General features: G+C 71.7%; 49 protein-coding genes (2 of these 49 running past the window's edge). 10 read left to right on the top strand and 39 right to left on the bottom strand.

Annotation, left to right across the window (positions count from 1 at the left end):
* Positions 1-1,393, top strand: the 3' portion of a protein-coding gene (locus ACLIN4_RS25115) for a cytosine permease (RefSeq protein ID WP_411576251.1). The gene continues 53 nt to the left of window position 1, outside the view; only the last 1,393 of its 1,446 coding nucleotides appear in the window; the start codon falls outside the window, past its left edge; it ends in the stop codon at positions 1,391-1,393.
* A gap of 61 nt (positions 1,394-1,454) precedes the next feature.
* Here ACLIN4_RS25115 and ACLIN4_RS25110 read toward each other — a convergent pair whose 3' ends face one another.
* The 5 genes from ACLIN4_RS25110 to ACLIN4_RS25090 form a co-directional block, all read right to left on the bottom strand.
* Positions 1,455-2,543: a branched-chain amino acid aminotransferase gene (locus ACLIN4_RS25110; RefSeq protein ID WP_100049817.1), complete on the bottom strand. Its 1,089-nt coding sequence runs from the start codon at positions 2,541-2,543 to the stop codon at positions 1,455-1,457.
* Positions 2,544-2,803: 260 nt separating this feature from the next.
* Positions 2,804-3,847: a 3-isopropylmalate dehydrogenase gene (locus ACLIN4_RS25105; RefSeq protein ID WP_107478624.1), complete on the bottom strand. Its 1,044-nt coding sequence runs from the start codon at positions 3,845-3,847 to the stop codon at positions 2,804-2,806.
* Between the two features lie 76 nt (positions 3,848-3,923).
* Positions 3,924-4,055: a hypothetical protein gene (locus tag ACLIN4_RS25100; protein WP_007444772.1), complete on the bottom strand. Its 132-nt coding sequence runs from the start codon at positions 4,053-4,055 to the stop codon at positions 3,924-3,926.
* Between the two features lie 307 nt (positions 4,056-4,362).
* Positions 4,363-5,994: an L-glutamate gamma-semialdehyde dehydrogenase gene (gene pruA / locus ACLIN4_RS25095; RefSeq protein WP_100049712.1), complete on the bottom strand. Its 1,632-nt coding sequence runs from the start codon at positions 5,992-5,994 to the stop codon at positions 4,363-4,365.
* Between the two features lie 49 nt (positions 5,995-6,043).
* On the bottom strand, positions 6,044-6,970 hold the full coding sequence (locus ACLIN4_RS25090) for a proline dehydrogenase family protein (protein ID WP_381914171.1): 927 nt from the start codon (positions 6,968-6,970) through the stop codon (positions 6,044-6,046).
* Positions 6,971-7,153: 183 nt separating this feature from the next.
* Between ACLIN4_RS25090 and ACLIN4_RS25085 the strand changes: the two genes are divergently transcribed.
* Positions 7,154-8,413, top strand: a complete 1,260-nt coding sequence (locus ACLIN4_RS25085; protein WP_382086720.1) for a PucR family transcriptional regulator — start codon at positions 7,154-7,156, stop codon at positions 8,411-8,413.
* A gap of 7 nt (positions 8,414-8,420) precedes the next feature.
* On the opposite strand, the gene ACLIN4_RS25080 is transcribed toward ACLIN4_RS25085, so the two are convergent.
* Positions 8,421-9,005 (bottom strand): TetR/AcrR family transcriptional regulator, encoded by a 585-nt coding sequence (locus ACLIN4_RS25080; protein ID WP_411576250.1) that lies wholly within the window; start codon positions 9,003-9,005, stop codon positions 8,421-8,423.
* A gap of 96 nt (positions 9,006-9,101) precedes the next feature.
* On the opposite strand from ACLIN4_RS25080, the gene ACLIN4_RS25075 reads away from it, so the two are divergent.
* The gene (locus ACLIN4_RS25075) at positions 9,102-10,667 is read left to right on the top strand and encodes an MFS transporter (RefSeq protein WP_411576249.1); all 1,566 of its coding nucleotides are present in this window, start codon (positions 9,102-9,104) and stop codon (positions 10,665-10,667) included.
* A 58-nt stretch (positions 10,668-10,725) separates the two neighbouring features.
* On the opposite strand, the gene serA is transcribed toward ACLIN4_RS25075, so the two are convergent.
* The 6 genes from serA to ACLIN4_RS25045 form a co-directional block, all read right to left on the bottom strand.
* Entirely contained in the window at positions 10,726-12,315 is a 1,590-nt protein-coding gene (serA, locus tag ACLIN4_RS25070; protein WP_100047738.1) for a phosphoglycerate dehydrogenase, read from the bottom strand.
* Positions 12,316-12,576: 261 nt separating this feature from the next.
* Positions 12,577-13,575 (bottom strand): ketol-acid reductoisomerase, encoded by a 999-nt coding sequence (ilvC, locus tag ACLIN4_RS25065; RefSeq protein WP_043379589.1) that lies wholly within the window; start codon positions 13,573-13,575, stop codon positions 12,577-12,579.
* Between the two features lie 117 nt (positions 13,576-13,692).
* Positions 13,693-14,217: an acetolactate synthase small subunit gene (ilvN, locus tag ACLIN4_RS25060; RefSeq protein ID WP_100047739.1), complete on the bottom strand. Its 525-nt coding sequence runs from the start codon at positions 14,215-14,217 to the stop codon at positions 13,693-13,695.
* Positions 14,218-14,238: 21 nt separating this feature from the next.
* Complete coding sequence (locus ACLIN4_RS25055) at positions 14,239-16,083, bottom strand: acetolactate synthase large subunit (RefSeq protein WP_289911647.1); 1,845 nt, start codon at positions 16,081-16,083, stop codon at positions 14,239-14,241.
* A 241-nt stretch (positions 16,084-16,324) separates the two neighbouring features.
* A complete protein-coding gene (locus ACLIN4_RS25050; protein ID WP_179342662.1) occupies positions 16,325-19,333 on the bottom strand; it encodes a putative bifunctional diguanylate cyclase/phosphodiesterase in 3,009 nt (1,002 codons plus the stop codon).
* Between the two features lie 417 nt (positions 19,334-19,750).
* Entirely contained in the window at positions 19,751-20,692 is a 942-nt protein-coding gene (locus ACLIN4_RS25045; protein WP_289911644.1) for a 2-hydroxyacid dehydrogenase, read from the bottom strand.
* Positions 20,693-20,768: 76 nt separating this feature from the next.
* Between ACLIN4_RS25045 and ACLIN4_RS25040 the strand changes: the two genes are divergently transcribed.
* A complete protein-coding gene (locus tag ACLIN4_RS25040) occupies positions 20,769-21,767 on the top strand; it encodes an aldo/keto reductase (protein ID WP_100047743.1) in 999 nt (332 codons plus the stop codon).
* Positions 21,768-21,869: 102 nt separating this feature from the next.
* Positions 21,870-23,039 (top strand): PQQ-dependent sugar dehydrogenase, encoded by a 1,170-nt coding sequence (locus ACLIN4_RS25035; protein WP_290014067.1) that lies wholly within the window; start codon positions 21,870-21,872, stop codon positions 23,037-23,039.
* 16 nt (positions 23,040-23,055) lie between these two features.
* Here ACLIN4_RS25035 and ACLIN4_RS25030 read toward each other — a convergent pair whose 3' ends face one another.
* From ACLIN4_RS25030 to ACLIN4_RS24955, 16 genes are all read right to left on the bottom strand, one after another.
* Positions 23,056-23,238: a DUF6191 domain-containing protein gene (locus tag ACLIN4_RS25030; protein ID WP_289911639.1), complete on the bottom strand. Its 183-nt coding sequence runs from the start codon at positions 23,236-23,238 to the stop codon at positions 23,056-23,058.
* A gap of 38 nt (positions 23,239-23,276) precedes the next feature.
* Positions 23,277-26,375 carry a helix-turn-helix transcriptional regulator gene (locus ACLIN4_RS25025; RefSeq protein ID WP_411576782.1) on the bottom strand — a complete coding sequence of 1,033 codons (3,099 nt, stop codon included), beginning with the start codon at positions 26,373-26,375 and terminating at the stop codon, positions 23,277-23,279.
* A 104-nt stretch (positions 26,376-26,479) separates the two neighbouring features.
* Positions 26,480-26,665, bottom strand: coding sequence for a hypothetical protein (locus tag ACLIN4_RS25020; protein WP_107477080.1), 186 nt, complete (start codon positions 26,663-26,665; stop codon positions 26,480-26,482).
* A 193-nt stretch (positions 26,666-26,858) separates the two neighbouring features.
* Positions 26,859-27,440 (bottom strand): hypothetical protein, encoded by a 582-nt coding sequence (locus ACLIN4_RS25015; protein WP_107477079.1) that lies wholly within the window; start codon positions 27,438-27,440, stop codon positions 26,859-26,861.
* Between the two features lie 35 nt (positions 27,441-27,475).
* Entirely contained in the window at positions 27,476-28,060 is a 585-nt protein-coding gene (locus ACLIN4_RS25010; RefSeq protein ID WP_100047749.1) for a GNAT family N-acetyltransferase, read from the bottom strand.
* A complete protein-coding gene (locus ACLIN4_RS25005) occupies positions 28,038-30,284 on the bottom strand; it encodes an MMPL family transporter (RefSeq protein WP_381914157.1) in 2,247 nt (748 codons plus the stop codon). The genes ACLIN4_RS25010 and ACLIN4_RS25005 overlap by 23 nt, the downstream gene beginning before the upstream one ends.
* A 207-nt stretch (positions 30,285-30,491) precedes the next feature.
* Positions 30,492-32,006 carry an Asp-tRNA(Asn)/Glu-tRNA(Gln) amidotransferase subunit GatB gene (gene gatB, locus ACLIN4_RS25000; RefSeq protein WP_289911632.1) on the bottom strand — a complete coding sequence of 505 codons (1,515 nt, stop codon included), beginning with the start codon at positions 32,004-32,006 and terminating at the stop codon, positions 30,492-30,494.
* 15 nt (positions 32,007-32,021) lie between these two features.
* Entirely contained in the window at positions 32,022-32,261 is a 240-nt protein-coding gene (locus ACLIN4_RS24995) for a hypothetical protein (RefSeq protein ID WP_019329755.1), read from the bottom strand.
* The gene (gene gatA, locus ACLIN4_RS24990) at positions 32,258-33,751 is read right to left on the bottom strand and encodes an Asp-tRNA(Asn)/Glu-tRNA(Gln) amidotransferase subunit GatA (protein WP_019329754.1); all 1,494 of its coding nucleotides are present in this window, start codon (positions 33,749-33,751) and stop codon (positions 32,258-32,260) included. Before gatA ends, ACLIN4_RS24995 begins: the two co-directional genes overlap by 4 nt.
* Before the next feature lie 5 nt (positions 33,752-33,756).
* Positions 33,757-34,053 (bottom strand): Asp-tRNA(Asn)/Glu-tRNA(Gln) amidotransferase subunit GatC, encoded by a 297-nt coding sequence (gene gatC, locus ACLIN4_RS24985; protein WP_003973500.1) that lies wholly within the window; start codon positions 34,051-34,053, stop codon positions 33,757-33,759.
* Between the two features lie 117 nt (positions 34,054-34,170).
* Positions 34,171-34,665: a cupin domain-containing protein gene (locus ACLIN4_RS24980; protein ID WP_257101497.1), complete on the bottom strand. Its 495-nt coding sequence runs from the start codon at positions 34,663-34,665 to the stop codon at positions 34,171-34,173.
* A 208-nt stretch (positions 34,666-34,873) separates the two neighbouring features.
* Positions 34,874-37,225 carry a putative bifunctional diguanylate cyclase/phosphodiesterase gene (locus ACLIN4_RS24975; protein WP_411576248.1) on the bottom strand — a complete coding sequence of 784 codons (2,352 nt, stop codon included), beginning with the start codon at positions 37,223-37,225 and terminating at the stop codon, positions 34,874-34,876.
* 259 nt (positions 37,226-37,484) lie between these two features.
* Entirely contained in the window at positions 37,485-39,686 is a 2,202-nt protein-coding gene (gene ligA, locus ACLIN4_RS24970; protein ID WP_307652067.1) for an NAD-dependent DNA ligase LigA, read from the bottom strand.
* Between the two features lie 15 nt (positions 39,687-39,701).
* Positions 39,702-40,703, bottom strand: coding sequence for a methionine synthase (locus ACLIN4_RS24965; RefSeq protein ID WP_307652068.1), 1,002 nt, complete (start codon positions 40,701-40,703; stop codon positions 39,702-39,704).
* Positions 40,704-40,893: 190 nt separating this feature from the next.
* Entirely contained in the window at positions 40,894-41,583 is a 690-nt protein-coding gene (locus ACLIN4_RS24960) for an SDR family oxidoreductase (RefSeq protein ID WP_179342354.1), read from the bottom strand.
* Between the two features lie 27 nt (positions 41,584-41,610).
* Positions 41,611-42,150, bottom strand: a complete 540-nt coding sequence (locus ACLIN4_RS24955; protein ID WP_019329748.1) for a TIGR00730 family Rossman fold protein — start codon at positions 42,148-42,150, stop codon at positions 41,611-41,613.
* Between the two features lie 90 nt (positions 42,151-42,240).
* Here ACLIN4_RS24955 and ACLIN4_RS24950 point away from each other — a divergent pair, with 90 nt between their 5' ends.
* A complete protein-coding gene (locus tag ACLIN4_RS24950) occupies positions 42,241-42,573 on the top strand; it encodes a DUF427 domain-containing protein (RefSeq protein ID WP_107477074.1) in 333 nt (110 codons plus the stop codon).
* Positions 42,574-42,621: 48 nt separating this feature from the next.
* Positions 42,622-43,401 (top strand): alpha/beta fold hydrolase, encoded by a 780-nt coding sequence (locus ACLIN4_RS24945; protein ID WP_411576247.1) that lies wholly within the window; start codon positions 42,622-42,624, stop codon positions 43,399-43,401.
* 45 nt (positions 43,402-43,446) lie between these two features.
* Here ACLIN4_RS24945 and mnmA read toward each other — a convergent pair whose 3' ends face one another.
* The gene (mnmA, locus tag ACLIN4_RS24940) at positions 43,447-44,577 is read right to left on the bottom strand and encodes a tRNA 2-thiouridine(34) synthase MnmA (RefSeq protein ID WP_019329745.1); all 1,131 of its coding nucleotides are present in this window, start codon (positions 44,575-44,577) and stop codon (positions 43,447-43,449) included.
* A gap of 60 nt (positions 44,578-44,637) precedes the next feature.
* Between mnmA and ACLIN4_RS24935 the strand changes: the two genes are divergently transcribed.
* A complete protein-coding gene (locus ACLIN4_RS24935) occupies positions 44,638-45,405 on the top strand; it encodes an N-acetylmuramoyl-L-alanine amidase (protein WP_107477072.1) in 768 nt (255 codons plus the stop codon).
* 31 nt (positions 45,406-45,436) lie between these two features.
* Here the strand turns inward: ACLIN4_RS24935 and ACLIN4_RS24930 are convergent, their stop codons facing one another.
* The 3 genes from ACLIN4_RS24930 to ACLIN4_RS24920 form a co-directional block, all read right to left on the bottom strand.
* Positions 45,437-46,606: a cysteine desulfurase family protein gene (locus tag ACLIN4_RS24930; RefSeq protein ID WP_107477071.1), complete on the bottom strand. Its 1,170-nt coding sequence runs from the start codon at positions 46,604-46,606 to the stop codon at positions 45,437-45,439.
* Between the two features lie 200 nt (positions 46,607-46,806).
* Positions 46,807-47,073, bottom strand: a complete 267-nt coding sequence (locus ACLIN4_RS24925) for a DUF4190 domain-containing protein (protein WP_100045443.1) — start codon at positions 47,071-47,073, stop codon at positions 46,807-46,809.
* Positions 47,074-47,108: 35 nt separating this feature from the next.
* Positions 47,109-47,276: a hypothetical protein gene (locus ACLIN4_RS24920; protein ID WP_307652073.1), complete on the bottom strand. Its 168-nt coding sequence runs from the start codon at positions 47,274-47,276 to the stop codon at positions 47,109-47,111.
* Between the two features lie 115 nt (positions 47,277-47,391).
* Between ACLIN4_RS24920 and ACLIN4_RS24915 the strand changes: the two genes are divergently transcribed.
* Positions 47,392-48,018: a TetR family transcriptional regulator gene (locus ACLIN4_RS24915; RefSeq protein WP_411576246.1), complete on the top strand. Its 627-nt coding sequence runs from the start codon at positions 47,392-47,394 to the stop codon at positions 48,016-48,018.
* 32 nt (positions 48,019-48,050) lie between these two features.
* Here ACLIN4_RS24915 and ACLIN4_RS24910 read toward each other — a convergent pair whose 3' ends face one another.
* Positions 48,051-48,911: a thioesterase family protein gene (locus ACLIN4_RS24910; RefSeq protein ID WP_411576245.1), complete on the bottom strand. Its 861-nt coding sequence runs from the start codon at positions 48,909-48,911 to the stop codon at positions 48,051-48,053.
* A 144-nt stretch (positions 48,912-49,055) separates the two neighbouring features.
* Positions 49,056-49,778 (bottom strand): TioE family transcriptional regulator, encoded by a 723-nt coding sequence (locus tag ACLIN4_RS24905; protein WP_289911598.1) that lies wholly within the window; start codon positions 49,776-49,778, stop codon positions 49,056-49,058.
* A gap of 58 nt (positions 49,779-49,836) precedes the next feature.
* Between ACLIN4_RS24905 and ACLIN4_RS24900 the strand changes: the two genes are divergently transcribed.
* Positions 49,837-51,045, top strand: a complete 1,209-nt coding sequence (locus ACLIN4_RS24900) for an erythromycin esterase family protein (protein ID WP_107477068.1) — start codon at positions 49,837-49,839, stop codon at positions 51,043-51,045.
* Between the two features lie 4 nt (positions 51,046-51,049).
* Here the strand turns inward: ACLIN4_RS24900 and ACLIN4_RS24895 are convergent, their stop codons facing one another.
* From ACLIN4_RS24895 to ACLIN4_RS24875, 5 genes are all read right to left on the bottom strand, one after another.
* On the bottom strand, positions 51,050-51,709 hold the full coding sequence (locus tag ACLIN4_RS24895; protein WP_100049105.1) for a trimeric intracellular cation channel family protein: 660 nt from the start codon (positions 51,707-51,709) through the stop codon (positions 51,050-51,052).
* A 70-nt stretch (positions 51,710-51,779) separates the two neighbouring features.
* Entirely contained in the window at positions 51,780-53,213 is a 1,434-nt protein-coding gene (locus ACLIN4_RS24890) for an ABC transporter ATP-binding protein (protein WP_289911592.1), read from the bottom strand.
* 35 nt (positions 53,214-53,248) lie between these two features.
* Positions 53,249-54,346 (bottom strand): ABC transporter ATP-binding protein, encoded by a 1,098-nt coding sequence (locus tag ACLIN4_RS24885; protein ID WP_100049107.1) that lies wholly within the window; start codon positions 54,344-54,346, stop codon positions 53,249-53,251.
* A complete protein-coding gene (locus tag ACLIN4_RS24880) occupies positions 54,343-55,341 on the bottom strand; it encodes an ABC transporter permease (RefSeq protein WP_046248335.1) in 999 nt (332 codons plus the stop codon). Before ACLIN4_RS24880 ends, ACLIN4_RS24885 begins: the two co-directional genes overlap by 4 nt.
* Positions 55,342-55,447: 106 nt before the next feature.
* Positions 55,448-56,673, bottom strand: the 3' portion of a protein-coding gene (locus tag ACLIN4_RS24875; protein WP_100049108.1) for an ABC transporter substrate-binding protein. It continues 574 nt past the right edge of the window; the window shows 1,226 of its 1,800 coding nt (coding positions 575-1,800); the start codon falls outside the window, past its right edge — the gene reads right to left on this strand; the stop codon is at positions 55,448-55,450.

Genomic DNA, 56,673 nt, shown 5'->3' with positions numbered 1-56,673 from the left:
CGGGCCGCGGGACCTCGTCTCGATCCTGCTGGGCTCCAACCTCTGCCTCGGCGTGATCGTCTTCGGCTGGCTGCCGCCGTCCTTCGGCCTGGACTGGTGGGCGTCGGTCAGCTCCGTGGTGGCGGGCACGGTCGTCGGCACGGTCTTCACGGCGCCGCTGGCCCTGGTCTCCCTGCGCACCGGCACCAACCTCTCCACGTCGTCCGGCGCCCAGTTCGGGGTGCGCGGGCGACTGGTCGGCTCGGTGGTGGGGCTGCTGCTCGCCCTCGGCTACACCGCGCTGACCGTGTGGATCGGCGGGGACGTGATGATGGGCGTGCTGGGCCGGCTCTTCGGTCTGCCGCAGGGCGGGGCCGCGTACGCCGTCGTCTACGGGCTGCTCGCCGCGGCGACCGTCGCGGGCGCGGTCTACGGCTACCGGGTGCTGCTCGCCATGTCCCGGGTGCTGGCCTTCGGCATGACCGCCCTGCTGGTCCTCGGACTGATCGCCTACGCCCCCGACTTCACGACCGCCGCGCTGCCCGAGGCGGGCGGCTACCTGCTGGGCGGGTTCTGGCCGACGTGGCTGCTCGCCGCCGTGGCCGCCGGTCTGTCCGGACCGATCGCGTTCATCACGCTGCTCGGCGACTACACGCGCTACATCTCACCGGCCCGCTTCTCCTCCCGCCGGGTCCTGCACGCGACCTGGCTGGGGCTGATGCTGGGCCTGCTGGTGCCGCAGCTCTTCGGCACCTTCACGTCGTACGCCGCCCGCGCCGCCCTCGACTACGCGGGTCCGCTGGTCGACGCCGCCCCCACCTGGTACCTGGTGCCGCTGCTGCTGGCCGCCTCCGCGGGCTCGGTCGGCAACGCGGGGCTGATGCTGTACTCCATGGGCCTGGACCTGGACGCCATCCTGCCGCGCGCCTCCCGGGCCCGGGCCACCTGCGCGGTCGCCGTCGTCGCCACCGCCTGCGTCTTCGCCGGCCACTACACCTGGGACGCGCAGGCGGCGATGACGTCCTTCGTGCTGCTGCTGACGGCGATCGGCACCCCGTGGGCCGTCATCACGATGATCGGCTTCGTGCGCTGCGGCGGGGAGTACGACGCCGACGCGCTCCAGGTCTTCAACCGCCGGGCGCGGGGCGGCGCCTACTGGTACCGCGCCGGCTGGAACCTCCCGGCCACGGCGGCCTGGGCGGCGGGCGCGGTGGTCGGCGTGCTGGCGGTGTCCCTGCCGTCGTACGAGGGACCGCTGCTGGCGCTCACCGGCGGGGTGGACTGCAGTTTCCTGCTGTCGGGGCTGGTGGGCGGGGTGGTGTACCTGCTCCTGTCTCAGCCCCGGGCTCGCTCTCGGCAGAGCCCGGGGGCGGCCGACTCGGCCCGTCCGGCGCTCGAGGACGAGGCCGTCTAGGCCGGAGCGGGGGGCCGGGGGCGAAGCCCCCGGCAAGGCCCGCCCCGGCGCCGGGCGCGCCTCAGACCAGCCGGTGCATCCACCCGTGCTTGTCCTCGGCGGTACCCCGCTGGATGTCCAGCAGCGCGTCGCGGAGCCGCTGCGTGACCGCCCCGGTCTCGCCCCCGCTCTGCTGCCACTGCGCACCGGCGCGCTTGACCGTGCCGACCGGCGTGATCACGGCCGCCGTACCGCAGGCGAAGACCTCGGTCAGGGTGCCGTTCTCCGAGTCGCGCTGCCACTGGTCTACCGAGATCCGGCCCTCCTCGGCCTCGTAGCCGAGGTCACGGGCGACGGTGAGGAGCGAGTCGCGGGTGACGCCCTCGAGGATGGAGCCGGTGAGCGTGGGCGTGACGATCTTGTCGCCGTACACGAAGTACAGGTTCATGCCGCCGAGCTCCTCGACCCACTTGCGCTCGATCGCGTCGAGGTAGCAGACCTGGTCGCAGCCCTTGGTGGCGGCCTCGGCCTGGGCGAGCAGGGAGGCCGCGTAGTTGCCGCCGGTCTTGGCGTCGCCCATGCCGCCGGGGACGGCGCGGACGCGGTCCTCGGAGACCCAGATGGAGACGGGCTTGACCCCGCCGGGGAAGTAGGCGCCGGCCGGGGAGGCGATGACCAGGAACTGGTACTCGTTGGCCGGCTTCACGCCCAGGCCGACCTCGGTCGCGATCATGAAGGGGCGCAGGTAGAGCGACTCCTCGCCGCCGTGCGCCGGGACCCACTTCTCGTCCTGCCGCACCAGCGCGTCGCACGCCTCGATGAAGGTCTCCACCGGCAGCTCCGGCATGCCCAGGCGGCGCGAGGAGGCCTGGAAGCGCTGGGCGTTCTTCTCCGGGCGGAAGGTGGCGACGCTGCCGTCGGGACGGCGGTAGGCCTTCAGGCCCTCGAAGATCTCCTGCGCGTAGTGCAGGACCATGGTGGCCGGGTCGAGGGAGAGCGGGCCGTACGGGACGAGCTGTCCGTCGTGCCAGCCGCGGCCCTCGGTCCACTTGATCGTCACCATGTGGTCGGTGAAGTGGCGGCCGAACCCGGGGTTGGCCAGAATCGCTTCCCGCTCGGCGTCGGAGAGCGGGGTGGCGGAGGGCTTGAGCTCGATCGTGGGCGTCGTCATGGGTTGTTGTCCTTCACCGGTTTTGATTGTGACGGGCCGCTGTCACGCCCGTACGGCCGGTGGCCGGTGCTAGGACGTCCGAGCATTCCCTCATGTCGCGGCTTCGCGTCCGATTATCGCGCGCGGCTCGTGACGGATGAAACGGGGTGAATGCGGCCCAGGGTTCGATGGTCGCACCTGGCGGACGCAGGAGAAAGCCGCCGGGTGCCTTGTTTTTCGGACCCGGCGGCTTCGAAAGGTTGGATTTCGAGCGTGCCGGATCAGCCGGCTACTCGTACGGCGAGCGCGTCGCCGATCTCCGAGGTGGAGCGGGCCGGCCGGCCGGCGCGCTCACCGAGGTCGGCCGAGACCGCGTCCTCGATGCGGGCGGCCTCGGCCTCGTAGCCGAGGTGGCGCAGCAGCAGGGCGACGGAGAGGACCGTGGCGGTGGGGTCGGCCTTGCCCTGGCCGGCGATGTCGGGCGCGGAACCGTGGACCGGCTCGAACATCGAGGGGAACTCACCGGACGGGTTGATGTTCCCGCTCGCGGCGACGCCGATGCCGCCGGAGACGGCCGCGGCGAGGTCGGTGATGATGTCGCCGAAGAGGTTGTCGGTGACGATCACGTCGAAGCGCTCGGGCTGGGTGACCAGGTAGATGGTCGCCGCGTCGACGTGCATGTACTCGGTGGTGACCTCGGGGTACTCCTCGGCCACCTTGTTGAAGACGTTCGTCCACAGGTGACCGGCGAAGGTCAGCACGTTGTTCTTGTGGATCAGCGCCAGCTTCTTGCGCGGGCGGGCCTGCGCGCGGGCGAAGGCGTCGCGCACGACGCGCTCGACACCGTAGGCCGTGTTGACGGAGACCTCGGTGGCGACCTCGTGCTCGGTGCCCTTGCGGATGGTGCCGCCGTTGCCGGTGTACGGGCCCTCGGTGCCCTCGCGGACGACGACGAAGTCGATCTCCGGCTGCCCGGCGAGCGGGGTGGCGACACCCGGCAGCAGCTTGGACGGCCGCAGGTTGACGTGGTGGTCGAAGGCGAAGCGGAGCTTGAGCAGGAAGCCGCGCTCCAGGACGCCGGACGGCACCGAGGGGTCGCCGATCGCGCCGAGCAGGATGGCGTCGTGCGCCTTGAGGGCGTCGAGGTCGGCGTCGGTGAGGGTCTCACCGGTGGCGTGGTAGCGCCGGGCGCCGAAGTCGAACTCCTTGGTCTCCAGCTTCACATCCTGCGGAAGGACGGCGGAGAGGACCTTCAGACCTTCGGCCACGACCTCCTGGCCGATGCCGTCACCGGGAATCACTGCGAGTTTGATGCTGGGAGACATGACGGCACCCTACTGCTCGTCCCACGGGATGACATGCGGCGTCCGGCATTCGGACGCCACTGTCGTCCCGCACGGCTCAGTGGCCGGTGGCGCCGCCGTTGTCCCGGCGGTCGAGGGCGCGCTGGAGGGCGGCGGCCGCGTTCTTGCGGTCGGAGTCGCTCGTACGGGAGAGGTGGCGGACTCGGCGGCGGACGGTGGTCTCGGCCATGGGAATCGACTCCTTCGGCACAGCACACGGGGTGCGGAGAAAGGGGATTGCGTGAGGCCGGAAGGGGCGGGGAGCGCGGAGCCGCAGGGGTTGCCTGCACGGGGCCCGGCTCACGACCGCCCTTCGCTCGATCGAGCGGGACGTTCGGCTCCTACAAAGCTAAGGGAGTGCGGAGCGTCTGTCTCCACAATTACTCGGACTTCCTACTATCTGAGACAGTGGCCTCGACCACACCATGCTGACCTGCGAAAACGCCGACGGGCCAGGTCGGGTGACCTGGCCCGCCGGCGGGCGTACCGAGGGGGCGTCAGCCCATGTGCGGGTACGTGTAGTCGGTCGGCGCGACCAGCGTCTCCTTGATGGCGCGGGTCAGCGTCCAGCGCATCAGGTTCTGCGGGGCGCCGGCCTTGTCGTTGGTGCCGGAGGCACGGCCGCCGCCGAAGGGCTGCTGGCCGACGACGGCGCCGGTCGACTTGTCGTTGATGTAGAAGTTGCCGGCCGCGTAGCGCAGCTTCTCCATCGTGTACGCCGCCGCCGCGCGGTCGTTGGAGATGACCGAGCCGGTGAGGGCGTAGTCGGAGACCGACTCCATCTGGGTCAGCATCTCGTCGTACTTGTCGTCCTCGTAGACGTACACGGCGAGGATCGGGCCGAAGTACTCGGTGCGGAAGACCTCGTTCTCCGGGTCGGTGCACTCGATGACCGTCGGACGGACGAAGTAGCCGACCGAGTCGTCGTAGGAGCCGCCGGCGACGATCGTGCAGGCGTCGTCCTGCTTGGCACGGTCGATGGCGGCCTTGTTCTTGGCGAAGGACCGCTCGTCGATGACGGCGCCGATGAAGTTCGACAGGTCGGTGACGTCACCCATGGTGAGGTAGTCGACCTCGGCGGCGAACTCCTCCTTGAAGCCGTCGTTCCAGATGGACGCCGGGATGTACGCGCGGGAGGTGGCGCTGCACTTCTGGCCCTGGTACTCGAAGGCACCGCGGGTCAGCGCGGTCTTCAGCACGGCGCGGTCGGCGCTCGGGTGGGCGACGAGGAAGTCCTTGCCGCCCGTCTCGCCGACCAGGCGCGGGTAGGTGCGGTACTTCTCGATGTTGTTGCCGACCGTCTTCCACAGGTGCTGGAAGGTCTTGGTCGAGCCGGTGAAGTGGATGCCCGCGAGGTCCCGGTGCTCCAGGGCGACCTCGGAGACCGCGATGCCGTCGCCGGTGACGAGGTTGATGACGCCCTTGGGCAGCCCGGCCTCCTCCAGCAGCTGCATCAGCAGCACGGCGGCGTGGGTCTGCGTCGGGGACGGCTTCCAGACCACCACGTTGCCCATCAGGGCCGGGGCGGTAGGCAGGTTGGCGGCGATCGCGCTGAAGTTGAAGGGCGTGATCGCGTAGACGAAGCCCTCCAGCGGACGGTGGTCCATGCGGTTCCACACGCCCGGGGAGTTGGCCGGGGGCTGCTCGGCCAGGATCTGGCGGGCGTAGTGGACGTTGAAGCGCCAGAAGTCGATCAGCTCGCAGGGGCTGTCGATCTCGGCCTGCTGGGCCGTCTTGGACTGGCCGAGCATGGTGGAGGCGGCGATGGTCTCGCGCCACGGGCCGGACAGCAGCTCGGCGGCGCGCAGGATGATCGCCGCGCGGTCGTCGAAGGACATCGCGCGCCACGCGGGGGCGGCGGCCAGGGCGGCGTCGATCGCGTCCTGGGCGTCCTGCTGGGTGGCGTTGGCGTACGTGCCCAGGCGCGCCTTGTGGTTGTGCGGCTGCACGACGTCGAAGCGCTCACCGCCGCCCATCCGCTTCTCGCCACCGATGGTGCAGGGCAGGTCGATCGGGTTGTCGGCCAGCTCCTTGAGCTTGGCCTCCAGACGGGCACGCTCGGGCGAGCCGGGGGCGTAGCCGTGCACCGGCTCGTTGACGGGGGTGGGGACCTGGGTCACAGCGTCCATGGGTTCCGTTACTCCTTGACTTGAGCGGGTTGTGCGAGCGGGTGCGGGCTCAGCCCTTGCTCACCATCGAGCGGGCGAAGAACCGGAGGTTGGCCGGCTTCTCCGCCAGACGGCGCATGAAGTAGCCGTACCAGTCGGTGCCGTAGGCGGTGTACACGCGCATGCGGTGGCCCTCGGCGGCGAGCCGCAGGTGCTCGTCGCCGCGGATGCCGTACAGCATCTGGAACTCGTACTCGTCGAGCTTGCGCCCGGCGGTGCGGGCCAGCTCCTGCGCGATGGAGATCAGGCGCGGGTCGTGGGACCCGATCATCGGGTAACCCTCGCCCTCCATCAGCGTCCGCAGGATGCGCACGTACGCCTTGTCGATCTCGTGGCGCTGCTGGTAGGCGACCTCGGCGGGCTCCTTGTAGGCGCCCTTCACCAACCGTACGCGAGAGCCGTTCTCGGCGAGCCGGCGCGCGTCGGCCTCGGTGCGGAAGAGGTAGGCCTGGATGACGCAGCCGGTCTGCGGGAAGTCCTTCCGCAGCTCCTCGTGGATGGCGAACATCGAGTCGAGGGTGGTGTGGTCCTCGGCGTCGAGGGTGACGGTGGTGCCGATCGCGGCGGCGGCCTCGACGACCGGGCGCACGTTCTTCAGGGCCAGCTCGTGGCCGCCGTCCAGCGCCTGGCCGAACATCGACAGCTTCACGGACATCTCGGCGCGGGTGCCGAGGTCCAGCGGCTCGAGCCGGTCGATCAGCTCCAGGTAGGCGTCGCGGGCGGCCTCCGCCTGCTCCGGGGTCGTGATGTCCTCGCCGACGACGTCCATCGTCAGCTCCAGGCCCTGCCCGGTCAGCTCCCGGATGATCGGGACGATCTCGTCGACCGTCTCGCCGGGGATGAACCGGTCGACGACCGGCTTGGTCACGGGCGCGGCGGAGACCAGCCGACGCATCCGGTCGCTGCGGGACGCGGCGAGAATCACGGGACCCAGCACGGGGCACCTCCACTTACCAACCAACACAGGGCCGTCGCCCGACGTTTCGGGAACGGCACGGAGAACCACCGTGAAATCTAAGGATGACCCCGATCGTGGGCCATCGACAGCTGTCACGCATCCGTGCCACGGATCTCAGACAGATGTATGAAGGCCGTGCGCAAATGCGGCAGAATGCCCAGGGTGACGTCGGATTCCAGAGGTGCCGCAGGCGCAGGCTCCGGGGGCGCCCGGGGCGACTACCAGGAGCTGGTCGACGAGATCTCCGAACTGCTGGGCGCCCCCGCGACCCTGGAGAACCGCGACTTCGAGCTGATCGCCTTCGGCGCCTACGACAGCGAGGGCGACCTGGACCCGTCCGTACTGGACCCGGTGCGCACCCGCTCGATCCTGACCCGGCGCTCCACCGCGGCCGTCCGGGCGTGGTTCGAGGGCTTCGGCATCACCCGCGCGAAGGGTCCCGTCCGCATTCCGCCGACCCCGGAGGCGGGGGTCTATCGCGGACGCACCTGCCTCCCGGTACGCCATCGGGGTGTCGTCCTCGGCTACGTGTGGCTCCTGGACACCGACCCCGGCCCGACCGAGCGGCAGCTGGCGGCGGCCATGGAGGTCACCGGCCGGATCGGCGCGCTGCTCGCGGACGAGGCGCAGCACGGCGCCGACCTGAGCCGGGAGCTGCGGGCGGTGCTGACCGCGGAGCGCGACTGGCAGCGGGACATGGCGGTGGCCGAGCTGCGCACCGCGCTCGGCGCCCGCGCGGACACCCCGCACGCCGTGGTGTGCGTGGCCCCCTGGCCGTCGGCCGACCCCGACGACGCCCCCTCGGTCCGTACGGTGCCGGGGGCGACGGCGCTGTGCACGGTGCCGTGGGGAGCGACGGCCCAGTCGCTGGCGCTGCTGGTCCGGTTGCGCTCGGCGGACGTGCTGACGCCGGCGACCTCGGCGGCGGGGCGGCTGCTGGAGCGGGCGCGGGGCGCGGCCGGGGCCGTCGGTTCGGCGGCCGGGGCGGTGGCGGCGGCCCGGGCGGGCGCGGTGACGGCGGCAGGGGTCTCCGCCCCGCGCACCGGCCTGGCGGAGCTGGGGGCCGCCTGGCAGGAGGCGTCGGCGGCGGCCCGGGCGGCGCGCGCCGAGAGCCGGTTCGGGCCGGTCGCCGAGTGGACGTCCATCGGGGCGTTCCGCCTGCTGACCGGGTTGCCGGCGCGGTCCGCCCATGACCCGGCCGTACGGGTGCTGCTCTCCCCCGCCCACCGCGAGCTGGCCCGCACCGCCGAGGTCTACCTGGACTGCGCGGGCCAGGCGGGCCGCACGGCCGCAGAGCTCGGCATCCACCGGCAGACCTTGTACTACCGGCTGTCCCGCGTCGAACAGCTCACGGGCCTGGACCTGGACGACGGGGAGGACCGGCTGCTGCTGCACATGGCGTTGAAGGCCGCCCGCCTGTGAGCGTCGCTCAGCCCTTGCGGACACCCTCGACGACCTGGCGCAGTCCCTCGGCGAGCCGGTCGGCCTCGGGGGCGTACTGCGGGCCGAACGACCACTGGACCATCAGGCCCATCAGCATCGTGACGTAGAAGCCGCCGAGGGTGTCGACGGTCTCCTCCGGGACGTCCTCCTCCCGGCCGCCCATGAAGAGCGTGACGAGACCGCGCGCGCCGTCCCGCTGGGCCCCCGCCAGGTGGTCCCGCACCTCGGGCAGCTGGTCGCCCATGGCCACGATCTCCATGCTGAGCCGCCACAGCGAGCCCGGGTCCCGCATGGTGCCGATGATGTTCGCCCACACCGCCGTGAACCGCTCCAGCGAGCCGGGATCGCCGGGCAGGTCCGCCTCGGGGCCGCCCTCGAAGGCGTCGGACATCGCCTCCACCAGCTCGACGTAGGCCTGTGCGAGCAGCGCGTCCTTCGAGCCGTAGTGGTAGCCGATCGACGCCAGGTTGGTGCCCGACTCCTTGACGATGTCCCGCGCGGTCGTCCGCGCGAACCCCTTCTGCAACAGGCAGCGCTTGGCGCCTTCGAGCAGGTCTTCGCGGTGTCCCATGGCGTCACCCTACTCCCGGCCCATACAACCGTCCCAGACGCACGTCTTATACAGCCGTCATAGACAGGTGTATAAGACGTGCGTACAGTCCTCGGTATGACAACCGATTCGACGAGCAACTCCCCCGTCGTACGCGCCGGCCGCCGCGAATGGACGGCGCTGTGCGTGCTGATGCTCCCGCTGCTGCTGGTCTCCATGGACGTGTCGGTCCTGTACTTCGCGATCCCGGCGATCAACGCCGACCTCGCGCCCAGCGGCACCCAGCAACTGTGGATCTTCGACGTCTACGCCTTCGCCGTGGCCGGCCTGCTGATCACCATGGGGTCGGTCGGCGACCGCATCGGCCGCCGCAGGCTGCTGATGATCGGCGCCGCGGCCTTCGGCGCCGCCTCGCTGACCGCGGCGTACGCGCACAGCGCCGAGATGCTCATCGCGGCCCGCGCGCTGCTCGGCATCGGCGGCGCGACCCTGATGCCCTCGACGCTGGCCCTGGTCCGCTCCCTGTTCACCGACCCCGCCCAGCGGGCGCAGGCCATCGCGATCTGGTCCGGCGTGATGACGGCCGGCGTGGCGCTGGGCTCGGTGCTGAGCGGGGTGCTGGTCGAGTTCTTCTGGTGGGGCTCGGTGTTCCTGGTGAACCTGCCGGCGATAGCCCTGCTCCTGGTCCTGGGCCCGCTCCTGCTGCCGGAGTCGAAAGACCCGGCGCCGGGCCGCTTCGACTGGGTGAGCGTTCCCCTGTCGATGGCCGCGGTGCTCCCGGTGGTCTACGGCCTCAAGGAGATCTCGACCGAGGGCTGGAACGTCCGGTACGTCATGGCGGTGACCGTGGGCCTGCTCTTCGCGGCGCTGTTCGTGCACCGGCAGCGGACCACCGCCTCGCCGATGGTCTCCCCCGCCCTCTTCCGCGCGCGCGGTTTCGCCCCGGCCGTCGTCCTCAACCTGGTCACGATGTTCGCGATGATGGGCTCGGCGTTCTTCACCACGCAGTACATCCAGTCGGTCGTGGGCAAGAGCGCGCTGGAGGCGGCCCTGTGGGCGCTGCTGCCCTCGGTGCCGATCGGCTTCGCGGCGCCGCTCGCGGCCCACCTGGTGCAGAAGGGCGTCAACCGTGCCCACGTGGTGTCGGCGGGCTTCGCCCTCGCCGCTTGCGGCTACGGCCTGCTGACGCTCGTGGACACGGACGCGCTGGCGCTGGGGCTGGTGGCCTGCGGGGTCCTCGCCTCGGGCGTCACCATGGTGATGTCCCAGATCATGGATCTCGCGCTGAGCGCCGCGCCGGTGGAGCGGGCCGGCTCCGCGTCCTCCCTCATGGAGACCGGCGCCGAGTTCGGCGGGGCGCTGGGAATGGCGGTGCTCGGCTCCATCGGTACGGCGGTCTACCGGCAGGAGATGCCGGACTCGGCACCGGAGGCGGCACACGAGACGCTGGGCAGCGCACTGGCCGTCGCCGGGCAGTTGCCGGGGCGCGCGGGAGACGCCCTGGCCACCGCGGCACGGGAGGCGTTCACCAGTGGGATGCACGCGGCGGCGATCGCGGGCGCGGTGGTGCTCGCCGGCGCGGCGGTCCTGGCGTCGGTCACGCTGCGGAAGGTCCGAGTGCGCGAGGAGACGTGCAAGGAGGACGCCGGACAGGCTGGACGTCCCAGCCCGTCCGGCGTTTGAGGACGAGCCCGTTCGGGGCGAACGGGGGTCCGGGGGCGGTAGCCCCCGGAGAGGTCACTCAGACCAGGTTCACCGACCGGGCCGACGTCGCACCGATCTCCGCGGCGACCTCGGCCAGCACCCCGGAGGGCACCGTGTCGTCGACGGTCAGCACGGCCAGCGCCTCGCCGCCGACCGTCGCACGGGCGACCTGCATGCCGGCGATGTTGATGCCGGCCTCGCCGATGACGCGGCCGACGGTGCCGACGACGCCGGGACGGTCCTCGTAGCGCAGGACGACCATGTGGTCGGCGAGGGCGAGGTCCACGTCGTACTCGCCGACGGCGACGATCTTCTGGAGGTGCTTGGGGCCGGCCAGCGTGCCGGAGACCGACACCTCCTCGCCGTCCTGGAGGGTGCCGCGCACGGTGACGACGTTGCGGTGCTCCGGGGACTCCGAGCTGGTGGTCAGGCGGACCTCGACGCCGCGCTCCTGGGCGAACAGCGGGGCGTTGACGTAGGAGACGGTCTCGTCGACGACGTCCTCGAAGACACCCTTGAGGGCGGACAGCTCCAGCACCTTCACGTCGTGCTGCGTGATCTCGCCGTAGACCTCGACGTCGAGGCGGACGGCGACCTCGCCGGCCAGCGCGGTGAAGATGCGGCCGAGGCGCTCGGCGAGCGGCAGACCGGGCTTGACGTCCTCGGCGATGACACCGCCCTGGACGTTGACCGCGTCGGGGACCAGCTCACCGGCGAGGGCGAGGCGGACCGACTTGGCGACGGCGATGCCGGCCTTCTCCTGGGCCTCGTCCGTGGAGGCGCCGAGGTGCGGGGTGCAGACGACCTGGTCGAACTCGAACAGCGGCGAGTCGGTGCAGGGCTCCTTGGCGTACACGTCGAGGCCGGCGCCGGCGACGCGGCCCTCCTTGAGCGCCGAGTACAGCGCCTCCTCGTCGACGATGCCACCACGCGCGGCGTTGACGATGCGCACGCTCGGCTTGACCTTGCGCAGCGCCTCGTCGCCGATCAGGCCGAGGGTCTCGGGGGTCTTGGGGAGGTGGACGGTGATGAAGTCGGAGACCTCGAGCAGCTCGTCCAGCGACAGCACCTTGACGCCCATCTGCGCGGCCCGCGCTGGCTGCACGTAGGGGTCGTAGGCGACGACCTTCATACCGAAGGCCGACATGCGCTGCGCGACCAGGGCGCCGATGCGGCCGAGGCCCACGACACCGAGGGTCTTCTCGGCCAGCTCGACGCCGGTGTACTTGCTGCGCTTCCACTCGCCGTTCTTCAGCGCGGCGTTGGCCTGCGGGATGTTGCGGGCGGTGGCGACGATCAGGCCGCAGGCCAGCTCGGCGGCGGTCACGATGTTGGAGGTCGGGGCGTTGACCACCATGACGCCGGCCTTGGTGGCGGCGGAGACGTCCACGTTGTCGAGGCCGACACCGGCGCGGGCGACGACCTTCAGCTTCTTGGCGGCGGCGATGGCCTCGGCGTCGACCTTGGTGGCCGAGCGGACCAGGATCGCGTCCACGTCGGCGATGGCGGGGAGCAGTTCGGCCCGGTCCGCGCCGTTGCACTGGCGGATCTCGAAATCGGGGCCGAGTGCGTCCACGGTCGCGGGCGACAGCTCTTCGGCGATGAGTACGACGGGTTTCGAGCTCACGTGAGTCCTCACAAGTCCAATGCGGACGGCCGTCCCGACGGCCGCATTCGGTGTCGCTGAGCCGCGTGGAAGACGCACGACGCTGTGGGCCTGACGCGTATGTTGTGCAGCAGTCTAGTGGCGTGGCGGAGGTCGTCCTGCGCCTCTGCGGAAGGATCACCCGTCCGTGGCTGGACGGGTTGGACAACGCCGCACTCCGACGTTACCCCGGGTTCGCCGAAGGGGCCGGGGCGGCATCGCCCCGCCCCCCGGCGCTGAGGCTTACGCCTCCTCGTCGACCCAGCTCATGAGCTTGCGCAGCTCCTTGCCGGTGGTCTCCAGCAGGTGCTCGGAGTCCTGCTGCTTGTACTCGTTGTACTTCTTCAGACCGCCGTGGTACTCGTCCATCCAGTTCTTGGCGAAGGTGCCGTCCTGGATCTCGGCGAGGACCTTCTTCATCTCGGCCTTGGTGGCGTCGGTGATGATCCGCGGGCCGGTGACGTAGTCGCCCCACTCGGCGGTCTCGGAGATCGACCAGCGCATCTTCTCCAGGCCGCCCTCGTACATGAGGTCCACGATCAGCTTCAGCTCGTGCAGGCACTCGAAGTAGGCGATCTCCGGCTGGTAGCCGGCCTCGGTCAGGGTCTCGAAGCCCGCCTTGACCAGCGCGGCGGTGCCACCGCAGAGGACGGCCTGCTCGCCGAAGAGGTCGGTCTCGGTCTCCTCGGTGAAGGTCGTCTTGATGACGCCGGCGCGGGTGCCGCCGATGCCCTTGGCGTACGACAGGGCCAGCGCGAAGGCGTTGCCGGAGGCGTCCTGCTCGACGGCGGCGATGCAGGGAACGCCGCGGCCCTCCTCGTACTGACGGCGCACCAGGTGGCCCGGGCCCTTGGGGGCGACCATGCAGACGTCCACGCCGGCCGGGGGCTTGATGAAGCCGTAGCGGATGTTCAGGCCGTGGCCGAAGAACAGGGCGTCGCCGTCCTTCAGGTTGTCCTTGATGTGCTCCTCGTAGACCTGGGCCTGGATGGGGTCCGGGACGAGGATCATGATGACGTCGGCCTCGGCGGCGGCCTCGGACGGGCTCACCACGCGCAGGCCCTGCTCCTCGGCCTTGGCCTTGGACTTGGAGCCCTCGTGCAGACCGACGCGCACGTCGACGCCGGAGTCGCGCAGCGACAGGGCGTGGGCGTGGCCCTGGCTGCCGTACCCGATGACCGCGACCTTGCGGCCCTGGATGATGGACAGGTCGGCGTCGGCGTCGTAGAACAGCTCGGCCACTGGGTTCTCTCCTTGAGTGCAGGTGTTGCGTCCCACCGTATGCCGGTGAGGGGAAGGGAAGGTTCGGGGTCTCGGAATGCGGGCGGCCGGGATGTCCACGGCCGCCCGTTTCCGTCGTTATGCGGACCGGTCGAGTGCGCGCAGCGAGCGGTCCGTGATCGAACGGGCGCCGCGGCCGATGGCGATCGTGCCGGACTGGACGAGTTCCTTGATGCCGTACGGTTCCAGCATCCGGAGCATGGCGGACAGCTTGTCGCTGCTGCCGGTGGCCTCGATGGTCACGGCCTCCGGGGAGACGTCGACGGTCTTGGCGCGGAAGAGCTGGACGATCTCGACGATCTGGGAACGCGTCTCGTTGTCGGAGCGCACCTTCACCAGGACGAGTTCGCGCTGGACGGCCTGACTCGGCTCCAGCTCGACGATCTTGAGCACGTTCACCAGCTTGTTGAGCTGCTTGGTGACCTGCTCCAGCGGGAAGTCCTCGACGCTCACCACGATGGTGATGCGGGAGATGTCGGGGTGCTCGGTGACACCGACGGCGAGGGAGTCGATGTTGAAGCCGCGGCGGGAGAAGAGGGCGGTGATCCGCGCCAGGACGCCGGGGGTGTTCTCCACCAGGACGGAGAGCGTGTGCTTGGACATGGTCTCTTCGGTCTCTCTCGCTCAGTCGTCTTCGTTGTCGCCGAAGTCGGGGCGGACGTCCCGGGCGGCCATGATCTCGTCGTTGGAGGTGCCGGCGGCGACCATCGGCCAGACCATGGCGTCCTCGTGGACGATGAAGTCCACGACGACCGGGCGGTCGTTGATGGAGTTGGCCTCCTCGATGACCTTGTCGAGGTCGGCCGGGTCCTCGCAACGGATGGCGTGGCAGCCCATGGCCTCCGACAGCTTGACGAAGTCGGGGACGCGGGTGCCGCGGGCCTCCGGGTTGACGTCGTCGGGGCCGGAGTGCAGCACGGTGTTGGAGTACCGCTGGTTGTAGAAGAGGGTCTGCCACTGGCGGACCATCCCGAGGGCGCCGTTGTTGATGACGGCGACCTTGATCGGGATGTTGTTCAGGGCGCAGGTGGTCAGTTCCTGGTTGGTCATCTGGAAGCAGCCGTCGCCGTCGATCGCCCAGACGGTCCGGTCGGGGACGCCGGCCTTGGCACCCATGGCGGCCGGGACGGCGTAGCCCATGGTTCCGGCGCCGCCGGAGTTCAGCCAGGTGGCGGGCTGCTCGTACTGGACGAAGTGCGCGGCCCACATCTGGTGCTGGCCCACGCCGGCCGCGAAGACCGTGCCCTCGGGCGCCAGCTGACCGATGCGCTCGATGACCGCCTGCGGGGAGAGCGAACCGTCCTCCGGCTGGTCGTAGCCGAGGGGGTAGGTGTCGCGCCAGCGGTTGAGGTCCTTCCACCAGGCGCTGTAGTCGCCCGTGTTGCCCTCGCTGTGCTCCTTCTGGACGGCCTGCACGAGGTCGGCGATGACCTCGCGGGCGTCGCCCACGATCGGCACGTCGGCGGCGCGGTTCTTGCCGATCTCGGCCGGGTCGATGTCGGCGTGGACGATCTTGGCGTACGGGGCGAAGCTGTCGAGCTTGCCGGTGACGCGGTCGTCGAAGCGGGCTCCGAGGGCGACGATCAGGTCGGCCTTCTGCAGCGCGGTGACGGCGCTGACCGAACCGTGCATGCCCGGCATGCCCACGTGCAGCGGGTGGCTGTCGGGGAACGCGCCGAGCGCCATCAAGGTGGTGGTGACGGGCGCTCCGGTGAGTTCGGCGAGGACCTTCAGCTCGGCGGTGGCCTGCGCCTTGAGGACGCCGCCGCCGACGTAGAGGACCGGCCGCTTGGCGGCGGTGATCAGCTTGGCGGCCTCGCGGATCTGCTTGGCGTGCGGCTTGGTGACCGGGCGGTAGCCGGGCAGGTCCATGACCGGGGGCCAGGAGAAGGTGGTCTTCTTCTGGAGGATGTCCTTGGGGATGTCGACCAGGACCGGGCCGGGGCGCCCGGTGGAGGCGATGTGGAACGCCTGCGCGATGACCCGGGGGATGTCCTCGGCCTGGGTGACCAGGAAGCTGTGCTTGGTGACCGGCATGGTGATGCCGACGATGTCCGCCTCCTGGAAGGCGTCCGTCCCGATCGCGGACGACACCACCTGGCCGGTGATCGCGACCAGCGGCACGGAGTCCATGTGCGCGTCGGCGATCGGGGTGACCAGGTTGGTGGCGCCGGGTCCCGAGGTCGCCATGCAGACGCCCACCTTGCCGGTGGCCTGCGCGTAGCCGGTGGCCGCGTGGCCGGCGCCCTGCTCGTGGCGGACCAGGACGTGGCGCACGCGGGTGGAGTCCATCAACGGGTCGTACGCCGGGAGGATGGTGCCGCCGGGAATGCCGAATACCGTGTCGACCCCGACCTCCTCGAGGGAGCGGATGAGGGACTGCGCACCCGTGACGTGCTCGGGGGCGGACTGTCCTCCGGATCGGGGCCGGGGCTGCGGGTGATGGGCCCCGGTGGCCTGCTCGGTCATCGGCATTCTCTTCTCGATGCTGAGGGTTTTTGCGAGTTTTGGGCGATGCGTGACTGTTGCTCAGCGGTGCTGGTGCAACAAAAAACCCCTCGTGCCAAAAGGCAAGCGAGGGGAGCGCGCCGGGTGTGGGTCGCAGGGAGTCCGGAAGGGTCCGGACGTCACCTGCTCAGCCGACGCGCTTTCCAAGTACGAGAATTCGGGTGCGCATGGCACTGACCCTCCACCCGGCACACACTCACTGTCAAGTGGGTGGGACGGGCGTCTCATTATGTGAGCGGAGGGACGTGCCACCATGCAGGACGGTGGGCAGACCGGCCGTGACACCGCCCGCGAAGGCGGGTTCGGCCGGACCGTGCGGCACCGGGTAGCGACCGGTGCCGAGCGCCCTGCGCAGCCGGTACTCGTCCAGCGGCCCGGAGAACGCCATGCCCTGCCCGTGCGTACACCCCATCGCGCGCAGGGCGACGATCTGCTCGGGCAGGTCCACCCCGTCGGCCACGGACTTCAGCCCCAGGTCGGTGGCGATGCGCAGCAGACCACTGGTGATCTTGTGCAGCCGCGCCGACTCCACGACGCCCTCGACGAGCCCCCGGTCGAGCTTGAGCACGTCCACGGGGAGGCGCCGCAGCGCGGTGATCGCCGCGTAGCCGCTGCCGAAGCCGTCCAGGGCGATGCGGACGCCGACTCTCCGCAGGGCGTTCAGCCGACGGTCCAGCTCGTCCAGGCCGACCCGTGGATCGATGTCCGACAGCTCGATCACAAGAGAGCCCGGGGCCAGCCCGTGCCGGGTGAGCAAGGCCTCCACGGTCCCCAGCGGCATGGAGCGGTCCAGCAGACGGCGGGCGCCGATCCGTATGGCGACGGCCACCGGCAGACCGGCCGCCGCGCGCTCGGCGGCCTGCTCCACGGCCTCCTGGAGCACCCAGCGGTCCAGCTCGGCGGTCCTGTCGCCGTCCTCGCTCACGCGCAGGAACTCCGCCGGGGTGAACAGGACCCCCTGGGAGGAGCGCCAGCGCGGGCGGGCGCAGACCGACGAGATCCGGCCGTCCGTCAGGGAGACCACCGGCTGGTGCAGGAGCGCGAACTCCCCGTCCTGCAACGCGGCCCGCAGGCGCGTCGCCAGCTCGGCCTTGCGCACGACGTCCTGCTGCATCTGCGGTCTGTACAGCTCGACGCGCCCCTTGCCGCCGGCCTTGGCGCGGTACATCGCGAGGTCGGCGTTGCGCAGCAACTCGCCCGCGCCGAGGCCGGGTTCGGCGAAGGCGACTCCGATGGAGGCGTTGACCCGGACCTCGTTCCCGTCGATGAGGTACGGCTGCGAGAGGGTCGTCCTGAGACGGTCGGCGAGTTCCAGGATCTGCCGCTCGCGGGCGCCCCGCTCCCGGGCGGCGCCGTCCCCGACGATCAGGGCGGCGAACTCGTCGCCGCCCAGCCGGGAGGCGGTGTCGCCCTTGCGGACGGCCTCGTGCAGTCTGCGGGCGGCCTGGACCAGCAGCTCGTCGCCGGCCTGGTGCCCGATGGTGTCGTTGACGGCCTTGAAACCGTCCAGGTCGATGAAGAGCACCGCGGTGCCGCGCAGGGCGGCGCCCCGGTCCGAGGCGCGACGGCCGGACAGGGCCTGCTGGACGCGCCGCGTGAACAGGGCGCGGTTGGGCAGGTCGGTGAGCGGGTCGTGTTCGGCGTTGTGCTGGAGCTGCGCCTGCAGGCGCACTCTTTCGGTCACGTCCCGGCTGTTGAAGATCAGGCCGCCGTGGTGCCGGTTGACGGTGGACTCGACGTTGAGCCAGCCGCCCTCCCCGGAGCGGAAGCGGCACTCGATGCGCGTGGTGGGCTCCTCCACCGGATTCGCGGCGAGGAACCGGCGCACTTCGTGGACCACGCAGCCGAGGTCCTCCGGGTGGATGAGACCGGCCAGCTCGCTGCCGACCAGTTCCTCGGCCGGGCGCCCGTAGACCCCCGCGGCGGCCGGGGAGACGTAGCGGAGGATGCCGTTGGGCGCGGCGATCATGATGACGTCGCTGGAGCCCTGCACCAGGGAGCGGAAGTGGTTCTCCTTCTGGGCCAGTTCCTGGGTGAGGGTGATGTTGTCGAGCAGCATGATGCCCTGGCGCACGACGAGGGCGAGCACCACGGTGCCGCCGGTCAGCAGGACCACGCGGTCGACGCTGCGGCCGTTGAGGACGTTGTAGAGGATGCCCAGGGTGCAGACGGCGGCGGCGAGGTACGGCGTGAGCGCGGCCAGGGAACCGGCGATGGGCCGGGCGGCGGGATAGCGCCCGCGCTCGCTCGCCGGGCCGGAGCCGGACGTGGGACCGGGCACGGCCGCCGGTGCCGGACGGTGGCCGGTGGCACCCCGCTGGCCGGGCACGTGTTCGCGCACCACGCGTGTGTGCCCGCCGGCCCGGTCCTCGTCGGCCGCCCGTCCGCGCCGGGAGGCGGCCCAGGGGGCGTAGGCGAGCAACAGCGAACCGGCGAACCAGCCGGCGTCGAGCAACTGGCCGGAGCGGTAGCTGTTGTGCAGCAGCGGCGAGGTGAACAGGGCGTCGCACATCACCGTCAGGGCCAACGCGCCGATGGCGGTGTTGACCGCGGAACGGCAGACCGGTGAGCGCCTGAAGTGCAGGGCGAGCACCATGCTGACGAGCGCGATGTCGAGCAGCGGGTACGCCACCGTGAGCGCGGAGTGGGCCACGCTGGAACCACCGTCGGCCTTGGCCGCCTGGGCGAGCGCGAGGCTCCACGCCAGGGTCAGCAGCGAGCCGCCGATCAGCCAGGCGTCGAGGCCGAGGCAGATCCAGCCCGCCTTCGTCACCGGCCGCTTGGCCAGCACCAGCAGCCCCACGATGGCGGGCGGCGCGAAGCACAGGAAGAACAGGTCCGCGTAGCTGGGGCTGGGCACGGGCTGCCGCAGGACGACCTCGTACCACCCCCAGACCGCGTTGCCCAGGGAGGCCATCGCCGAGGAGAGGGCGAACAGCAGCCAGGCGGGCCGGAAGCGGACGCGGGGTCCACGGGCGTAGACGAAGCAGGAGACGGCGGCGGCGGCCGCGGCGGCGCTCAGCCCGAAGTCGCCCATGACCTTGGCGACGTAGTCCGACCCCCAGCCGAACGCGGAACCGACGGCGTATCCCGCGCAGACCAGGGCCAGGACGAGCTGGCGGACGAGGGTCGGTCCGCCGGTGGCGGCCGACGACCGGGACGACGGCGCGGGGCCGGGCGAGGGCTGCGCGCGGAGGGCGCCGTCCAGCATGGGTACGGGGGTCGGCGGACTCACCGGGGCCTCCCGGTCCGCGCCGCTCCCGAGGCCCGCGTGCCCCTCGGCATCGCCTGTGCCTGTGTCCTGCGGCCGCCGTGCCGGTGCCGGTGAGGGCCGGGCAGACCGTGGTGGCCCGGCCGGCCCCGTCTGCGCGCGGTCGTGGTCGTGCGCCAGGGTCGCCGGCGGCGGCTCCGCCACGTCGGGTCGTTCGTCCATAGGCCGTGCATCGCCCGTCGCCCCCCTCACAGTCTGAGATCCATCCCCGGCGCCGACCGGTGCGCGGCGCGTCCCCTGTCGGACGATACACCAGGTTCGTCACTCAGGGACATAGGTTCTCTACTCTCCGTGACGACCAGGGGATATGCGCGTACCCACCGCATCCGGGAGGTTGCGGAGGGTACCCGAAGCGGACTACGCGCCCGTCGTCAGGATCACGTTGCGCAGCGGCTCCCGGTTCACGAAACGGCTCAACTGGTCCACCAGCAACCGCTTGGCGCGCGGCAGGAATGCGGAGGTCGGGCCCCCGGCGTGCGGGCTGACGAGCACGCCCGGAGCCTGCCACAGGGGGTGGCCCGGCGGCAGCGGTTCGGGATCGGTCACGTCGAGGGCGGCGATGATGCGCCCGCTCTCCAGTTCGGTGAGCAACGCCTTCGTGTCGACGACGGGGCCGCGCGCGACGTTGACGAGCAGGGCACCGTCCTTCATGCGGGACAGGAACTCCGCGTCGGCCAGGCCGCGGGTCGCCTCGGTGAGCGGAGTGGAGAGGACGACGACGTCCGCCTCCGGGAGCAGGGCGGGCAGTTCGGTGAGCGGGTGCACCGGGCCGCGCGCCGTGGTGCGTGCGGAGCGCGCGACGCGCACGACCGGCGCGACCTCGAACGGCACGAGCCGGTCCTCGATCGCGGCGCCGATCGATCCGTAGCCGACGATGAGCACCTTCCGGTCGGCGAGCGCGGGCCGGAAGCCGCCCAGCCACTCGCCCCGGTCCTGCGCCCGGACGAAGTCGGGAACGCCGCGCAGGGAGGCGAGGATCAGGGTGAGGGTGAGTTCCGCGGTGCTGGCCTCGTGCACGCCGCGCGCGTTGCACAGCTGAACACCCTCGGGCAGGTGCCGCAGTCCGGGCTCCACGTGGTCGATGCCCGCGGAGAGGGTCTGGACGACCCGGACGGAGCGCATCTCGGGCAACGGGCGGGTGCCGATGCCGCTGGGCTTCATGTAGGGGACGACGTAGTACGCGCAGTCGGCCGGGTCGGCGGGGAAGGTCTCCTCGCCGTTCCAGTAGCGGTAGGCGGGGCCCTCGGGAAGACCCTCGATCTCGTCCGGCGGGATGGGCAGCCACACGTCAGCAGTCATGGTCAGGAGGCTATGTCAGGGGTGCGGAAGGGCAGAGGTTAGGTTGGGTGGCCTGACGAGGGAGGGTCACGACCAGGTGGAGCGCAGGACGATCGGCGCGACGGCACTCGCGGTGGGGGCCGTCGGACTGGGGTGCATGCCGATGAACTGGGCGTACAGCGCGTCCCGGCAGCGGGGCGAGGAGTCGGTCAGGGCGGTGCACCGGGCCCTGGACCTGGGCGTCTGTCTGCTCGACACGGCCGACATGTACGGCCCGTTCACCAACGAGCTCCTGCTCGGGCGGGTGTTGAAGGAGCGGCGGCAGGACGCCTTCGTGTCGACCAAGGTCGGGCTGCTGGTGGGCGATCAGCACATCGTGGCCAACGGCCGCCCCGGCTACGTGAAACGTGCCTGCGACGCGTCCCTGCGCCGGCTGCAGACGGACGTCATCGACCTCTACCAGCTGCACCGCGCCGACCCCGAGGTGCCCGTCGAGGAGACCTGGGGTGCGATGGCGGAGCTGGTGCGGGCCGGGAAGGTCCGGGCGCTCGGGCTCTGCGCGGTCGGCGCGCGGTCGGCCCGGCGGCCGGGTGCTCGGCTGCACGACGCGACGGTGCGGCAGCTGGAGCGGGTGCAGCAGGTGTTCCCGGTGAGCGCGGTCGAGGCCGAACTGTCGGTGTGGTCGCCGGAGGCGCTGCGGACCCTGCTGCCGTGGTGCGTCTCGCGCGGCGTGGGCTTCCTGGCGGCGATGCCGCTCGGCAACGGCTTCCTGACCGGCACGCTGACCCCCGGCCAGGGCTTCGAACCCGAGGACCTGCGCGCCCGGCACCCCCGCTTCACCGCCGAGATGATGGCCGCCAACCAGCCGATCGTGGCGGGCCTGCGCCGGATCGCGGCCCGGCACGGAGACTCGGTCACGCCGGCGCAGGTGGCGCTGGCCTGGGTGCTGGCGCAGGGGCGGCACGTGGTACCGGTGCCGGGGACCAAGCAGGAGCGCTGGGTGAGCGAGAACGCGGGGGCGGCCGCCCTGCGGCTGACCGAGGAGGACCTGGCGGAGGTGCGCCGGCTGCCGGCGGCCCAGGGTTCGTGGGAGTGACGCACGCGATTGCCGGGTTCGGGATTCGGCGATCGGGAACTTGGAGGGCGCGTGCGGTGTATGACAAGGAGAACCCGCCGCGTCGAAGGGACCCTGTCGACCATGATCGTGCAACGTCGAGCCGTGTCGGCCGTGTTGGCCGCCGCCGCCCTGCTGCTGACGGCCGGCTGCTCCTCCGACGGCGGGCAGCCGTCGGGCGCGGACGGCGGCACCTCTCCGAGCCGTACGGCGGCTGAGTCGTCGCCCCCGGGATCGGCCACCGAGGAGACCCCGCCCGCGAAGGGCTCCGTGGAGGTGGTCCGCACGGTCGCCACGGGCCTGAGGAGCCCCTGGGGTCTGGCACCGCTGCCCGGCGGCGGCCTGCTGGTCTCCTCCCGTGACGAGGCCACGATCACGCGGGTCGACGAGGAGACCGGCGAGAAGACGGAGCTGGGCGAGGTGCCCGGGGTGTCCGCGTCCGGCGAGGGCGGCCTCCTCGGCATCGCGCTCTCCCCCGACTACGCCTCGGACCGGATGGTCTACGCGTACTTCACCTCGGCCTCGGACAACCGGATCGTGCGCATGCGCTACGACGAGAAGGAGCCGCCCGGCGAGCAGCTGGGCGAGCCGGACACGGTCTTGAGGGGCATCCCCAAGGGTGAGATCCACAACGGCGGCCGGATCGCCTTCGGTCCCGACAAGATGCTCTACGCGGGCACCGGCGAGAGCGGTGACACCGGGCTGTCGCAGGACAGGGAGTCCCTGGGCGGCAAGATCCTCAGGATGACGCCGGACGGCGAGCCGGCGCCCGGCAACCCCTTCCCCGACTCCGTCGTGTACTCGTACGGCCACCGGAACGTGCAGGGGCTGGCCTGGGACGACGAGCAGCGGCTGTTCGCCTCGGAGTTCGGGCAGCAGACCTGGGACGAGCTGAACGCGATCGAGCCGGGAGACAACTACGGCTGGCCCGAGGCCGAGGGCAAGGGCGGCGGCTCCGGGTTCCACGACCCGCTCGCCCAGTGGAGCACCGACGAGGCCTCCCCCAGCGGCGCCGCCTTCGCCGAGGGCTCGGTGTGGATGGCGGGCCTGCGCGGTGAGCGTCTGTGGCGGATCCCGCTGAAGGGCACGGAGGCGGCGGCCGATCCGCAGGCGTTCCTCCAGGGCGAGTACGGCCGGCTGCGCACGGTGGTCCCGGCCGGCGGCGACAGGCTGTGGCTCATGACCAGCAACACGGACGGCCGGGGCGACGCGAAGGAGGACGACGACCGGATCCTGGAGCTGCGGGTGACCTGAGGGCGCCCGGGCGGCGTCAGTCGTCGTCCGCCTCGGCCGGGCGCGAGACCTGGACGACGACCTTGCCCGAGGAGAGGTCTATCGGGCCGTGGCCCGGGTCGCCGTCGCCGACGTCCTCGCGGGTCAGTTCCAGGCGGTTCTGCTCGTCGCGGGTGTGCCTGCGGCCGGGGGAGAACAGCTCCTCGAATGCGTTGAACACAAAGCCTCCGTCCGTCGGCGTCCTTTACAGCGTAAGCCTCAATCCGCCGAACCGGACCGGAGCGGTTCGGCCGGGAAGAGCGCCAGCCGGTGGGCGACCGCCGCCGCCTCGCCGCGGCCGGAGACGCCGAGCTTGGCCAGGATGTTGGAGACGTGGACGCTGGCGGTCTTCGGGGAGATGAAGAGCTCCTCCGCTATCTGGCGGTTGGTGCGGCCGTCGGAGACCAGGCGCAGCACGTCGCGTTCCCTGCTGGTGAGGCCCAGGGCCTCGGCCGGGTCGGCGGGGGCGCGCTCGGGCCCGGCGGCGCGGCCCAGGGTCAGACGGGCGCGCCGGCCGAGCAGGTCGACCGCGTCGGCCAGTGGACGGGCGCCGAGGTGGCGGGCGACGGTGCCGGCCAGGCGGAGCAGTTCCGTGGCGCGGGCGCGCTCGTCCTCGCCGCCGGTGTTCAGGAGGGCGGCGGCGAGCCGGTGGCGGACCCGGGCGAGTTCGTAGGGCCGCTCCAGGCACTCGAAGGCGGTGACCGCCTCCGTCCAGAGCGCCGGGGTGTCCCGGCCCTCGGCCCGGCGGAGTTCTGCACGGACCCACTTCTCGTGGGCGAGCCAGACCGGTGCGCCGGTGGTGAGCGACCTGGCGGCCCCGGTGAGCCGCTCCAGGGCCTCGGCACGCCCCTCCTCGGCGGCCGGCAGCCCGCGGGCGTCGGCCTCCGCCCCGGCGGCGGAGAGCAGCAGCGGCCAGCCGTAGCGCTGGGTGCCGGGCGGCAGACCCGCGTCCAGGGCCCGGCCCAGTTCGGCGCGGACGTCCGTGACGCGGCCCTCGGCGGCGGCGATGCCGACGGCGAGGACGGCCAGCGGAAGGCGGCGCTGCGGCATGGGGTCGTGTGTGCCGTAGGCGGTGCGTGCCTCGGCGAGCAGCCGGGCGGCCTCGGCCGTCCCGCCGCGGGCGAGGGCGACGACGGCCCGCTTGACGGCGGCGCCGCCGCGTGGCGCGGGGCCCCGGCCCGGGGCTCCGGCCCGCGCCGCGGCCTCCAGCGCCTCGTCCCAGCGGCCGAGCGAGATCAGCGACTCGGAGAGATTGCCCCACACCCAGGCCTCGGTCTCCAGCAGCCCCATGCGCCGGGTGAGTTCGACGCCCTCGCGCAGGATGCCGAGCGCTTCCCGGGAGCGGCCGACGCCCTCCAGGGCGGACGGTAGGTTGACGTGGCTGCGGGCCACCACGGCGGATCGCCCGCGCGCCACCACCAGGTCTCTGACCTGGTACATCTCCGCCAGTCCCGCGTCGATGTGCCCCGCGTCGACCATGAGGCCGCCCAGCGTGAGCCGGGCGTTGAGCTCGATGTCGTCGGCGCCCACCATGCGCGCGTACTCGACGGCCCGCTCGGCGGCCGTGACCGCGTCGGGACCGGGTTCGTGCAGCATCGACCAGTTGGCGGCCATGGCCAGCACCTCGGCGTGCACCTCGGAGGGCGGCAGACCGCGGACCAGTTCCTGGGCGATGCCGAGTTCGCGCCAGCCGTCGCCGCGGCCCTGTGCCTGGACCAGCAGGGACCGCTGGCTCCAGAACCAGGCGGCGCGTTGCAGGTCCTGGCGGTCCTGCCCGCTCGCGTGCGTGCCGGCACCCGCCTCCTGCTCCTCCTCCAGCAGGCGCAGCGCCCGCTTGGTGATCTTCATGGCGCGCTCCCGCTCCCCGCACAGCCGCCCGGCGACGGCCGCCTCCGCCATCAGGTCCAGGTAGCGCAGGGGCGTCTTCTCGGGGTCGCAGCCGCAGGGAGGGTAGACCTCGGCGCAGTCGACGGGGCGCAGGGTGGCGCGCACCTCGTCGGGGGCGGAGTCCCACAGCTCCATCGCGCGCTCCAGGAGCCGCAGTTGCTCGGAGTACGCGTGGCGGCGGCGGGCCTCGACGGAGGCGTCCAGCACGGCGGGCAGGGCCCTGGCGGGGTCGTGGGCGTGGTACCAGTAGCTGGCCAGGCGCATCACGCGCTCGGCGGCGGGCACCAGCGTGGGATCGGCGTCCAGGGCCTCGGCGTAGCGGCGGTTGAGGCGGGAGCGCTCGCCGGGGAGCAGGTCGTCGGCGACGGCCTCGCGGACCAGGGAGTGGCGGAAGCGGTAGCCGTCGCCGTCGGGTGCGGGGAGCAGGATGTTGGCGCCCACGGCGGCGCGCAGGGCCTCGATGAGGTCGTCCTCGGCCAAGCGGGCGACGGCGGCGAGCAGCCGGTACTCGACGGTGGAGCCGCCCTCGGCGACGATCCGGGCGACCCGCTGGGCGCTCTCGGGCAGGGCCTCCACGCGGACCAGGAGGAGGTCGCGCAGGGAGTCGGGGAGGCCGCCGGTGCGGCAGCCCTCGTGGGCGGCGACGGCCAGCTCCTCGACGAAGAAGGCGTTGCCGTCGGAGCGTTCGAAGATCTCGTCGACCTGGAGCGGGTCGGGTTCGTGGGCGAGGATGCCGGCGATCTGCCGGCCCACCTCGTCGCGGGTGAAGCGGCCCAGTTCGATGCGGCGGACGGTGCGCAGCCGGTCGAGTTCGGCGAGCAGGGGGCGCAGCGGGTGGCGGCGGTGGATGTCGTCGGAGCGGTAGGTGGCCAGGACGACGAGGCGGCCGGTGCGAAGGGTGCGGACGAGGTAGGCGATCAGGTGGCGGGTGGAGGCGTCCGCCCAGTGCAGGTCCTCGAGAACGAGCACGACGGTGTGCCGGGCGGCGACGCGCTCCAGCAGGCGGGCGGTGAGCTCGAAGAGGCGGGCCATGCTCTCCTCGTCGTGCCCGCCGTCGGTGCCCGGGGCGCTCTCGCCCAGTTCGGGCAGGAGCCGGGCCAGCTCTTCCTCCTGACCGGCGGCGGCGTCCGCCAGCTCCCTCGGGAGTTGGCGGCGCAGGGCGCGCAGTGCGGTGGAGAAGGGCGCGAAGGGCAGCCCGTCGGCGCCGATCTCGACGCAGCCGCCCAGTGCGACGACGGCGCCCTGCTCGCGTGCGGCGGCGGCGAACTCCTCGACGAGGCGGGTCTTGCCGACGCCGGCTTCGCCACCGAGCAGCAGCGCCTGCGGCTCGGCGGAGGCGGCGCGGACGAGCGCGTCGTGCAAGGTGGACAGTTCGCCGGCGCGGCCGACGAACACGGGACTGACGGACCTGGTCTCCACGGAGGCGAGCATCGCACGCGGGTCCGACAGCGGGGCAGCGGTTTTCGGCAGGTGGACGGCGGGCGGTACGGCGACGGGGAGGGCGGCCGTGCGGCCGCCCTCCCCGTGTCCCCCGTTCACGCCGCCCGGGCGAACCGGTGCCTGCGGAAGCGAGACGTATGGCTCTCCTGCGGCGCGGCTGCGCGGCGTGCGTCCCGGAGGGCGGCGCGCCGGGCGCGGACGGCCTCGCGGGCCAGCCGGGCCTGGTCGGCGCGGCGGATCAGTTCGGTGGCGCGGGTCTGCTGGATCTCGTACTCGAACACGGTCTGTCTCCTGTGGTGAGTTCGGTCGGTGCTTCGCTGTCTGCGATGCCTCAACCTTCGTCTCCCAGGGGGGTCCGCCACATCGGGTAAGTTCCGCATCTTCGGCGCCGGGCGGGGCCTTAGACGTGCGTGAGGGGTCTTAGGGCGTGCGCCGGCGGCGCGTGGATGCCCTAAGACCCCTGAGAAGGCCTGGTCAGCCGGTGGACGGCAGACCGAGCAGGATGTCCGTGTACTTCAGGACCGCGAGCAGCAGGCCGATGATGCCGAGGGCGACGCCCGCCCAGGCGACCGACTTGATCCACGGGGCCTGCGGACGGCCGGGCGCGCCGAACGCGGGGCGGGCCAGCACCACGACGCCGACGATCAGCGCGACCAGGGCGAACGCCCCGCCCCACAGGGCGGTGGCGTGCCAGGCGTTGCCGTAGCCCTTCTCGATCAGCGTGCCCACGTTGGACGAGGAGGACGTCTGCAGCTGGCCGATCAGCGACTCGCGCGCGGAGGCCACGGTGCCGACCCAGCTGCCGGTCAGCGAGACGATGCCCAGACCGGCGGAGACGACGGCACCGGCGCCCTGGCCGACGCCGGTGGGGGCCCCGGTCTCGGTGGTGGCGGAGTCGGCGTCGTCGGCCGCCCCGGCGTCCGTCGTGGCGTCGTCCGGCGTGGCCTGGGCGCCCTCCGACTTCTCGGCCTCGATCGTCTCGGGAGCCTGGGCCGCCTCGTCCGTCTTGTGCTCGTCGGTCTTCACGCCGGTCTCGTCCACTGTCTTCGTTCCCATGTCTCGCACCGTACGGACGCTGTCTGAGAGGTCCCTTAATGATCCTTGTGAGCGGCACGCGCGCGTGCCTCACGTGCCGCACGCCACTCGGGCGCGAGTACCGCCCACACCTCGATGTCCTGGCGGACGCCCCGGTGGAGGGAGCTTTCGCGCAACACGCCCTCACGCATCATGCCGAGTCGCCGGGCGGCGTTGACACTCGGGGTGTTCGCGGACGAGGCGTGCCACTCCACACGGTGCATGCCGCGCTCGTCGAACGCCCAGTCGATCAGGACCCGGGCACCGCGTGTGACCAGGCCGCGGCCCGTTCCCGCGGGCTCCAGCCAGCAGCCGATCTCGCAGACGCCGGCGGCGGCGTCGAAGACCCGGAAGAGCAGTCCGCCGACGAGCTTGCCGTCCAGCCACAGCCCGTGCAGGAAGCCGCTGTCGGCGGCGTGCCGGTCGGCGTAGGCCTGGAGGATCTCCCGGGCGGAGGCCACGTCGGTGGCCTTGGCGCCGAAGGGGATGTGCTGTGTGATGAACTCCCTGCCCCGGTCCAGGTGGGCCAGGAACTCCTCGGCGTGCCAGGTCTCCAGGGGGCGCAGTTCGGCTCCGTCGTCACCCAGTGGTATCGCGTACATCCTGCTGCCGTTCCTCCTCCGCAAGGACGTCCGCCACTTCGGCGTCCGTCGCCGCGGCCAGCCTCTCATGGGCGGCACGGCACTCGGGCGGCTCGATGCTGATGCGGGGCAGGAGTCTGTCCAGGCGGCGCGGCAGCCACCAGTTGGCGCTGCCGAGCAGGTGCATGAGGGCCGGTACCAGGAGCGTACGGAGGACGAAGGCGTCCAGGGCGACGGCGGCGGCGAGCGCGATGCCGAACATGGCGATGACGCGGTCGCCGCTGAGGACGAAGGCGAGGAACACCGAGATCATGATGACCGCGGCGGAGTTGATCACCCGGCTGGTCTCGGCGAGGCCCACCCGGACGGCACGGCGGTTGTCGCCGGTCTCCAGCCACTCCTCGTACATCCGGCTGACCAGGAAGACCTGGTAGTCCATGGAGAGCCCGAAGAGCACCGACACCATGATCACGGGGAGGAAGGGCTCGATCGGGCCCGCGTTGCCGAGGCCCAGCAGCTCGCTCCCCCAGCCCCACTGGAAGATCGCCACGACGATGCCGAAGGACGCGGCGACGGCCGCGACGTTCATCGCGGCGGCCTTGACCGGGATGCCGATCGAGCGGAAGGCGAGCAGGAGCAGCAGGCAGCCGAGGCCCACGACGACGCCGACGAAGAGGGGCAGCTTGCCGACGATGACCTCGGCGAAGTCGTCGTACCCGGCCGTCACACCGCCCACGTGCACGTCGAGCGCGGTGCCGTTCTCGGCGCGCGGCAGCACTTCGGAGCGCAGCCGCTCGACCAGCTCGCTGGTGTCCGGCGACTGCGGGGAGGACTCGGGCACGACGGTGAGGTACGCCGTGTCGCCGCCCGAGTTGTAGGTCACCGGGGTCACCGAGGAGACGCCCTCGGCGGCGCGCAGGGAGGCGTCGAGGTTGTCCAGGGCGAGCCGGTCCTCGGCTCCGCCGACCTCGGTGACCAGGGTGAGGGGCCCGTTGACGCCGGGACCGAAGCCCTCCGCGAGGAGGTCGTAGGCCTGGCGGGTGGTGCTGCCCTGGGGGTCGTTGCCCTGGTCGGAGGTGCCCAGGCGCAGGCCGAGGGTCGGCAGGGCGAGGACGGTGATGACGACGAGCGCGAGGGCGCCGAGCAGCTTGGGGTGGCGCTCCACGAAGGCCGACCAGCGGGCGGCGAACCCGGTCGGCAGTTCCGGCTCAGGTCCGTGCTCCGCGAGCCGGCGCCGTTCGCGCCGGCTCAGGGCTCGCGGGCCGATGTACGACAGCAGCGCCGGCAGCAGCGTCACGGAGGCGGCGACGGTGAGGACGACGGTGAGCGAGGCGGCGACGGCCACGCCGTTCAGGAAGCTGAGCCGGAGGATCAGCATGCCCAGCAGGGCGATGCAAACGGTGGCACCCGCGAAGACGACCGCGCGCCCGGTGGTCGCGACGGCGCTCGTGGCGGCCTCGGTGACGGTGAGCCCCCGCTTCAGCCCGCGCCGGTGTCTGGTGACGATGAACAGCGCGTAGTCGATGCCGACGCCGAGGCCGATGAGGGTGCCCAGCATGGGCGCGAAGTCGGCGACGGTCATGGCGTGACCGAGCAGGGTGATGCCGGCGTACGCGGTGCCGACGGAGACCAGCGCGGTGGCGATGGGCAGCAGGGAGGCGGCGAGGGAACCGAAGGCGAGGAACAGGACAACAGCGGCGACGGCCACGCCGACGGCCTCGGCGAGGTGGCCGTCGGGCGCCTCGGTGAGCGCGACGGCGCTGCCGCCCAGTTCGACCTGGAGCCCGTCGGTGCCGGCCGCCTTCGCGGTGTCGACCACGGCCCGCGCCTCGGCCGGGTCGATGTCCTGGGAGGCGTCCTCGAAGGTGACCGAGGCGTACGCCGTGCGGGAGTTCTCGCTGATCCGCGGCGAGTCGGAGTCGTCGTAGGGGTTGGTCACCGAGGCCACGCCGGGGAGTTCCGCGATGCGGTCCAGGGTGCGGGTCATGGCCTGTTCGACGTCGGGGGCGCGCACGGTGCCGGTCGTCGTGTGCCAGACGATCGTGTCGCTGTCGCCGCCGAGACGGGGGAAGCCCGAGGTGAGCAGCCGGGAGGCGCGGTCGGAGTCGGTGCCGGGCACGCCGTAGTCGTTGGAGTACGCGGAGCCCGCGACCGCGGCGGCCGTGGTCACGCCGCCGAGGGCGACGAGCCAGAGCAGGACGGTGACGAGACGACGTCGAACACACCAGCGTGCGAGGGCTGCCACGAACGTGCTCCCAGGTGTCTGATTGTGGATCTTTGACCGGGAACAGTCTTACTTCGTGTGAACCGCCCGCAAAGAACGCATGAGCAATGCGAAATCACTCTTTCAGGCGGAAGTGATCGTTTGCGTGGTTAGTGGGCTTATTCACAACTGAGGCCCTGGGGAACTCGTCGCGGTGACGCGTTCCCCAGGGCCTCGGTGCTGCGGTGCTCAGCCTTCGGTGACGCCCAGCTTCTCCAGGATCAGCTCCTTGACGCGGGCCGCGTCCGCCTGGCCCCGGGTCGCCTTCATGACGGCGCCGACCAGGGCGCCGGCCGCGGCCACCTTGCCGCCGCGGATCTTGTCGGCGACGGCCGGGTTGCCGGCGATGGCCTCCTCGACGGCGGTGGTGAGCGCGCCCTCGTCGGAGACGACCTTCAGGCCGCGCTTGTCGACGACCTCGTCCGGCGTGCCCTCACCGGCGAGGACGCCCAGGATGACCTGGCGGGCGAGCTTGTCGTTCAGGTCGCCCTTGGTGACGAGCTCGGCGACCCGCGCCACCTGGACCGGCGTGATCGCCAGCTCGTCGAGCGCCTTGCCGGACTCGTTGGCGCTGCGGGCCAGCTCGCCCATCCACCACTTGCGGGCGGAGGCCGCGTCGGCACCGGCGTCGATCGTGGCGACGATCGGGTCCAGCGCGCCGGCGTTGAGGATGGACTGCATGTCGTTGCCGGAGATGCCCCACTCCTCGCGGAGCCGGTTGCGGCGCACCAGCGGCAGCTCGGGCAGGCCGGACCGGATCTCCTCGACCCACTCGCGGGACGGGGCGACCGGCACCAGGTCGGGCTCCGGGAAGTACCGGTAGTCCTCCGCCTCCTCCTTCACGCGGCCGGAGGTCGTGGACCCCGTGTCCTCGTGGAAGTGACGGGTCTCCTGGATGATCGTGCCGCCCGACGAGAGCACCGCCGCGTGGCGCTGGATCTCGAAGCGGGCGGCGCGCTCGACGGAACGCAGCGAGTTGACGTTCTTCGTCTCGCTGCGGGTGCCGAACTTCTCGGTGCCGTTGGGGCGCAGCGACAGGTTCACGTCGCAGCGCATCTGGCCCATCTCCATGCGGGCCTCGGAGACGCCGAGGGCGCGGATGAGCTCGCGCAGCTCGCGGACGTAGGCCCGCGCGACCTCGGGGGCGCGCTCGCCCGCTCCCTCGATCGGCTTGGTGACGATCTCGATGAGCGGGATGCCGGCGCGGTTGTAGTCGAGGAGGGAGTGCGAGGCGCCGTGGATACGGCCCGTCGCGCCACCGACGTGCGTCGACTTGCCGGTGTCCTCCTCCATGTGGGCGCGCTCGATCTGGACGCGGAAGGTCTCCCCGTCCTCCAGCTGCACGTCGAGGTAGCCGTCGAAGGCGATCGGCTCGTCGTACTGGGAGGTCTGGAAGTTCTTCGGCATGTCCGGATAGAAGTAGTTCTTCCGGGCGAAGCGGCACCACTCGGCAATCTCGCAGTTCAGCGCGAGACCGATCTTGATGGCCGACTCGACGCCGGTCGCGTTGACGACCGGGAGCGCGCCGGGCATGCCGAGGCAGACGGGGCAGGTCTGGGTGTTCGGGTCGGCGCCGAGCGCGGTCGAACAGCCGCAGAACATCTTGGTCTTGGTGCCGAGTTCGACATGGACCTCGAGGCCCATGACGGGGTCGTACGACGCCAGCGCGTCCTCGTACGACACCAGGTCGGTCGTGGTGGTCACGGTGTAACTTCCCTCTCAGCCCAGCAGGACGTCGTCGTCGCCCAGGCGCTTCAGCTCGCGGTAGAGGATGGCGAGGTTGGTGACGACGGCGGCGCCGGTCACGACGGCGTCGAGCAGCCGCAGCGTGTCGTTGTCGCCACGCGCCTTCTTGATCTGCTTGTAGACACCCACGGCGCCGAACGCCGAGGTGGCCATCGAGACGTACAGACCGGACTTGGACTTCTTGAAGCCCTTGGCCTTGGACAGTGCGCTCACAGCGACGGTGCCTCCTCGATCAGCGGGTGGCCCCACTTTTCCACGAAGGCGGCCTCGACGGCGGCGCCGACCTTGTAGAGCCGGTCGTCCTTCATGGCGGGGGCGATGATCTGCAGACCCACCGGCAGGTTGTCCTCGGGGGCGAGGCCGCAGGGCAGCGACATGGCCGCGTTGCCCGCCAGGTTGGTGGGGATGGTGCACAGGTCGGCCAGGTACATCGCCATCGGGTCGTCGGCGCGCTCGCCGATCGGGAAGGCGGTGGTCGGGGTCGTCGGGGAGACGATCACGTCGACCTGCTCGAAGGCCCGCTCGAACTCCTGCTTGATGAGGGTGCGGACCTTCTGGGCGCTGCCGTAGTACGCGTCGTAGTAGCCCGAGCTGAGGGCGTACGTGCCGAGCATGACGCGGCGCTTGACCTCGGGGCCGAAGCCGGCCTCGCGGGTCAGGGAGGTGACCTCCTCGGCGGAGTGCGTGCCGTCGTCGCCGGTCCTGAGGCCGTAGCGCAGGCCGTCGAAGCGGGCGAGGTTGGAGGAGCACTCCGAGGGGGCGATCAGGTAGTACGCGGAGAGCGCCAGGTCGAAGGACGGGCAGTCCAGCTCGACGATCTCGGCGCCCAGCTCCTTCAGCAGCTCGACGGACTCGTCGAAGCGCTGGACGACGCCGGCCTGGTATCCCTCGCCGCGGAACTGCTTGACGACGCCGACGCGCATGCCCTCGACGCTGCCGTTGCGGGCGGCCTCGACGACCGCGGGGACGGGGGCGTCGATGGAGGTGGAGTCCATCGGGTCGTGCCCGGCGATCACCTCGTGCAGCAGGGCCGCGTCCAGGACCGTGCGGGCGCAGGGGCCGCCCTGGTCGAGGGAGGAGGAGAAGGCCACCATGCCGTAGCGGGAGACGCCGCCGTACGTCGGCTTGACGCCGACCGTGCCGGTGACGGCCGCGGGCTGGCGGATGGAGCCGCCGGTGTCGGTGCCGATGGCGAGCGGGGCCTGGAACGCCGCGAGCGCGGCGGAGGAGCCGCCGCCGGAGCCGCCGGGGATCCTGGTGAGGTCCCAGGGGTTGCCGGTCGGGCCGTAGGCGCTGTTCTCGGTGGAGGACCCCATGGCGAACTCGTCCATGTTGGTCTTGCCGAGGATGACGACGTCGGCGTCCTTGAGGCGCTTGGTGACGGTCGCGTCGTACGGCGGGATCCAGCCCTCGAGGATCTTCGAGCCGACGGTCGTGGGCACGCCCTCGGTGGTGAAGATGTCCTTGAGCGCGAGGGGGACGCCGGCCAGCGGGCCGAGCTTCTCGCCGCGCTCGCGCTTGGCGTCCACGGCGCGGGCCTGGGCGAGGGCGCCCTCGCGGTCGACGTGCAGGAAGGCGTGCACCTTCTCGTCGACGGCCTCGATGCGGGCCAGGTGGGCCTCGGTGACCTCGACGGCCGTCAGCTCGCCGGAGGCGATCTTCTCGGCGATCTCGGCCGCGGTGAGCTTGATGATGTCGCTCATGGCGGTTACTCCTCCCCCAGGATCTGCGGCACCTTGAAACGCTGCTGCTCCTGGGCCGGGGCGCCGGAGAGCGCCTGCTCGGGCGTGAGCGACGGACGGACCTCGTCCGGCCGCATGACGTTCGTCAGCGGGAGCGGGTGCGAGGTCGGCGGTACGTCTTGGTCGGCGACCTCACTGACGCGGGCGACCGCGCCGATGATGTCGTCCAGCTGTCCCGCGAAGTGCTCGAGCTCTTCGGGCTTCAGCTCCAGACGCGCCAGCCGGGCGAGGTGGGCGACCTCCTCGCGCGTGATGCCAGGCATGCAGCGTTCCTCTGGGGTGAGTGTGCGGTTGGGGCGAATCGGCTTTGGCAAGTCGGTTTGGCCCAATCCTATGGGGCGGCGCCCCGTGCCCGTGAAACGGTTTCCCCCGTCGCCCGCTCAGGCGCGGCGCGCGTCCCAGGCGGGGCTGCTCAGGAAGTGGTTGTCGTACAGGTCCTGGACGTCCAGGAGGCTCTGAGGGGTGGCCTCGCCGAGGCGGATGCGCTGGAGGTGGCGGAAGTACTCGAAGCGCTCGATGCCCGGGGTGAGGACGATCAGCAGGTCGGCGCCGGTCCCGGGCACGGCGGCGAAGGCGTGCGGCTTGCCCGGCGGGACCACGACCAGGTCACCGGGGCCGGCGGTGAGGACGTCCTCGCCGGAGAGGATGTCGGCGGCGCCGTCGAGCAGGAAGAACATCTCGGCGCGGTTCTCGTGCCAGTGCGGCTTGGCGCCGTCGGCGCCCGCGGTGAGGGTGACGCGCTGCGTGGACAGGGCGCCGCCGGTCGCGCTGCTGTCGGCCAGCAGGCGCACCGTGGTGGGTGCCTGGCCGACGACCTCCGCGTCGGCCTCGCGGACGACCACGGACTCGTCGAACTTCGGAACGAACAGTGACATGGCTCGTCTCCCTGGTGTGCCGCGCGTCGGACGTGGACGGGGCGCCTCGGTGGGGTGGGCGGGGCGCCTCGGTCGCTGGGCGGGGCGTCTCGGTGGCTGGGCGGGGCGCCTCGGTCGCTGGGCGGGGCGCCTCGGTGGCTGGGTGGCCGGGTGGCGTGGGCGGCCACGGGTGCCGGGTGCCCTTCGCCCCGGCCCGTGATGCGGGAGGTCAGCCGACCCGGCCCGGGTCGTCCCCCGCCGCCGCGGGGAGCGCGGCGGCGGGTCGCTGCCAGCCACGGGCGCCGCGGGCCAGCAGCCAGGCGGTGGTCTCCTCCGGCGGCATCGCGGCGGCGACCAGCCAGCCCTGCACGGCGTCGCAGCCGAGGTCGCGCAGGCGCTCCCAGGTCTCGTCGTCCTCCACGCCCTCGGCGACGACGAGCAGACCGAGGGAGTGCGCCAGGTCGACGGTGCAGCGCACGATCTCGGCGTCCTCGGTGTCGACGGCCAGCCGGGCCACGAACGAGCGGTCGATCTTCAGCTCGCTGACCGGGAGCCGGCGCAGGTGGACCAGCGAGGAGTACCCGGTGCCGAAGTCGTCCAGGGACATCTTGACGCCGTGTCCGGTCAGGGCGTTGAGGGTGTCGGCGGCGCGCTGCGGGTCCTCCAGCAGGACGTGCTCCGTGATCTCCAGCTGGAGCGCTCCGGCCGGGACGCCGTGCCGGGCCAGGCGGGCGGCGACCGAGCCGGCGAAACCCGGGGTGTGCACGTCGCGCGGGGAGACGTTGACCGCGACCGGCACGAACAGGCCCTGGGAGCGCCAGTGGGCGACCTGTTCGAGCGCCGTCTCCAGTACGTACTCGGTGAGGTGGGGCATCAGCCCGGACGACTCGGCGATCGCTATGAACTCGTCCGGCGGCACCTTGCCCCGCTCGGGGTGCACCCACCGCACCAGCGCCTCCAGACCGGCCACGTGTCCGTCGAAGCGGACCTTGGGCTGGTAGTGCAGCTGGACCTCGTGGGCGTCCAGGGCGCGGCGCAGGTCACCGAGCAGGCCCAGGCGGTCCGGGGTGTTGGAGTCACGCTTGGACTCGTAGACCTCCACGCCGGTGCGGTCCCGCTTGGCCTGGTACATCGCCACGTCCGCGCGGCGCAGCAGCCCTTCCGCGTCCAGCGCGTGGTCGGGGAAGACGGCGACACCGGCACTGGCCTCCAGGACGAGGGTGAGCCCGTCCAGGTCCATCGGGGAGCTGAGCGCGCCGACCAGCCCCCGGGCGATTCGGGTCGCCGACGTGGTCGAGTCGGCGACGGGCAGTAAGACGGCGAACTCGTCGCCGCCGAGCCGCGCGGCCTCCGCCCCGCGCGGCAGGGCCTGCCGCAGCCGGTCGGCGGTCTGGAGCAGCAGCCGGTCACCGGCGAGGTGACCGAGGGTGTCGTTGACCGAACGGAAGCGGTCGAGGTCGATCAGCATCAGGGCGGCGCGGGCGCCGATGCGCTCGGCGTCGTCCAGCGCGGTCCAGGTGCGCTCCAGCAGCCACTGCCGGTTGGGCAGTCCGGTGAGCGGGTCGCGCAACTGCTCCTCGGCACGGGCGCGGGCGATCCACAGGGTGTAGTCGAGGGCGATCAGCGGAATGGCGAACAGCGGCAGCAGCAGCGGCTTGGCCACGGCCACCACGCAGACCAGCGGGGCGATGCCGAGCAGCGCGACGGCGACCAGGCCCTGTCTGACCAGGGCGGTGCGGGCCGCGGTGGGCAGGCCGGCCCGCGGTGTCTGCAGGTACCACAGCAGGGCGCGGGTGACGGCGAGGTAGGCGACGGCGACGAGCACCACCTTGGGCACCGCGTACACCCCCCAGGTGGCCGGGTCCCAGGGGTCCTCCACGGACGGCACGGAGCCGCAGACACCGAGCAGCATCGCCCCCGCGGCGATACCCAGGATGTCCACCGCGCCGTGCAGGATGCCGTGCCGCCACCGGCCCCGGCGGGCTATGCCGACCAGGACGACGACGGTGAGGCTGACCATGCCGGCCGGAACCCAGCCGTACAGCAGCAGGACGGCGAGGGTGAGGGCGGCGCCGGACCCGGTGCCGCCCCACCAGCGGGAGCGGCCGAGCATCACCAGGTGGCCGACGACGATGCCGGTCAGCACGGCCAGCGCCCAGCCGACGGTGCCGGACGGGAAGAGCGCGTGGCCGCCGGTGAACGCCCGGTAGAAGCCGGCGCCCAGCACGAACGCGGCGCCCGCGACGACCGCCGAGGGCAACGCGGGCCAGGACAGGTGTCGTTCGCCGTCGGTGTCGGTGTCGGTGTGCGCCGGGGCGCGGCCGGCGCGCGACGGTGCGGAGCCGTGGCCGAGGCCCCGGGGCGCCGAGCCGTGACCGCCGCCCGGTGGCGCCGAGCCCTGGCCGCCGCCCGCTGGCACCGAGCCGTGACCGGTCGTCGGCGGCGCTGAGGCGCGGGCACCCACCGCGGAACGGGGTGCGCCACCACCCCGTTTCCCGAGCCACCGGCTCACGTGCCACGCGTCCACCATGCGACGCAGGCGCAGCCGTGAGCCCGCGGCGGCGCTCTCGGTCGGTTCCATTCCCGTCCCTCTCACAGCCGGCGGTGCCCACGCCACGCGGCCCCCGCCTCGACCACCATCAACGGCTCCGCGTTCGAGAACCCTTCCTCCCGTCCCTCGGGGACAGGAGGATGCCCCAACCGCAGCTGGGCACGGCAGGCGCACATCTCAACAGTAGGCCGCGGAAGGCTTCCAGGGGCACCGGTCGTCGACGGTTGCCCGAATGCGACCCGGCCACCCGTATGCATCTGGTATGCGCCGATCGGGTGGCCTTCAACCGCTATTCCTCGGCCGAAAGCGCGACTTCGGCCGCCGCTTCGGGTCCCTGTTCGAGCAGAACGGTGAAACCGTCCTCGTTCAGAACCGGCACCTTCAGTTGCATCGCCTTGTCGTACTTCGACCCAGGGTTGTCACCGACCACGACGAACGAGGTCTTCTTGGACACCGATCCGGTCACCTTCGAACCCCTGCTCTGCAGGGCGTCCTTGGCTCCGTCCCGGGTGAAGTTCTCCAGGGTGCCGGTGACGACGACGGTGAGTCCTTCGAGCGGGCGCGGGCCCTCGTCCTCGCCGGTCGACTGCTCCTCCAGCGGGACTCCGGCCGCCTTCCACTTGCGGACGATCTCGCGGTGCCAGTCCTCGGCGAACCACTCCTTGACGGCGGCGGCGATGGTGTCGCCCACTCCGTCCGCGAGCGCCAGCTCCTTCTCGGTGGCCTGCTCGATGCGGTCGATCGAGCGGAACTCCCGGGCCAGCGCCTGGGCGGCGACCGGTCCCACGTACCGGATGGAGAGGCCGTTGATGAAGCGGGCCAGCGGGCGGGTCTTGGCCTCCTCGATGTGCTTCAGCAGGGCGAGGGTGTTCTTCTTGGGCTCGCCCTCCTTGTTGGCGAAGACCGTGGCGATCTTCTCCTCGCCCGTCTTGGGGTCGCGCTTGGGCAGACCGCTGTCCGGGTCGAGGACGTACGCCCTGATGGGCAGCAGCTTCTCGACGGTGAGGTCGAAGAGGTCGCCCTCGTCCACCAGCGGCGGGTCGGACGGCTCCAGCGGCCCGGTCAGCGCGGCCGCCACCACGCCGCCGAAGTGCTCGATGTCCAGGCACTCCCGGCCCGCCAGGTAGGCGACGCGCTCCCGCAACTGGGCCGGGCAGGTGCGGGCGTTGGGGCAGCGGAGGTCGATGTCGCCCTCCTTCATGGCCCGCAGCGGCGTCCCGCACTCGGGGCACTCGGCGGGCATCACGAACTCCCGCTCGCTGCCGTCCCGCAGGTCGGCGACCGGCCCGAGGATCTCCGGGATGACGTCGCCGGCCTTGCGCAGCACCACGGTGTCGCCGATGAGGACGCCCTTGGCCTTGACGACCTCCTGGTTGTGCAGGGTGGCGAACTCCACCTCGCTGCCGGCCACGGTGACCGGTTCCACCTGCGCGTACGGAGTGACGCGGCCGGTGCGGCCGACGCCGACCTTGATGTCGACGAGCTTGGTGTTGACCTCCTCCGGCGCGTACTTGTACGCGATGGCCCAGCGCGGCGCGCGGGCCGTGGAGCCGAGCCGCCCCTGGAGGCGGATCTCGTCGAGCTTGACGACGACACCGTCGATCTCGTGGGCGACCGAGTGCCGGTTCTCGCCGTAGTAGGCGATGAACTCGCGTACGCCGTCGAGGCCGTCGACGACCCTGTTGTGCGGGGAGGTGGGCAGGCCCCAGGTCTTGAGCAGGTCGTACGCCTGGGAGAGGCGGGTCATGCCCTTGCCCCGGTACCCCTCCAGGACGCCGATGCCGTGGACCACCATGTGCAGCGGGCGGGTGGCGGTGACGCGCGGGTCCTTCTGGCGCAGCGAACCGGCCGCCGCGTTGCGCGGGTTGGCGAAGGGCTTGTCCCCCGCCTCGTTCAACCGGGCGTTGAGCTCCTGGAACTTCTCCATCGGGAAGTAGACCTCACCGCGGATCTCCACGAGGTCGGGGACCTCGTCGCCCTTCAGGCGCTCCGGGATCTCGGTGATGGTACGGACGTTGGGGGTGATGTCCTCGCCGGTGCGGCCGTCCCCGCGGGTGGCGGCGCGGACGAGACGGCCGCGCTCGTAGGTGAGGTTGACGGCGAGTCCGTCGACCTTCAACTCGCACAGGAAGTGGTACTCCTGCTCACCCAGTTCCTTGGCGATGCGCTCGGTCCAGGCGGCCATCTCCTCGTCGTTGAAGGTGTTGTCGAGGGAGAGCATGCGGGAGCGGTGCTCGACGGCCGTGAACTCCGTCTCGTAGGAGCCGGCGACCTTCTGGGTCGGCGAGTCCGGGGTGCGCAGCTCCGGGTACTCCTCCTCCAGCTCCTCCAGGGAACGCAGCAGCCGGTCGAATTCCGCGTCGCTGACGACGGGGGCGTCGTTCACGTAGTACCGGAAGCGGTGCTCCTCGATCTGCTCAGCGAGCTGCACGTGCTTCTCACGCGCCTCGGCGGGCACGTTCGTCGTCTCCGCTTGCTTGTCGCCGGCCACCGTGTTGTCCTCCCGTTACTCTGGGTTGTCCGCGAGTGATCTCGCCGCCCGGGCGCAGTGGGCGAGGGACCGGCGGGCGTACTCGGGGGACGCGCCCGCGAGTCCGCACGACGGGGTGACGGTGACCGCCTCCGCGAGAAGCCCCGGAGACAGCCCCAGCCTGCGCCACAGCGTCCTGACACCCATGACGCTACCGGCAGGGTCTGACAATGCCGTGTCCGTGCCCGGGACGACACCGGCGAACAGGCGGGTGCCGCCTTCGACCGCCTCGCCGATCGCCTCGTCGTCACGCTCGGTGAGGAGCGAGAAGTCGAAGGAGACAGCGGAGACACCCGCGCGACGCAGCAGGGCGAAGGGCACGTCGGGGGCGCAGGAGTGGACGACGAGCGGGCCGTCCGCGTGGACGGCGGCCAGGTCGCGGAGGGCGGACTCGACGACCTGGCGGTCGACGGCGCGGTGGGTGCGGTAGCCGCTGGCCGTGCGGACCTGGCCGCGCAGTACGGCGGTCAGGGACGGTTCGTCGAGCTGGAGGACGATCCGGGCACCCGGGACACGGCGCTGCACCTCGGCCAGGTGCAGGCGCAGGCCCTCGGCGAGCGAGGCGGCGAGGTCGCGGCAGGCGCCGGCGTCGGAGAGGACCGCCTCGCCGTTGCGGAGTTCCAGGGCGGCGGCCAGGGTCCACGGGCCGACGGCCTGGACCTTGAGCGGGCCCTCGTAGCCCTGGGTGAACTCCTCCAGGGCGTCGAGGTCCTCCCTCAGCCAGGAACGGGCCCGCTTGGTGTCCCGGCCCGGACGGTCGCCGAGGCGCCAGCCGCTGGGCTCCACGCGCGCGTACAGCTCGACGAGCAGGCCGGCGGTGCGACCGATCATGTCGGCGCCGGGGCCGCGGGCGGGCAGTTCGGGGAGGAAGGGGAAGTCCTCGAAGGTGCCGGTGCTTGTTTTCGCGGCCTCGCGGGCGTCCTGGCCCGGCAGGGAGCCGATGCCGGTGGCGGGGCCGAAGCGGGGGTTGTCGTTCACGGGGGAAGCGTACGCAGGTCTCCGACGGTGGGGTGGGGGCGGTCGCGTCGGTGGCGCGGGCGGGGGTTCGCCCCCGCCGCCCCTTCCCGTCCCGTTCCCAGGGGCTGCGCCCCCGGCCCCCGCTTCGGCCTGGACGGCCTCGTCCTCGAACGCCGGACGGGCTGGAAGACCGGACCGGCGTTTCAGAGCCTTACCGCCCCGGGCGCACCGTCAGGTCGTTGACCTCCGCGTCCCTCGGGAGGTCCAGGGCCATCAGGATCGTCGTGGCGACCGACTCGGGGTCGATCCACTTGGCGGGGTCGTACTCCTTGCCCTCCTGCTGGTGGACCTTGGCCTGCATGGGGCTGGCGGTGCGGCCGGGGTAGACGGAGGTGACGCGGACGCCGTTCGCGTGCTCCTCGTGGCGAAGGGAGTCGGCGAGGGCCTTGAGGCCGTGCTTGGAGGCGGCGTACGCGGACCAGCCGGCGTGGGCGTTGAGGCCGGAGCCGGAGTTGACGAACAGCACGTGGCCCTGGGCGACGCGGAGCTGGGGCAGGAAGAGGCGGGTCAGCTCGGCGGGGGCGACCAGATTGACGTTGAGCTGGTTGCGCCAGGTCTTCGGGGTGAGGTCGCCGACCGGGCCGAGGTCGACGACGCCCGCGACGTGCAGCAGCGAGTCCACGCGGTCGGGCAGCGTCTGGTGCGAGAAGGCCCAGGAGAGCTTGTCCGGGTCCGCCAGGTCGCCGACCAGCGTCTTCGCGCCGGGGAACGCGGCCGCCAGTTCCTTCGCACGGCCCGCGTCGCGCGCGTGCAGCACGATCTCGTCGCCGCGTTCGTGCAGGCGGCGGGCGACGGCCGCGCCGATGCCGGAGCCCGCTCCGGTGATCACATGTGTAGCCATGCCCGCCATGCTCGCATCACCGCGGGCCTATTCGATGCCCTGGCTCTCCTCCAGGTAGGCGAGCGCGCCGACCGGCTCCTCGGCGAAGAACACCAGCTCGGTGAGGGGGCGGGGCAGGAAGCCCTCGTCCTCCATGCGGCGGAACTGCTCCTTGAGGCCGTCGTAGAAGCCCGCCGTGTTGAGCAGGACGACCGGCTTGTCGGTGTGCCCGTGCTTCTTCAGCTCCAGGATCTCGGTGGCCTCGTCCAGCGTGCCGGTGCCGCCCACCATGATGACCACGGCGTCGGCCTTCTCCAGCAGCAGCCGCTTGCGCTCGGCGAGGTCCCGCGCGATGACCATCTCGTCGGCGCCCTCGCGCGCCTTGGCCGCCAGGAAGTCGACCGAGACGCCGAGCAGTCGTCCTCCGGCCTCCTGCACGCCGTCGGCGACCACCTTCATCAGGCCGACGTCGGAGCCGCCCCAGACCAGGGTGTGACCGCCCTTGCCCAGCAGTTCGGCGAACTCCCGCGCGGGGCGCGTGTAGCGCTCGTCGAGGTCGGCGGCGGAGAGGAAGACGCAGATGTTCATGGTCTCCACCGTACGGCCCGGTCCGGAGGGGAAGAACCCGGCCTCCGGGCACGCTGTAGTGACGGGACCACTGCCACCAGGAGGACGACCGTGACCAAGGGACTCAAGGGACACCGCATCAGCGTCGAACCGAGCGACCGGCACGTGCGCGTGGTGCACGGCGGGCAGGTGCTGGCTCAGAGCGACGCGGCGCTGGTGCTGCGCGAGACGGGCTGTCCCGACCGGTACTACATCCCGGCCGAGGACGTGCGGCTCGACCTGCTCACGCCGTCCGGCACGACCACTCACTGCCCCTTCAAGGGCGACGCGTCCTACTGGTCGCTGCCGGACGCCGCCGACCTGGTCTGGGCGTACCCGGAGCCCAAGCCGGAGGTCGCGGAGATCAAGGACCACCTGTGCTTCTACGACGCGGAGGTGTCCTGACCCGTCGCTGACCGATTATTCGCGTGCCGTAGGGCAGTCTGCACAGGCATGGAGATGCAGACCCTTTCGCGCGACGGCACGCGCATCGGCTACGAACGCACCGGTGACGGACCGGCGGTCGTCCTCGTCAGCGGCGCCATGTCGACCGGCGCCACGATGGCTCCGCTGGCCGCCGAGCTGTCGGGCCGTCTCGACGTCACCGTGTACGACCGCAGGGGCCGCGGGGAGAGCGGCGACACGGCGCCCTACGCGGTGGAGCGCGAGGTCGAGGACCTGGCGGCGCTGATCGAGGCGCTGGGCGGCGAGGCGTCGCTCTTCGGTGTCTCGTCGGGCGGCGCGCTGGCGCTCCGGGCGGCGGCCGGCGGGCTGCCGGTGCGCAGCGTCGCCGTGTACGAGGTGCCGTACGCCATGGACGACGCGACCGCGCGGGCCGGTGCGGAGTACCGGGAGCGGCTGACGGAGGCTCTCGCACAGGGGCGGCACGGGGACGCGGTGGAACTGTTCCTGCGGCTGGCAGGCCTGGGCGAGGAGATGATCCGGGGCGCCCGCCAGTCGCCGATGTGGGCCGGCATGGAGTCGGTCGCGCCGAGTCTGGCGTACGACGACGCGGTGATGGGTGACAACCGGGTTCCCCGGTCCGAGATCGCCTCGATCACCTGTCCCCTGCTGGCCCTCGCGGGCGGCGCGAGCGACGCGTGGTGGCACGAGGCCGCCCGTGCCATCGCGGACGCCGCCCCCGACGGGAGGTACGGCACCGTCGAGGGGCAGACCCACATGGTGGAGCCGGGCATGCTGGCGCCGGTGCTGACGGAGTTCTTCGCGCAGTGATCCGGTGGCCGACCTGGGTGGGCGGGGTGGGCGGGTCCCCTCCGCTCAGGCCGCGCCCGCCGTCGCGCGTGTGGTGGACGCGATGGTCGCCGACCCCACCACGCGCGTGCCGTCGTACAGCACGATCGCCTGACCGGGGGCGACGCCGCGCACCGGCTCCGTGAACGTGACCTCCAGGGTCCCGTCGACCAGTTCCGCCCGGACCTCGGTCTCGCCGCCGTGGGCGCGGAGCTGGGCGGTGTAGGTGCCGGGGCCGGTCGGGGCGGCACCGCACCAGCGGGGCTTGATCGCGCGCAGGGCGTCGACGTCCAGGGCCTCCGCGGGGCCGACGGTGACGGTGTTGGTCACCGGGGAGATGTCCAGGACGTAGCGCGGCTTGCCGTCGGGGGCCGGGGTGCCGATCCTCAGGCCCTTGCGCTGGCCGATGGTGTAGCCGTAGGCGCCCTCGTGGGTGCCGAGCCGGTTGCCCGCCTCGTCGACGATGTCGCCCTCGGCCTTGCCGAGCCGGTCGGCCAGGAAGCCCTGGGTGTCGCCGTCGGCGATGAAGCAGATGTCGTGCGAGTCGGGCTTCTTCGCCACCGCCAGGCCCCTGCGCTCGGCCTCCGCGCGGATCTCGTCCTTGGTGGTGACCGTGTCGCCGAGGGGGAACATCGCGTGGGCGAGCTGGCGGTCGTCCAGCACACCGAGGACGTAGCTCTGGTCCTTGGCCATGTCGGAGGCGCGGTGCAGTTCGCGGGTGCCGTCCTCGCGGAGGATCACCTGGGCGTAGTGGCCGGTGCAGACGGCGTCGAAGCCGAGCGCCAGCGCCTTGTCGAGCAGCGCGGCGAACTTGATCTTCTCGTTGCAGCGCAGGCACGGGTTCGGGGTGCGGCCGGCCTCGTACTCGGCGACGAAGTCCTCGACCACGTCCTCCCGGAAGCGGTCGGCGAGGTCCCACACGTAGAACGGGATGCCGATGACGTCCGCGGCGCGGCGGGCGTCCCTCGAGTCCTCGATGGTGCAACAGCCCCGCGCGCCGGTGCGGAAGGACTGCGGGTTCGCGGAGAGCGCGAGGTGGACGCCGGTCACGTCGTGCCCCGCCTCGGCCGCACGGGCGGCGGCGACGGCGGAGTCGACTCCGCCCGACATGGCGGCGAGGACGCGGAGGGGACGGGTGCGCTGCGGGGTGTCAGTCATAACCCTTCCAGAGTACGGGGAGGCGGGAACCGTAGCGCGCGAGTATGCGTTCACGATCACATGGGGGCGAAGCACGTATCGACAGGCTCATCCACCGGCGGGTCCGCGAGCGGACCGGGCGGCGGGTCCGGCGGGCCCAAGGACGGGGACCGGCGCATCGGCCGGCGGGCGCTGCTCGTCGGCGGCACCGCGGCGGCCGTGGGCACCGCGGTGCTGGCGCGCGACGAGCTGGCCCGCCTGTGGTGGCGCGTGCCGGGGGTGGAGCGGCCCCGCGAGGAGGGCGTGGTCGACTACGCGGCGGCCAGCTGGGTGGCGGCGTCGGACGAGAACTGGCGGCGGGCGGACCGGCCCGACGACTTCGGCGTCGACATGGTGATCGTCCATGTCACGCAGGGCAGCTTCGCGAGCGCGGTGAAGGCGTTCCAGGACCCGGCGCACAAGGCTGCCACGCACTACATCGTGGGGCAGGACGGCCGCGTCACCCAGATGATCCGCGAGCTGGACGTGGCGTACCACGCGGGCAACCGCGACTACAACGAGCGCAGTGTGGGGATCGAGCACGAGGGCTTCGTGGACCGCCCGCAGGACCTCACCGACGAGATGTACGCGGCCTCCGCGCGGCTGACGGCGGGGATCTGCGCGCGCTACGACATACCCCTGGACCGCGAGCACATCATCGGCCACGTGGAGGTGCCGGGCACCGACCACACCGATCCGGGGCCGCACTGGGACTGGGACCGGTACATGAAGCTGGTGCGGCGCGCGGCGACGAGCGCCCCCTCTCCCGACGCTTCGGCCCCCTCCCCCGGTGCCTCGAAGAGCGCCTGACCCCGGCCCCTGTGGTCCTGTCTGACAGGCCCTAGCTCAGCCCCGCCGCCCGCGCCCGTTCCACCGCCGGGCCGATGGCCTTGGCGAGTGCCTCGACGTCGGCCTCGGTGGAGGTGTGGCCCAGCGAGAAGCGCAGGGTGCCGCGGGCCAGGTCGGGGTCGGTGCCGGTGGCCAGCAGGACGTGGCTGGGCTGGGCCACGCCCGCGGTGCAGGCGGAGCCGGTGGAGCACTCGATGCCCTGGGCGTCGAGCAGGAGGAGGAGGGAGTCGCCCTCGCAGCCCGGGAAGGTGAAGTGGGCGTTGGCGGGGAGACGGCCCTCCGGTGCCGGATCGCCGCCGAGGATCGCGTCCGGCACCGCCGTGCGGACCGCGTCGACCAGGGAGTCGCGCAGGGCGCCGATCTCGCGGGCGAACCACTCGCGCTGCCCGGCGGCGAGGCGCCCTGCGACGGCGAAGGCGGCGACGGCGGGGACGTCGAGGGTGCCGGAGCGGACGTGGCGTTCCTGGCCGCCGCCGTGCAGGACGGGTACGGGGCTGTACTCACGGCCGAGGAGCAGTGCGCCGATGCCGTAGGGGCCGCCGATCTTGTGGCCGGAAACAGTCATCGCGGCGAGCCCGGAGGCGGCGAAGTCGACCGGGAGCTGGCCGATCGCCTGGACCGCGTCGGCGTGCAGCGGCACGTCGAACTCGGCGGCCGTGTCGGCGAGTTCCCGGACCGGCATGACCGTGCCGATCTCGTTGTTGGCCCACATGACGGTGGCGAGGGCCACGTCGTCGGGGTCGCGGGCGATGGCCTCGCGCAGCGCCTCGGGGTGGACGCGGCCGTGGGCGTCGACCGGCAGGTACTCGACGGTGGCGCCCTCGTGCTCGCCGAGCCAGTGGACGGCGTCGAGGACCGCGTGGTGCTCGACAGGGCTGGCCAGGACCCGGGTGCGGGCCGGGTCGGCGTCGCGGCGCGCCCAGTACAGGCCCTTGACGGCGAGGTTGTCGGCCTCGGTGCCACCGGAGGTGAGGACCACCTCGCTGGGCCGGGCACCGAGGGCCTCGGCGAGGGTCTCGCGGGCCTCCTCGACGGTGCGCCGTGCGCGGCGGCCGGACGCGTGGAGGGAGGAGGCGTTGCCGGTGACGCTCAGGTGCGCGGTGAGTGCCTCGACTGCCTCGGGGAGCATCGGGGTCGTCGCGGCGTGGTCGAGGTAAGCCATGGTGAGGCCGATTCTACGGGTCGGTCCCGCCCGGCCTCAGAGCAAGGTTGGCCTCGTCGCGGAGCTGGCCGGACTGGGCGGTGAGGTGGCTCAGAGGCTCGGGTGCGGTGACTCGTCGGCCCCGACGCGGTGGCTCGTAGGCCCCGGCGCGGTGGCTCGTAGGCCCCGGCGCGGTGGCTCGTAGGCCCCGGCGCGGTGGCTCAGAGGCTCCACGACATCGTGTTGTCCGCGGACATGAACGCCACCAGGACGAGCAGGTCGGCGATGCCCAGGCCGAGGCCCAGGAGGGCCCGGCCGCGGCGCGCGGTGCCGCGGCGCAGGGCGACGCCCGCCAGAGCGATGGCGATCGGGCCCAGGAACACGTTGAGGACGAGCAGACCGAGCAGGCCGAGGACGAAGGAGGCGACGGCCATGCCGTCGGTGTCCCGGATGCCGGTCCTGCGGGTGGCCGGTGCGGTGAGCTGCATGGTGGTCTCCCTGCCGTGCGTCGGTGGACCGTGCGTCAGTGGGCGGAGGTGCCGCGGCGGCGGCCGTGCCGTTCGCGGATGGCGAAGACGCCGAGCCAGACGGCGATGACCAGGCCGGCCGCGACGGAGAAGGTGAGCGGTGCGTGGGCGACGGTGCCCAGGACCACGCCGAGGAACAGGAGTGCGGCGACGAGAAACAGCATGGAGCGGATCCCCCAACCATCGGTGAACGCTTGTAGTTACACTTGTTCACTGACTTCCCAGTCTAGCGCGCCCCATGGGTTTTCAATTACAGAGAACAGTTGTTAACTGCATGGCATGAGTCACACCCCGGGCGTTCGTCAGGCCCAGAAGCAAAAGACCCGGCAGGCGCTGCTGGACGCGGCGCTCGCACTGCTGGAGGAGCAGAGTCTGAGCAGCCTGGGTCTGCGCGAGGTCACGCGCGCGGTGGGCGTCGCGCCGACCGCCTTCTACCGGCACTTCCGTTCCACGGCCGACCTGGGCGTGGCGCTGGTGGAGGAGGCGCTGGGGAGTCTGCACCCGATGATCCGGACCACCGTGTCACCGGCCGGGGACAGCGACGAACGGATCGCCCGCGCGGTCGAGTTGATCGCCGGACACGTGGCCGCCCACCCCGCGCACGTCCGTTTCGTCGCGCGCGAACGGCACGGTGGGGTGCAGCCGGTGCGGGAGGCGATACGGGAGCAACTGGCCAGGTTCGCCGGGGAGGTCAAGGACGAGCTGGCCAAGGACCCCGTGTCGGAGGGCTGGAGCGAGGCCGACCTGCTGATGGTCGCGGGCCTGTACGTCGACCAGATGCTGGCCACGGCCTCACTGTTCCTGGAGACGCTTCAGGCCCCGGAGGAGGAGCGTCGGCGCGCGGCCGACACCGCGACGCGCCAGATGCGGCTGATCAGCGTCGGCCGCCGGCACTGGCTGGACTGACCCGGCGCCGGCGGCGGGTCGGCGGACCCCGGTCAGCCGAGCCGGACCCGGGCGAGCTGGCGGGACTGGGCCACCAGGCGGTCGGCGCTGTCCCAGACCTCGGCGTCCTCCTCCAGGAAGCCGCCGGCGAGGTTGCGGGTGGTGATGGAGACGCGCAGCGGGCCCGGTGCCGGACGGCACCGCACGTGCACGGTCAGCTCGACCGTCGGCACCCAACCCTTCAGCCCGAGCTCGAAGGCGGTCGGCGGCAGCGCGTCCACCGCGAGGAGCAGCGAGAGGGGGTCGGCGTCACGGCCGTCGGCGAGCCCGAACCAGGCCCGCATCTCGCCCCGGCCGGAGGGCTGCCCGAGCGCCCAGCCCAGCGTGGCGGGGTCCAGCTTGAGCATCAGACGGTCGGCGATGGCCGAACTGCCGTCGACGGGGGTGGGACCGTCCTCGGCGCCGAGGCACTGGTCCATCGGCGGGATCGCGGGGGGCTTCGCCGAGGTCCGGACGTCGTCGGGCAGCGCGTCGAGGTCGCCGTAGGAGGCGAGGACGCGGATGCGCTCGACCTCGTTGCCCTCGTCGTCGTACTGGAAGAGGGAGGCCTGGCCGGTGGAGAGGGTGCGGCCCGTCCGGACGGTCTCGGTGCGCACGACCGCCGGGCCCGGCCGGGAGGCGGTGAGGTAGTGCGCCGAGATGGTGAAGGGGTCGGTGTGCGGGAGGGCGTCCGCGAGGGTCCTGCCCAGGACGGCCAGCAGATAGCCGCCGTTGACGGCGTTGATGATCGTCCATCCGGCGGAGAGGTCGATGTCGTAGACCCCGGGCGCGCGCCGGGTGACGGCGGTGTCCCGGTCGAACTCGCTGTCGCCGATCGAGGTCCGGGTGGCCGCTGCGGAGGCTGCTTCTGGCATGGCTGTACGGTACAACACCCAATTACTAAGCGGTAGCTTTCCGTCTGGCCGCCGCCCGTCGATCGCCCGCCCCACGCCCGACGCCCGACGCCCGACGCCCGACGCCCGACGCCCGACGCCCGCGAGGCCGGAACGGCCGGGAGTTCAGCCGCGCGCCCGGAGGTAGCCCTCCAGTTCGGCGGCGCCCGCGAGCATCGCCCGTCCCCGGGCGGACACCCGGCCGTGCCAGTCCCGCAGGGCGGCCTCCAGCGGCTCGGGTCCGCCGGCCCCGCGCACCTGGTCGATCACGGGGGCGATCTGCTCCAGCAGATAGCCGCCCCGCCGCAGCTGATGGACCAGCCGGGCGTCCCGTACGTCGGCCTCGTCGTAGACGCGGTACCCGGTCAGCGGGTCGCGGCGCGGCTGGACCAGACCGGCGCGCTCCCACTTCCGCAGCGTCGCGGGCCGGATGCCGAGTTCCCGAGCCAGCGGTCCGACGAACGTCCCGCCACGGCCGGGCGCCTGTGCGGCGGGCGCGGACGCCAGGTCGCGCAGCGCCCGCTCCACCGCCTGGAGGGTCCGCCGGTCGGCGAGCAACTGGGCGTGACTCTCGTCGATGAGCCGGAGCGCCTCCCCCTCGGCGCCCCGGTTCACGGCCCGCATGATCGAGGCCGCCGTCCGGTGACCGTGCCCCGGGACCAGGGCGAGGAAGGCGCCGAGGGCACGCGCGTGCAGCGGGGTGTAGGTGCGGTATCCGCTGTCGGTGCGGTCGGCGGCGGGGAGGATGCCGGCTTCCTCGTAGTTCCGGACGGCCTGTGTGGACAGCCCGTGCCCGCGCGCCAGGTCGACCGGCCTCAACTGTGCGTCGGTTTGAAGGTTTCTGGGCACACAGCCGAGGCTATCGCCGAAAAGTTTCCACCGAAAGTTCAACGATACCGTTGAATGTATGGCTACCGACATCAAGGACACCGCCCGTGCCGTCGAGGCCGCCGCCCTCATGGAGCTGCTGCCGGCCCGGCCCCGGATGCTCGCGCTGGGCGAGCCGACCCACGGCGAGGACCTGCTGCTCGAGACGCGCGACGACCTGTTCCGGCAACTGGTCGAGGAGGAGGGCTACCGGACGATCGCGATCGAGAGCGACTGCCTGAGGGGACTGGTCGTCGACGCCCACGTCACCTCGGGCACCGGCACGCTCGACGAGGTCATGGAGCACGGCTTCAGCCACGGGCTCGGCGCGTCCGCGGCCAACCGCGAACTCGTGCGCTGGATGCGGGAGTACAACGAGGGGCGGCCGGCTTCCGAACGCGTCCGCTTCGCCGGTTTCGACGGCCCGCTGGAGATCACCCATGCCGAGAGCCCGAGGCAGGCCCTCACCGCGCTCCACGCCTTCCTCGCGGCCCGGGTGGACGCCGCCCTGCTCCCCTGCACGGCGAAGACGCTGGACCGTCTGCTGGGCACGGACGACCGGTGGACCGAGCCCGCCGCGATGATGGACCCGGCCAAGTCGGCGGGACGGTCGGCCGAGGCCCGGGAGCTGCGGCTGCTCGCCGACGACCTGATGTCGCTGCTCGACGAGCAGACGCCCCAGGTCCACGCGGCGGCAGCCTCGCGGGAGGACCTGGACCGGGCACGCCTGTACGCGCGTACCGCCGCCGGCCTGCTGCGCTACCACCACTGGATGGCCGACCCCTCCCCCGCCCGCATGAACCGGCTGCTGGGCCTGCGGGACCGGATGATGGCCGACAACCTCCTCGCGCTCGCCGACCGGGGCCCGGTGCTCGTCCACGCCCAGAACGCCCATCTCCAGCGGGCGAAGAGCAGCATGCGGATGTGGCAGGGGCCGGTGGAGTGGTGGAGCGCCGGCGCTCTGGTGAGCGCCCGGCTCGGCGAGGAGTACGCCTTCGTGGCCACGGCGGTCGGGACGATCCGGCACCAGGGGGTGGACACCCCGCCGCCGGACAGCGTCGAGGGGCTCCTGTACGCGCTCCCGGAGGACCGCTGCCTCGTCGATGCCGCGGAGCTGGCCGCCGCCCTCGGCGACAGGCGGCCCGCGCACCGGGAATCCCCCTGGTTCGGCTACGCGCCGCTCGATCCGGACCACCTGACCGCGATCGACGGTGTCGTCTTCCTCAAGGACGTCCTCAGGCGCCAGTGAGCTCTCAGTCCCCCTCCACCACGGTCGACCGCCGGTTCCAGGCACGCGGTGCCCGCCAGTGGAAGCGCAGGGCGAGCAGGCGCAGGACGAAGGCCGTGACCACCGCCAGGCCGGTGGTGAACGGGGTGAGGGCCTCGTAGCGGATGCACAGGGCGACCATCGTGGCACCGACGATCGCCGGGACGGCGTACAGGTCGCGGTCCCAGCGCAGCAGCGAGGGAACCTCGTTGGCGAGCACGTCCCGCAGTACGCCGCCGCCGACCGCGGTGGCCAGGCCCAGGCAGGCGGAGGCGGTCAGGCCGAGCCCGTAGTCGTACGCCTTGGTGGTGCCGGCGACGCAGAACAGACCGAGGCCGGCCGCGTCGAAGACGTTCACACCGGTCTGGAGGCGCTCCACGTGCGGGTGGAGGAAGAAGACCAGGGCGGTGGCGAACAGCGGGGTGACGAAGTACCCCAGGTCCGTGAAGGCCGCGGGCGGTACGGCGCCGATGACCAGGTCCCGGAACAGCCCGCCGCCCAGCGCGGTGACCTCGGCGAGGACGGCGATGCCGAACACGTCGAAGTTCTTGCGTACGGCCAGCAGCGCTCCGGAGATGGCGAAGACGAAGATGCCGATCAGGTCGAGCGTGTGCTGGACGGTGGGGGTGAAGAGTTGCTCGTACACCCTGCCATTCTCACCTGCCGATGAGCCCCCGCCTTGCAAACGAAGGCGGGGGCTCACGCGCGGCGAACGGTCACTTCTCCTTGGCGGGAGGCTCCTCGTCGGCGCTCTCGGTGCTCTCGGCGTCCTCGGTGCTCTTCGCGTCCTTGGCGCTCTTCTTCGCGGCCTCGGTGCTCTTCGCAGCCTCGGTGCTCTTCTTCGCGGCCTCGGTGCTCTTCGCAGCCTCGGTGCTCTTCTTCGCAGCCTCGCTGCTCTTCGCGTCCTCGCCGCCCTCGGCCTCCGGAGCCTCGGCCTCCGCAGATTCCGCGGACTCCGCCTCCGCGGAATCGGCCTCCGCCGCCTCCACCTCCGCGGCCACCGCCGCCGAGGTCCGGGCCGACTCCGCGAGCGCGTCCTCGGCCACCAGCTCCGCCGCCTCCTTGGCGTCGGAGAGCAGGACGACGTCCTGCGGGGCCTGGTCCTCGAAGTTCTCCGGGTGGTGGCAGGCGACCTGCTGTCCGGGGCGCAGCTCCTTCAGCGGCGGCTCGGTCGTCTTGCAGATCTGCGTCGCCTTCCAGCACCGGGTGTGGAAGCGGCACCCGCTCGGCGGGGAGATCGGCGAGGGCACGTCGCCCTTGAGCAGGATGCGCTCGCTCTTGGCGCCGCGCCGCGCCGGGTCCGGGATCGGGACCGCCGACATCAGCGCCTTGGTGTACGGGTGCATCGGCGACTTGTAGAGCAGGTCCCGGTCGGCCAGCTCCATGATCTTGCCGAGGTACATCACCGCGATCCGGTCCGAGACGTGCCGGACGACGGACAGGTCGTGCGCGATGATCACGTACGTCAGGCCCAGCTCCTGCTGGAGGTCGTCGAGGAGGTTGACGACCTGGGCCTGGATCGACACGTCGAGCGCGGAGACCGGCTCGTCGGCCACGACCAGCTTGGGGTTGAGCGCGAGCGCGCGGGCGATGCCGATGCGCTGGCGCTGGCCGCCGGAGAACTCGTGCGGGTAGCGGTTGTAGTGCTCGGGGTTGAGACCGACCACCGACAGCAGCCGCTGGACCTCCTTCTTGACCCCGCCCTCGGGCTCGACGCCCTGGAGCTTGAAGGGGGCGCTGACGATCGTGCCGATGGTGTGGCGCGGGTTCAGCGACGAGTACGGGTCCTGGAAGATCATCTGCACGTCGCGGCGCAGCGGGCGCATGCCGCCGACCCCGAGGTGGGTGATGTCCTTGCCCTCGAACTCGACCTTGCCGGCGGTCGGCTCGAGGAGCCGGGTGATGAGCCGGCCCATGGTCGACTTGCCGCAGCCCGACTCGCCCACGACGCCGAGGGTCTCACCGGAGCGGACCTCGAAGTCGATGCCGTCGACGGCGCGCACCGCGCCGACCTGGCGCTGCAGCAGGCCCTTCTTGATCGGGAAGTGCTTCTGCAGCCCGGTCACCTTCAGCAGGGTCTCGCCGGGGGCGGCGTCCTTGGTGAGGGTGGCACCGCCCGTCGAGCCGTCGCTCTGTGCGGGGATCGTCACCGCTTCGTCCTCTGCCTTTGCCTTTGCTTTGTCGCTCACAGCTTCGGCGCAATCTCTTCGGTCCAGATCCGCTCCCGCTGCTCCTGCGACATGTGGCAGGCGGCCCAGTGCTTGCTGCCGACCTCGGTCAGCTCGGGGCGGACCGTGCGGGTGACGTCGTCCTTGGGCACGTCGGCGTACGGACAGCGCGGGTTGAAGGCGCAGCCGGACGGGAGGTTGATCAGGGAGGGCGGGGAGCCCTTGACGGGGATGAGGCGTTCCTGCTGGTCGCGGTCGAGCCGCGGCATCGAGCCGAGCAGGCCCCAGGTGTAGGGGTGCCGGGGCTCGTAGAACACCTTCTCCGCGGGGCCGCGCTCCACGCACCGGCCGCCGTACATCACCAGGAGGTCGTCGGCCAGCTCGGCGACGACGCCCAGGTCGTGGGTGATGATGATGACCGCGGAGCCGAACTCCTTCTGCAGGTCCCGGATGAGGTCGAGGATCTGCGCCTGGACGGTCACGTCCAGGGCGGTGGTCGGCTCGTCCGCGATGAGCAGCTCGGGGTTGTTAACCAGCGACATCGCGATCATCGCGCGCTGGCGCATACCGCCGGAGAACTCGTGCGGGTAGCTGTCCACCCGCTTGTCGGGCTGCGGGATGCCGACGCGGTCGAGCATCTCCACCGCGCGGCGCTTGGCGGTCTTCTTGTCCACGTCGTGGTGGATGCGGTACGCCTCCACGATCTGCTGCCCGATCGTGTAGTACGGGTGCAGCGCGGACAGCGGGTCCTGGAAGATCATCGCCATCTCCCGGCCGCGCAGCTTGCGCACGTGGTCCGGGTCGGCGGAGAGCAGCTCGGTGCCGTCCAGCCAGATCTCGCCGGAGATCTGGGCCTTGCGCCTGCCGTACTGGCCGGCGGTGTGCAGGCCCATGATGCCGAGCGAGGTCACCGACTTGCCGGAGCCGGACTCGCCGACGATGCCGAGGGTCTTGCCCCGCTCCAGCTGGAAGCTGAGCCCGTCGACGGACTTGACCAGGCCGTCGTCGGTCGGGAAGTGCACCTTGAGGTCGCGTACTTCCAGGAAGGCGCTCGGCGCGGCCGAGGTGCCGGTGGGCTCGCCCACGGCGGCTCCGCTCTTGCTGAGTTCGGTCATGCGAGCCTCACTCGGGGGTCGATCACGGCGTACAGGACGTCCACCACGAGGTTGGCGATCAGCACCGCGAGAGAAGTGATCAGGGTGACGCCCAGGATAAACGGCAGGTCCTGGTTCTGGATCGCGTCCAGGACCTTCTGGCCCAGGCCGGGGAGGCTGAACGTCGTCTCGGTGAGGATCGCGCCGCCCATGAGGGCGCCGAGGTCCATGCCGAGCATGGTGAGCAGCGGGGTCAGCGTCGACCGCATGGCGTGCTTGCGGATGACGACCGGTTCCCTCAGGCCCTTGGCGCGCGCGGTGCGGATGTAGTCCTCGCCGAGGATCTCCATCATGGTGGCCCGGGTGATCCGGGCGTACATCGCGGCGTACAGGAAGGCCAGGGTGACCCAGGGAAGGATCATGCCGCCGAGCCAGCCGGTGAGGCTGTCCTCCAGGGGCACGAACTCACCGTCGATCCAGCCCAGGCCGTAGGAGAAGATCGCCAGGCTGAGCAGACCGGTGAAGTAGATGGGGAGGGAGACGCCGGCGAGCGCGACGATCATCGCGCCGCGGTCCCACAGGGTGCCCCGCTTGAGGGCGGAGAGCACACCGGCGGCGAGGCCGAAGATCAGCCACAGCACGGCGGCACCGAGCGCGAGGGCCAGGGTCACCGGGAAACGCTCGGTCAGCACCGGCCAGACGGCCTGCTCGGTCTTGAAGGAGTATCCGAAGCACGGCGCGGAGCAGTTGGTCACATCGCCGCCGGAGGCGTAGGTGCGCCCCGCGAAGATGCCCTTGATGAACTCCCACGCCTGGACGACGACCGGGTCGTCGAGGCTCAGCTTCTGCCGCACGGCCTCGACGGCGTCGGGGCCGGCCTGCTTGCCCACGTAGTTCAGGGCGATGTCGACGCCCGCCCACTTGGGGACGAGGAAGAAGATGCAGAAGACCACCAGGATGATGACCACCAGCATCACTGCGGCGGCGAACAGCCGCCTGATGAGGTAAGCGAGCACAGCGTGCGGCCCGCCGCGGACCGCGGGCCCAGGAGATCGTCCCGGGCCCGCGGTCACGCCGCGCCGGCCTTCACCTGCCTTTCGTGCCGTACGGCGGGTGTGCCGGTTACTTCTTCGGGTTCTTCAGGCCGAGGTTGACGAAGTCGTACATACCGCTGTAGCCGTCGGTGGTGTACACGTTCGCCAGGTTGTCCGAGCGCCAGTTGATGAACTTCTCGAAGACGAAGGGCAGGTAGTACGCGCCCTCCATCACCTTGTGGTTGATCTCCGTGGCGATCTTGGCCTTGCCGGCGTCGTCCAGCTCGGTCAGGTAGTCGGCGAACAGGCCGTCGATCTCCTTGTCCTTGATCAGCGCGAAGTTGTTGTTGGCGCTGTCGAGGATGTAGTCGCTGTGCCACAGCGGCAGACCGTAGCCCTGGACGGACGGGAAGTCCGGGCCCCAGCCCATGATGATGACGCCGTAGCCCTTCTTGGCCACGTTGGAGGGGCTGCCGACGACGCTGGCGTACTGCGAGCCGTCGTACTGCTCGATCTCCAGGTCGATGCCGACCTTCTTCAGCGACGCCTGCATCGACTCGGCGGTGGCGACCTCGACCGGCTTGTTGTTCCGGACCGCGATCTTGCTCTTGAAGCCGTTGGGCTTGCCGCAGGCCTTCAGCTCTTCCTTGGCCTTCTCGATGTTGCCCTTCTTGTTCTCACCGGCCATGCCGTACGGGTCGTACTTCTGGCCCTCGGAACCCGGGACGGACGGCGGCAGCATGTTGGTGCCGATGTCGCCGCCGGCGACCGGGCCGCCGCGCGCGGTCTGGAGCGAGACGTGGTCGGCGCCGAAGAGCATCGCCTTGCGGCAGTGGATGTTGTCGAACGGCTTCACGTTCTGCGCGAAGGTCGCGTAGCGGATGTAGCCGGAGACCGGGTTGTCCAGGTTCGCCTTGTGCTCCTTCAGGGCGGTGGTGCGGCCCTGCGGGGACAGACCGGTCTGGGCGAGGTCCAGGTCGTAGTCACCCGCGATGAGACGGGCGTCCAGGTCGTTGGCGTTGGAGAAGAACTTGATCGTGATCTTGTCCGGGTACGCCTTGCGGACCGGGTCCGACTCCTGCTTCCACTCGGTGTTGCGGACCAGGGTCAGGTCCTTGCCGGGGTTGTAGGACTCGAACTTGTACGGGCCCGAGGAGAACGGGCGCAGGCCGTACTTGGACTTGGTGTCCTTGTCCTGGCGGACCGGGGACGCCGAGGTCAGCGCCAGCATCTCCTCGAAGTCCGAGTTGGCCTCGGGCAGCTTGAAGACGATGGTCTTGTCGTCCGGCGTCTCGATCGCCTTCAGACCCAGCT

This window comes from Streptomyces mutabilis, assembly GCF_046628145.1.
In the GTDB taxonomy this organism is placed as follows: domain Bacteria; phylum Actinomycetota; class Actinomycetes; order Streptomycetales; family Streptomycetaceae; genus Streptomyces; species Streptomyces mutabilis.
This window is presented reverse-complemented; position numbering and strand designations above follow the sequence as displayed.

Excerpts from the sequence above, each read along its gene's own strand:
- ACLIN4_RS25110 (WP_100049817.1), bottom strand. The coding sequence starts at position 2,543 with ATGACGACGCCCACGATCGAGCTCAAGCCCTCCGCCACCCCGCTCTCC.
- ACLIN4_RS25105 (WP_107478624.1), bottom strand. The coding sequence starts at position 3,847 with ATGTCTCCCAGCATCAAACTCGCAGTGATTCCCGGTGACGGCATCGGC.
- ACLIN4_RS25100 (WP_007444772.1), bottom strand. The coding sequence starts at position 4,055 with ATGGCCGAGACCACCGTCCGCCGCCGAGTCCGCCACCTCTCCCGTACG.
- pruA (WP_100049712.1), bottom strand. The coding sequence starts at position 5,994 with ATGGACGCTGTGACCCAGGTCCCCACCCCCGTCAACGAGCCGGTGCAC.
- ACLIN4_RS25080 (WP_411576250.1), bottom strand. The coding sequence starts at position 9,005 with ATGGGACACCGCGAAGACCTGCTCGAAGGCGCCAAGCGCTGCCTGTTG.
- ACLIN4_RS25075 (WP_411576249.1), top strand. The coding sequence starts at position 9,102 with ATGACAACCGATTCGACGAGCAACTCCCCCGTCGTACGCGCCGGCCGC.
- ilvN (WP_100047739.1), bottom strand. The coding sequence starts at position 14,217 with ATGTCCAAGCACACGCTCTCCGTCCTGGTGGAGAACACCCCCGGCGTC.
- ACLIN4_RS25055 (WP_289911647.1), bottom strand. The coding sequence starts at position 16,083 with ATGACCGAGCAGGCCACCGGGGCCCATCACCCGCAGCCCCGGCCCCGA.
- ACLIN4_RS25050 (WP_179342662.1), bottom strand. The coding sequence starts at position 19,333 with ATGCTGGACGGCGCCCTCCGCGCGCAGCCCTCGCCCGGCCCCGCGCCG.
- ACLIN4_RS25045 (WP_289911644.1), bottom strand. The coding sequence starts at position 20,692 with ATGACTGCTGACGTGTGGCTGCCCATCCCGCCGGACGAGATCGAGGGT.
- ACLIN4_RS25035 (WP_290014067.1), top strand. The coding sequence starts at position 21,870 with ATGATCGTGCAACGTCGAGCCGTGTCGGCCGTGTTGGCCGCCGCCGCC.
- ACLIN4_RS25025 (WP_411576782.1), bottom strand. The coding sequence starts at position 26,375 with ATGCTCGCCTCCGTGGAGACCAGGTCCGTCAGTCCCGTGTTCGTCGGC.
- ACLIN4_RS25015 (WP_107477079.1), bottom strand. The coding sequence starts at position 27,440 with ATGGGAACGAAGACAGTGGACGAGACCGGCGTGAAGACCGACGAGCAC.
- ACLIN4_RS25010 (WP_100047749.1), bottom strand. The coding sequence starts at position 28,060 with ATGTACGCGATACCACTGGGTGACGACGGAGCCGAACTGCGCCCCCTG.
- gatA (WP_019329754.1), bottom strand. The coding sequence starts at position 33,751 with ATGAGCGACATCATCAAGCTCACCGCGGCCGAGATCGCCGAGAAGATC.
- gatC (WP_003973500.1), bottom strand. The coding sequence starts at position 34,053 with ATGCCTGGCATCACGCGCGAGGAGGTCGCCCACCTCGCCCGGCTGGCG.
- ACLIN4_RS24980 (WP_257101497.1), bottom strand. The coding sequence starts at position 34,665 with ATGTCACTGTTCGTTCCGAAGTTCGACGAGTCCGTGGTCGTCCGCGAG.
- ACLIN4_RS24975 (WP_411576248.1), bottom strand. The coding sequence starts at position 37,225 with ATGGAACCGACCGAGAGCGCCGCCGCGGGCTCACGGCTGCGCCTGCGT.
- ACLIN4_RS24960 (WP_179342354.1), bottom strand. The coding sequence starts at position 41,583 with ATGGCTACACATGTGATCACCGGAGCGGGCTCCGGCATCGGCGCGGCC.
- ACLIN4_RS24955 (WP_019329748.1), bottom strand. The coding sequence starts at position 42,150 with ATGAACATCTGCGTCTTCCTCTCCGCCGCCGACCTCGACGAGCGCTAC.
- ACLIN4_RS24945 (WP_411576247.1), top strand. The coding sequence starts at position 42,622 with ATGGAGATGCAGACCCTTTCGCGCGACGGCACGCGCATCGGCTACGAA.
- mnmA (WP_019329745.1), bottom strand. The coding sequence starts at position 44,577 with ATGACTGACACCCCGCAGCGCACCCGTCCCCTCCGCGTCCTCGCCGCC.
- ACLIN4_RS24935 (WP_107477072.1), top strand. The coding sequence starts at position 44,638 with ATGGGGGCGAAGCACGTATCGACAGGCTCATCCACCGGCGGGTCCGCG.
- ACLIN4_RS24930 (WP_107477071.1), bottom strand. The coding sequence starts at position 46,606 with ATGGCTTACCTCGACCACGCCGCGACGACCCCGATGCTCCCCGAGGCA.
- ACLIN4_RS24925 (WP_100045443.1), bottom strand. The coding sequence starts at position 47,073 with ATGCAGCTCACCGCACCGGCCACCCGCAGGACCGGCATCCGGGACACC.
- ACLIN4_RS24920 (WP_307652073.1), bottom strand. The coding sequence starts at position 47,276 with ATGCTGTTTCTCGTCGCCGCACTCCTGTTCCTCGGCGTGGTCCTGGGC.
- ACLIN4_RS24915 (WP_411576246.1), top strand. The coding sequence starts at position 47,392 with ATGAGTCACACCCCGGGCGTTCGTCAGGCCCAGAAGCAAAAGACCCGG.
- ACLIN4_RS24910 (WP_411576245.1), bottom strand. The coding sequence starts at position 48,911 with ATGCCAGAAGCAGCCTCCGCAGCGGCCACCCGGACCTCGATCGGCGAC.
- ACLIN4_RS24900 (WP_107477068.1), top strand. The coding sequence starts at position 49,837 with ATGGCTACCGACATCAAGGACACCGCCCGTGCCGTCGAGGCCGCCGCC.
- ACLIN4_RS24885 (WP_100049107.1), bottom strand. The coding sequence starts at position 54,346 with ATGACCGAACTCAGCAAGAGCGGAGCCGCCGTGGGCGAGCCCACCGGC.